General features: G+C 47.5%; 41 protein-coding genes. 17 read left to right on the forward strand and 24 right to left on the reverse strand.

Features of this window, described 5'->3' with window-relative positions; genetic code table 11:
• Nucleotides 1–186 precede the first annotated feature (186 nt).
• Nucleotides 187–1,068 (reverse strand): CDP-diacylglycerol--serine O-phosphatidyltransferase, encoded by an 882-nt coding sequence (gene pssA, locus FJ444_RS20335; RefSeq protein WP_140961620.1) that lies wholly within the window; start codon nucleotides 1,066–1,068, stop codon nucleotides 187–189.
• A 337-nt stretch (nucleotides 1,069–1,405) separates the two neighbouring features.
• Here pssA and xdp1 point away from each other — a divergent pair, with 337 nt between their 5' ends.
• Both xdp1 and prsT read left to right on the forward strand, forming a co-directional pair.
• A complete protein-coding gene (gene xdp1 / locus FJ444_RS20345; protein WP_140961624.1) occupies nucleotides 1,406–2,332 on the forward strand; it encodes an exosortase-dependent surface protein XDP1 in 927 nt (308 codons plus the stop codon).
• Between the two features lie 93 nt (nucleotides 2,333–2,425).
• Nucleotides 2,426–5,215 (forward strand): XrtA/PEP-CTERM system TPR-repeat protein PrsT, encoded by a 2,790-nt coding sequence (prsT, locus tag FJ444_RS20350; RefSeq protein WP_140961626.1) that lies wholly within the window; start codon nucleotides 2,426–2,428, stop codon nucleotides 5,213–5,215.
• Nucleotides 5,216–5,281: 66 nt separating this feature from the next.
• Here the strand turns inward: prsT and clpB are convergent, their stop codons facing one another.
• The 3 genes from clpB to rluD form a co-directional block, all read right to left on the reverse strand.
• Nucleotides 5,282–7,852, reverse strand: coding sequence for an ATP-dependent chaperone ClpB (gene clpB / locus FJ444_RS20355; RefSeq protein WP_140961628.1), 2,571 nt, complete (start codon nucleotides 7,850–7,852; stop codon nucleotides 5,282–5,284).
• Nucleotides 7,853–7,975: 123 nt separating this feature from the next.
• Nucleotides 7,976–8,725 (reverse strand): peptidoglycan editing factor PgeF, encoded by a 750-nt coding sequence (pgeF, locus tag FJ444_RS20360; protein ID WP_255439369.1) that lies wholly within the window; start codon nucleotides 8,723–8,725, stop codon nucleotides 7,976–7,978.
• Nucleotides 8,715–9,698 (reverse strand): 23S rRNA pseudouridine(1911/1915/1917) synthase RluD, encoded by a 984-nt coding sequence (rluD, locus tag FJ444_RS20365; protein WP_140961630.1) that lies wholly within the window; start codon nucleotides 9,696–9,698, stop codon nucleotides 8,715–8,717. Before rluD ends, pgeF begins: the two co-directional genes overlap by 11 nt.
• 167 nt (nucleotides 9,699–9,865) lie before the next feature.
• On the opposite strand from rluD, the gene FJ444_RS20370 reads away from it, so the two are divergent.
• The gene (locus FJ444_RS20370) at nucleotides 9,866–10,630 is read left to right on the forward strand and encodes an outer membrane protein assembly factor BamD (protein ID WP_140961632.1); all 765 of its coding nucleotides are present in this window, start codon (nucleotides 9,866–9,868) and stop codon (nucleotides 10,628–10,630) included.
• Nucleotides 10,631–10,753: 123 nt separating this feature from the next.
• Here the strand turns inward: FJ444_RS20370 and FJ444_RS20375 are convergent, their stop codons facing one another.
• The 4 genes from FJ444_RS20375 to FJ444_RS20390 all read right to left on the reverse strand — a co-directional run bounded on the left by FJ444_RS20375 (nucleotide 10,754) and on the right by FJ444_RS20390 (nucleotide 15,522).
• The gene (locus tag FJ444_RS20375) at nucleotides 10,754–13,141 is read right to left on the reverse strand and encodes a bifunctional diguanylate cyclase/phosphodiesterase (protein ID WP_181405252.1); all 2,388 of its coding nucleotides are present in this window, start codon (nucleotides 13,139–13,141) and stop codon (nucleotides 10,754–10,756) included.
• 456 nt (nucleotides 13,142–13,597) lie between these two features.
• On the reverse strand, nucleotides 13,598–14,272 hold the full coding sequence (locus tag FJ444_RS20380; protein WP_140961636.1) for a ChrR family anti-sigma-E factor: 675 nt from the start codon (nucleotides 14,270–14,272) through the stop codon (nucleotides 13,598–13,600).
• Nucleotides 14,265–14,876, reverse strand: a complete 612-nt coding sequence (locus FJ444_RS20385) for a sigma-70 family RNA polymerase sigma factor (RefSeq protein ID WP_140961638.1) — start codon at nucleotides 14,874–14,876, stop codon at nucleotides 14,265–14,267. Before FJ444_RS20385 ends, FJ444_RS20380 begins: the two co-directional genes overlap by 8 nt.
• Nucleotides 14,877–14,946: 70 nt before the next feature.
• Nucleotides 14,947–15,522 carry an LON peptidase substrate-binding domain-containing protein gene (locus tag FJ444_RS20390; protein WP_140961640.1) on the reverse strand — a complete coding sequence of 192 codons (576 nt, stop codon included), beginning with the start codon at nucleotides 15,520–15,522 and terminating at the stop codon, nucleotides 14,947–14,949.
• Between the two features lie 171 nt (nucleotides 15,523–15,693).
• Between FJ444_RS20390 and FJ444_RS20395 the strand changes: the two genes are divergently transcribed.
• The 5 genes from FJ444_RS20395 to FJ444_RS20415 are packed head-to-tail and all read left to right on the forward strand — an operon-like array spanning nucleotide 15,694 to nucleotide 20,105.
• Nucleotides 15,694–16,125 carry a nuclear transport factor 2 family protein gene (locus FJ444_RS20395; protein WP_140961642.1) on the forward strand — a complete coding sequence of 144 codons (432 nt, stop codon included), beginning with the start codon at nucleotides 15,694–15,696 and terminating at the stop codon, nucleotides 16,123–16,125.
• Complete coding sequence (locus FJ444_RS20400; RefSeq protein WP_140961644.1) at nucleotides 16,122–16,835, forward strand: SDR family NAD(P)-dependent oxidoreductase; 714 nt, start codon at nucleotides 16,122–16,124, stop codon at nucleotides 16,833–16,835. The genes FJ444_RS20395 and FJ444_RS20400 overlap by 4 nt, the downstream gene beginning before the upstream one ends.
• 13 nt (nucleotides 16,836–16,848) lie before the next feature.
• On the forward strand, nucleotides 16,849–18,111 hold the full coding sequence (locus tag FJ444_RS20405) for an NAD(P)/FAD-dependent oxidoreductase (RefSeq protein ID WP_140961646.1): 1,263 nt from the start codon (nucleotides 16,849–16,851) through the stop codon (nucleotides 18,109–18,111).
• A complete protein-coding gene (locus FJ444_RS20410; protein ID WP_140961648.1) occupies nucleotides 18,111–18,848 on the forward strand; it encodes a DUF1365 domain-containing protein in 738 nt (245 codons plus the stop codon). The genes FJ444_RS20405 and FJ444_RS20410 overlap by 1 nt, the downstream gene beginning before the upstream one ends.
• A 3-nt stretch (nucleotides 18,849–18,851) precedes the next feature.
• Nucleotides 18,852–20,105: a cyclopropane-fatty-acyl-phospholipid synthase family protein gene (locus FJ444_RS20415; protein WP_140961650.1), complete on the forward strand. Its 1,254-nt coding sequence runs from the start codon at nucleotides 18,852–18,854 to the stop codon at nucleotides 20,103–20,105.
• A 37-nt stretch (nucleotides 20,106–20,142) separates the two neighbouring features.
• Here the strand turns inward: FJ444_RS20415 and FJ444_RS20420 are convergent, their stop codons facing one another.
• Entirely contained in the window at nucleotides 20,143–21,078 is a 936-nt protein-coding gene (locus FJ444_RS20420; RefSeq protein WP_140961652.1) for a flagellar motor protein MotB, read from the reverse strand.
• A 5-nt stretch (nucleotides 21,079–21,083) separates the two neighbouring features.
• The gene (gene pomA, locus FJ444_RS20425; RefSeq protein ID WP_140961654.1) at nucleotides 21,084–21,848 is read right to left on the reverse strand and encodes a flagellar motor protein PomA; all 765 of its coding nucleotides are present in this window, start codon (nucleotides 21,846–21,848) and stop codon (nucleotides 21,084–21,086) included.
• 232 nt (nucleotides 21,849–22,080) lie between these two features.
• On the opposite strand from pomA, the gene xseB reads away from it, so the two are divergent.
• The 5 genes from xseB to FJ444_RS20450 all read left to right on the forward strand — a co-directional run bounded on the left by xseB (nucleotide 22,081) and on the right by FJ444_RS20450 (nucleotide 27,080).
• The gene (gene xseB / locus FJ444_RS20430) at nucleotides 22,081–22,422 is read left to right on the forward strand and encodes an exodeoxyribonuclease VII small subunit (RefSeq protein WP_370298080.1); all 342 of its coding nucleotides are present in this window, start codon (nucleotides 22,081–22,083) and stop codon (nucleotides 22,420–22,422) included.
• A 1-nt stretch (nucleotide 22,423) separates the two neighbouring features.
• A complete protein-coding gene (gene ispA, locus FJ444_RS20435) occupies nucleotides 22,424–23,314 on the forward strand; it encodes a (2E,6E)-farnesyl diphosphate synthase (RefSeq protein ID WP_140961656.1) in 891 nt (296 codons plus the stop codon).
• 34 nt (nucleotides 23,315–23,348) lie between these two features.
• A complete protein-coding gene (gene dxs / locus FJ444_RS20440) occupies nucleotides 23,349–25,214 on the forward strand; it encodes a 1-deoxy-D-xylulose-5-phosphate synthase (RefSeq protein WP_140961657.1) in 1,866 nt (621 codons plus the stop codon).
• A gap of 95 nt (nucleotides 25,215–25,309) precedes the next feature.
• Nucleotides 25,310–25,735: a MerR family transcriptional regulator gene (locus FJ444_RS20445; protein WP_140961659.1), complete on the forward strand. Its 426-nt coding sequence runs from the start codon at nucleotides 25,310–25,312 to the stop codon at nucleotides 25,733–25,735.
• A 106-nt stretch (nucleotides 25,736–25,841) separates the two neighbouring features.
• Nucleotides 25,842–27,080: an NADH:flavin oxidoreductase/NADH oxidase family protein gene (locus FJ444_RS20450; RefSeq protein ID WP_140961661.1), complete on the forward strand. Its 1,239-nt coding sequence runs from the start codon at nucleotides 25,842–25,844 to the stop codon at nucleotides 27,078–27,080.
• Nucleotides 27,081–27,083: 3 nt separating this feature from the next.
• Here FJ444_RS20450 and FJ444_RS20455 read toward each other — a convergent pair whose 3' ends face one another.
• The 10 genes from FJ444_RS20455 to lpxD form a co-directional block, all read right to left on the reverse strand.
• The gene (locus FJ444_RS20455; RefSeq protein WP_140961663.1) at nucleotides 27,084–27,572 is read right to left on the reverse strand and encodes a phosphatidylglycerophosphatase A; all 489 of its coding nucleotides are present in this window, start codon (nucleotides 27,570–27,572) and stop codon (nucleotides 27,084–27,086) included.
• Nucleotides 27,565–28,539, reverse strand: coding sequence for a thiamine-phosphate kinase (thiL, locus tag FJ444_RS20460; RefSeq protein WP_140961665.1), 975 nt, complete (start codon nucleotides 28,537–28,539; stop codon nucleotides 27,565–27,567). The genes FJ444_RS20455 and thiL overlap by 8 nt, the downstream gene beginning before the upstream one ends.
• A gap of 62 nt (nucleotides 28,540–28,601) precedes the next feature.
• Entirely contained in the window at nucleotides 28,602–29,024 is a 423-nt protein-coding gene (gene nusB / locus FJ444_RS20465) for a transcription antitermination factor NusB (RefSeq protein ID WP_140961667.1), read from the reverse strand.
• Nucleotides 29,025–29,035: 11 nt separating this feature from the next.
• The gene (ribE, locus tag FJ444_RS20470; RefSeq protein WP_140961669.1) at nucleotides 29,036–29,512 is read right to left on the reverse strand and encodes a 6,7-dimethyl-8-ribityllumazine synthase; all 477 of its coding nucleotides are present in this window, start codon (nucleotides 29,510–29,512) and stop codon (nucleotides 29,036–29,038) included.
• A gap of 72 nt (nucleotides 29,513–29,584) precedes the next feature.
• Entirely contained in the window at nucleotides 29,585–30,685 is a 1,101-nt protein-coding gene (ribBA, locus tag FJ444_RS20475) for a bifunctional 3,4-dihydroxy-2-butanone-4-phosphate synthase/GTP cyclohydrolase II (protein WP_140961671.1), read from the reverse strand.
• A gap of 20 nt (nucleotides 30,686–30,705) precedes the next feature.
• Entirely contained in the window at nucleotides 30,706–31,371 is a 666-nt protein-coding gene (locus FJ444_RS20480; protein ID WP_140961673.1) for a riboflavin synthase, read from the reverse strand.
• A 4-nt stretch (nucleotides 31,372–31,375) separates the two neighbouring features.
• Nucleotides 31,376–32,524 (reverse strand): bifunctional diaminohydroxyphosphoribosylaminopyrimidine deaminase/5-amino-6-(5-phosphoribosylamino)uracil reductase RibD, encoded by a 1,149-nt coding sequence (gene ribD / locus FJ444_RS20485; protein ID WP_140961675.1) that lies wholly within the window; start codon nucleotides 32,522–32,524, stop codon nucleotides 31,376–31,378.
• A 5-nt stretch (nucleotides 32,525–32,529) separates the two neighbouring features.
• Entirely contained in the window at nucleotides 32,530–32,979 is a 450-nt protein-coding gene (gene nrdR / locus FJ444_RS20490; RefSeq protein ID WP_140961677.1) for a transcriptional regulator NrdR, read from the reverse strand.
• A gap of 56 nt (nucleotides 32,980–33,035) precedes the next feature.
• Complete coding sequence (gene glyA / locus FJ444_RS20495; RefSeq protein WP_140961679.1) at nucleotides 33,036–34,295, reverse strand: serine hydroxymethyltransferase; 1,260 nt, start codon at nucleotides 34,293–34,295, stop codon at nucleotides 33,036–33,038.
• A gap of 141 nt (nucleotides 34,296–34,436) precedes the next feature.
• Nucleotides 34,437–35,462 (reverse strand): UDP-3-O-(3-hydroxymyristoyl)glucosamine N-acyltransferase, encoded by a 1,026-nt coding sequence (gene lpxD / locus FJ444_RS20500; RefSeq protein ID WP_140961681.1) that lies wholly within the window; start codon nucleotides 35,460–35,462, stop codon nucleotides 34,437–34,439.
• 179 nt (nucleotides 35,463–35,641) lie between these two features.
• Between lpxD and ettA the strand changes: the two genes are divergently transcribed.
• Together ettA and FJ444_RS20510 are read left to right on the forward strand one after the other, a co-directional pair.
• Nucleotides 35,642–37,309: an energy-dependent translational throttle protein EttA gene (gene ettA / locus FJ444_RS20505; protein ID WP_140961683.1), complete on the forward strand. Its 1,668-nt coding sequence runs from the start codon at nucleotides 35,642–35,644 to the stop codon at nucleotides 37,307–37,309.
• A 208-nt stretch (nucleotides 37,310–37,517) separates the two neighbouring features.
• Nucleotides 37,518–37,931 carry a PilZ domain-containing protein gene (locus FJ444_RS20510; protein WP_181405253.1) on the forward strand — a complete coding sequence of 138 codons (414 nt, stop codon included), beginning with the start codon at nucleotides 37,518–37,520 and terminating at the stop codon, nucleotides 37,929–37,931.
• An 8-nt stretch (nucleotides 37,932–37,939) separates the two neighbouring features.
• Here the strand turns inward: FJ444_RS20510 and radA are convergent, their stop codons facing one another.
• Complete coding sequence (gene radA / locus FJ444_RS20515; RefSeq protein WP_140961687.1) at nucleotides 37,940–39,307, reverse strand: DNA repair protein RadA; 1,368 nt, start codon at nucleotides 39,305–39,307, stop codon at nucleotides 37,940–37,942.
• A 186-nt stretch (nucleotides 39,308–39,493) separates the two neighbouring features.
• Here radA and FJ444_RS20520 point away from each other — a divergent pair, with 186 nt between their 5' ends.
• On the forward strand, nucleotides 39,494–42,016 hold the full coding sequence (locus tag FJ444_RS20520; RefSeq protein WP_140961689.1) for a PilZ domain-containing protein: 2,523 nt from the start codon (nucleotides 39,494–39,496) through the stop codon (nucleotides 42,014–42,016).
• Nucleotides 42,017–42,082: 66 nt separating this feature from the next.
• On the opposite strand, the gene serB is transcribed toward FJ444_RS20520, so the two are convergent.
• The gene (serB, locus tag FJ444_RS20525) at nucleotides 42,083–43,099 is read right to left on the reverse strand and encodes a phosphoserine phosphatase SerB (protein ID WP_255439370.1); all 1,017 of its coding nucleotides are present in this window, start codon (nucleotides 43,097–43,099) and stop codon (nucleotides 42,083–42,085) included.
• A gap of 134 nt (nucleotides 43,100–43,233) precedes the next feature.
• Here serB and FJ444_RS20530 point away from each other — a divergent pair, with 134 nt between their 5' ends.
• A complete protein-coding gene (locus FJ444_RS20530; protein WP_140961690.1) occupies nucleotides 43,234–43,629 on the forward strand; it encodes a hypothetical protein in 396 nt (131 codons plus the stop codon).
• Here the strand turns inward: FJ444_RS20530 and FJ444_RS20535 are convergent.
• Both FJ444_RS20535 and pdxH read right to left on the reverse strand, forming a co-directional pair.
• Nucleotides 43,605–44,366, reverse strand: a complete 762-nt coding sequence (locus tag FJ444_RS20535; RefSeq protein WP_140961692.1) for a TatD family hydrolase — start codon at nucleotides 44,364–44,366, stop codon at nucleotides 43,605–43,607. The two genes, FJ444_RS20530 and FJ444_RS20535, sit on opposite strands and share 25 nt — an antisense overlap.
• Nucleotides 44,367–44,387: 21 nt before the next feature.
• Nucleotides 44,388–45,026, reverse strand: a complete 639-nt coding sequence (pdxH, locus tag FJ444_RS20540) for a pyridoxamine 5'-phosphate oxidase (protein ID WP_140961694.1) — start codon at nucleotides 45,024–45,026, stop codon at nucleotides 44,388–44,390.
• Nucleotides 45,027–45,118: the final 92 nt, after the last annotated feature.

Raw genomic sequence — 45,118 nt, forward strand, 5'->3', positions numbered from 1 at the left:
ACCGCTTCACATAAGGCTTTCGCTTTATGCCGGGAAGTTGCTTTTCGGCGTTCCCCGTTGAAGTGGGGCGCATTTTACGCATCCTGAAATTAACGTCAACAGCTATTTTAAAAAAACATAAAAAAACGCGACCGTTTGGTCGCGTTTTATACAAATCAGCCAACATCGTTCAATTTACAATCAACTTTATTGGTTTGATGAACCTTTTACTTCTTTATTCTGAACTGCTGATGCACTTTCTTGAGAATCTATTGTACTTTCACTTTCAGCTGATTCGCCATTTTCTGCTTTTACTTTTTGTGACTCAGCATTATTAAAATCGGCATCGTCGATTTGATCACCCACCACATCATTCAGCGTCACTTTGTCGACGGTTCTAAATGTATTGATTGGTCCGGCCATCGCGTACAAAGCAAATACTATAAACAGTACAAGAGCGGGTTCAGTTGCTACAACAATAAATACCAGCAATATGAGTAACAATGCTACGAATGGTACTTTCCCGTGCCAGTTCACTTCTTTAAAGCTGTTATATTTGAAGTTACTTACCATTAATAACCCTGCAAGGCCGGTAATAAGTGCCACAATAATACCAATACTGTTACCATCTATACCGTACTCAACACCCAGCCAAACAAATCCACTCACCACAGCAGCGGCTGCCGGACTGGCTAAGCCCTGGAAGTAACGCTTATCTGCAATGCCAATTTGAGTGTTAAATCGGGCCAGTCTTAATGCTGCACCAGCTACATATATAAAGGCGGCAAACCAACCAAACTTACCAAGCTCACTTAAGCCCCAGTTATAAGCAACCAACGCAGGCGCCATACCAAATGACACCATGTCAGCCATAGAATCATATTCCGCACCAAAATCACTTTGCGTATTGGTGATCCTGGCAACACGTCCATCCAGACCATCGAAAATCATGGCTACAAATATCGCTACTGCTGCCGCTTCAAATTTACCATTCATGGAAGATACAATGGCAAAGAAGCCCGAGAAGAGTCCGGCGGTAGTTAACAGGTTAGGTAATAAATAAATACCTTTGCGTTTACTTTCTGTCATAGGGGTCCCTAGTGATAAATTCCGTCACATTATTCCATACTCTTTATGGAGTTGCCTTTAGATTTTTACATCCCCGCCAGTTAAACAATAACAGGGTATTAAGCACCATACCTTAAAGCGTCACGTGTTCGTTTAGTATTCACGTTAACTAACTGCTGATGGAATCGCCATGTTGAAGTGCTTTCTCATCAACGGACTGTCAATATTCTTTACATTACAGTAAATTATACTGACACAACACGTCTTATCCTTCTGTAAATTATGGATATTTTATTTTGGTCCGCATTTTGCTTTACTGCTATAGCAAGAATGTGTTGTTTTAATGAGGAAGTAGTATATGTGGTATTCTCTTAGGAAAACCGCACTGTATATCGGTACGCTAAGCGTGCTGTTATCTGGTGCTGCAATGGCAACAGGAAGCCATAGTTCAGGTGGTAGTTCCTGTTCAACAAGTGGTGGTAGCCAACCGTCTACGCCTGTATGCGATAGTTGGGGTGATGCTCTCATTTATGATCTTTACCTTGAATCTACCAACAGCGAAAATGTTGATTACGGCTGGACTACAACTGGTAGTTCTGTAGTAATCGATGGTGTTGGTATCAAGGTTTCAGGCTGGTCTGATACTGGGGACGCAGCAGGAACTGATGCAACTGTTGAAGAAGCAAATTTTGTTGATGCTGGTCCATGGTATAATTCTGCGACCAATACAACCGGTTATGGCATGTACAATGCTGATGAAATCAGCTTTGACCGAGTAGGTGACTATCACGCGATAGATAACTATGGAAATTGGGACGATACCGACATGGTGTTGTTGTCTTTTTCTGAAGCAGTGTCTTTAACTGGTGCGACTTTTAGTTGGGCCGAAAATAATGGTGTTGAACAAGAAGTAACAGCTGTTGGCTTAACCGATATTTCGGCACTTACTGGTGGAAATTCAACCTGGGCATCTATTGCATCGTCTTTCGTGGCAGCGAACACGGCTGGTAGTTTCATCATAGAAAAATGTGATGATGTATTTCAATCTACTTTTACCACTACTGGAACAGCCCAGTACTGGCTGGTTGGTGCATACAACGCAGCTTTCGCCTATGTTGATGGATTTAAGAAGAACGATGCATTCAAACTTGCTTCGATTGGCTTCACCAAAGAAACCAAAGATGACAACACTGGTGGTTCAGAACCAGTAAATGCACCAGGTACTTTTGCTCTGCTGATCCTTGCTGGCGCATACGCTGGATGGCGTCGTAAGCAACAAGCGTAACAGCACAATCCCAGTTCTTATTATTAAAGGTGGCATTTGCCACCTTTTTTGTACACAATCTTAATCATCGATCTGAAAACTATACAAATAATTATGCGCATTCTTCAGGTTCCACTGTTAACCATTGGTATTTTATCGTCTTCCCATTTGCTGGCCAGTTCAGAGGATGATTATGAAAAGGCCCTTAAAGCCTATAATCTCGCTCAATATGATGAAGCTTTTATTCATTTGAAGAACAGCCTGAAACAGGATGGAGACAATCTGGCTGCGAAGATATTGATGGGAAAAATTCTGCTGATTAACGGCTATTTAGCTGCCGCTGAAGCAGAATTTTACGAATCACTTGATCAGGGTGCTGATATAAACATAGTGGCTGAGCCACTTGGCAATGCGCTGCTATTCCAAAACAAATACGAAAAGGTGATTAATTTAACCGAAGCCGATAAATTGGTTGGCGAACAGAAAGTAAAATGGCTGCAAATAAGAGCCAGTGCCTGTATCAGGCTGAACCGCTTCGACTGCGCAGTAAAAGCGTATAATGATAGTCTGGCTATCCAGCCCGGCTATACTCAAAGCTTAAATGGCCTTGCCTCCGTTGCTTTGTTTGAAGAACGCTTCACTGATGCAAAATCTTTTTTAGACAAGGCCTTTGAAACCACTCAGGACGATGCAACCAGTTGGCGGTTAAAAGGTCAGTTAGCACATGCTCAGGGCGATTTTGATACTGCCATAGACAGTTTGCAACGGGCGCTAAAATTAAATCCGGAAGATCCCAATACACTTCGCAAACTTGCTGATATTTATCTTGAAAGTAACGACTACGACAGCGCGCGTGCGTTCGTGGATGAAATCATTGGAAAAACGCCAAATGATCCGCTGGCGATCCTGCTGAGCAGTTGGCTTGAAAGTAAAGACAAAGAAAAGCTGGTTAGTAACGAAAAGCTCGAACAATTGAACGAAATTATGAGCAGCCTGGCACCCGAAATCATTGCTGAGCAACCCGTGTTACTTTACATCAGTGGTTTAACCGCATTTTTCCATGGAAATACCGAACAAGCCGCAAAAGACTTTTCACAATATTTGTTGAAGAAGCCGAATGATATTCAGGCCATCGTGTTATTGGCGCGCACATATCTGCTTACCCAGCAAAACAAGCAGGCTATGCTGTTGCTGGAGAAACACGAAGACAAATTATTAGACAATATGGATGCTTCTTTGTTGTTGGGCGATTTGTATTTAAAACAAAACCGGGCGTTTAAAGCACAAAAGTTAGTTGACGATCTGGTAGACAAATATCCAACCGACTCCAAGGTAAAACTCTTTCAGATACGCTTAATGGCAGCAAGGGGTAAACAACAGGAAGCGCTCGCTTATCTGGATCAGAATTACCCACAGAACAGTAAAAATATTACCTTCCTGTTTACTTACAGCATGATGAAATTACAAGCCGAACAGGAACTGGATGCGCTGCAAGGCGCAGAAGCCATGCTGGCTATTTATCCGGAAGAACCGGAGTTTCTGAACTTAAAAGCCGGTATTCTCATTCGATTGAAACGCTACGACGAAGCACTGGATGTGTTATCGCTAGCCCTCGATAAAGATCCAACGTTATTTGCAGGCAAGTTTAACCGCGCCGCAATTTTAAGCAGAAAGCGTGACTTTGAAGGTTCAAATGCATTAATTGAGGAATTGCTTTCTCTGTCACCAAAGCATCCACAAACGTTGCTGTTAAAGGCGCATAATCTTGTTGAACTTAACAACATAGAAAAAGCAATAAACCTATACAACGACATATTGGTGCTCAACACCGGTTACAGTTATGCAAGGTATGAATTAGCTAAATTGCATGAGCGTATCAGAGACTTTGATCAGGCTATTTATCATGTGGATCGCTTGTTGGTTGAGGACTTCGATAATCCTGAGTACCTGTTGTTTAAGGCGTCAGTGTACATTCAGAAGCGCAATGTACTGGAAGCACAAAAGACCCTGTCTATCGTTACGCACTTTACGCAAAACTCTATTGAATTCTTAATTCAGCAGAGTCAGCTTCAACAGGCTGTTGGTGATAACGAAGCTGCGTTAGCTTCTCTGCAACGCGCAATTGAACTCGCTCCGGACAGCACAGCAATTAAACTTGATAAGATTCGCCTGCATATTCAAACGCGGGAACTGGAGACGGCCAAATCCATGCTTGTTGCCCTGGCAAAGGACAACAAAGACAACCCCAATTACTGGTTAATTCAGGCCATGTATGACGATGCAACTGAATCACGGGATAAAGCCACAGCAAGTTTAAAACGCGCATTGGAATTAGACAGAAACTTCCATAAAGCGCTGTTAATGCTGCATAACCTTGCGATTATAGGGAATGATAAACAAACGTTTGTTACCGAAGCGGAAAAAGTAATAGCTGCCTCGCCTAAAAATGTACTGGCGACAAATCTACTGGCGCAGTTCCATTTCATACAGCAAAATTTTGAACAAGCATCCATTCTGTACAATCAGTTACTTGAGCAGGAAACTACCTTTAATAAAGCAGAAGTGCTGAATAAACTTGCGATCATGCAGTTAGACAGCAACCTCAATCAGGCTGAAACCTATATTAAACAAGCATTTGAGCTGAATGAAAGCAGCCCGGATATTCTGGATACCTATGGATGGATTTTAGTGCAAACAAATAAGCTGGAAGAAGGACTTGGATTGTTGCGTCGTGCCTTTGCCCGAGATGCTAACAATCCTGAAATTCGTTATCACATTGGATACGCGTTGGTTAAACTGGACAGATACGAAGAAGCGATTGAAGAGCTTACTCAGGCAGTAGAAGTGAATCGCCCGTTTTACAACCGGCAAAAGGCCCGTGAGCTGCTTGAGTCAATCAGATAGTATTGTTATAAAAACGAAAACGCCGGCTTGAGTACGCCGGCGTTTTTATTTTGAGCCCTGAATGGATCAGATAATCAGCAGGTTATCGCCATCTACATCTATTCGAATAGTAGATTCTGGCATTATTGTCCCTGCTAATAATTGCTGGGCCAGCGGGTTTTCAATCTGGGTTTGAATAGCCCGTTTCAGCGGTCTTGCACCAAATACCGGATCGAATCCGGCATCGGCAAGTTTATCCATGGCCGACGCTGACAATTCCAGTTTGTAGCCTTTATCAGCTAAACGTGCCCGTAGTGACGCCAACTGGATTTTAGCAATCGACTTAATCTGCTCTTTACCCAGCGGGTGGAATACCACGATGTCATCAACCCGGTTAATAAACTCAGGCCGGAAATGCTGCCCTACTACGCTCATTACCATCGACTTCATTTCGTCGTACTGACTTTCCTGATGCTTGTCCTGAATGATATCCGAGCCTAAATTAGAGGTCATGATCACAACAGTATTTTTAAAATCGACCGTGCGTCCTTGTCCATCGGTTAAACGCCCGTCATCCAGCACCTGAAGCAGAATATTAAACACGTCCGGATGCGCTTTTTCAACTTCATCCAACAGAATAACTGAGTACGGCTTGCGACGTACGGCTTCGGTAAGATACCCACCTTCTTCGTAACCTACATAACCAGGAGGCGCACCAACTAGTCTTGCAACAGAGTGCTTCTCCATAAATTCAGACATATCAATGCGGATCATGGCATCTTCAGTATCGAACATAAAACCCGCAAGTGACTTACACAGTTCAGTTTTACCTACCCCGGTTGGCCCCAGGAAGAGGAACGAACCGATTGGGCGATTCGGATCAGCGAGACCTGCCCGTGAACGTCGAATGGCATTCGATACAGCGGTTACTGCTTCTTGCTGTCCGACTACGCGTTTGTGCAGCACGTCTTCCATGCGAAGCAACTTGTCGCGCTCACCTTCGAGCATTTTGGCTACCGGTATGCCAGTCCATTTAGACAGTACCTCGGCAATTTCCGCATCCGTTACTTTATTCTTTAACAACAAGGTTTCGCGGGTTTCGTTTTCTGCGGCTTTCTCGAGCTTCATTTCTAACTCGGGAATACGGCCATACTGCAACTCAGACATGCGATTTAAATCAGACGCACGACGCGCAATTTCTAAATCCAGCTTGGCTTGTTCCAATTCAGATTTAATGGATTGCGTGCCCTGCATGGCTTCTTTTTCGTCTTTCCAGATTTTCTCCAGTTCCGAAAACTTCAGCTCAGCCTGTTCACGCTCCAGTTCGATCATTTCTAACCGCTTATGGCTGGCATCGTCGGTTTCTTTGGCAAGCGCTTGTTCTTCCAGCTTCCACTGGATAATTCTACGTTCCAGACGATCCATTTCTTCTGGCTTGGAGTCAATTTGCAAGCGAATGCTTGAGGCAGCTTCGTCAATCAAATCAATGGCTTTATCAGGTAACTGGCGATCGCTGATGTAGCGATGAGACAAGGTCGCGGCTGCTACAATGGCCGGATCGGTAATGTCTACTGAATGGTGAAGTTCATAACGCTCTTTCAAGCCACGCAGAATAGCAATAGTGTCTTCAACACTTGGTTCATTTACCAGCACTTTCTGGAAACGGCGCTCCAGCGCCGCGTCTTTTTCAATGTATTGGCGATATTCATCCAGTGTCGTTGCGCCTACGCAGTGTAATTCGCCACGCGCCAGTGCGGGTTTCAACATGTTGCCTGCATCCATCGCACCGTCTGATTTACCCGCCCCCACCATTGTGTGAAGTTCGTCGATGAACAAAATAACCCGGCCTTCTTCCTTAGAGAGTTCATTCAATACCGCTTTTAAACGTTCTTCAAACTCACCCCGGTATTTAGCACCGGCTACCAGCGCGCCCATATCGAGTGACAACACGCGCTTGTTCTTTAGTCCCTCTGGCACTTCACCATTAATGATCCGTTGTGCTAACCCTTCCACAATGGCCGTTTTACCCACACCAGGCTCACCAATCAGCACCGGATTATTCTTAGTACGGCGCTGTAGTACCTGAATCGTTCTGCGTATCTCATCATCGCGGCCGATTACCGGATCTAACTTACCTTGCTCGGCTCGTTCGGTGAGGTCTGTGGTAAATTTTTCCAAAGCCTGGCGCACGTCTTCCGCGTTCGGGTCGGTTACCTTCTGACCACCACGCATCGTATCAATGGCTTTTTCAATTTTTTCTTTTGTGATCCCCAGCGACTTAAGCATATCGCCGAGCCGGCCTTTATCCTGAATGGCGGCCAGAACAAAGATTTCAGACGTGATGTAATCGTCTTTGCGTTGCTGTGCAATCTTGTCGCACAGGTTTAGCAGCACTACTGATTCTTTACCCAACTGAACATCACCACCGATGCCATCTACTCTTGGCAGGCGATCAATAGCTTCAGCAAGGGCTGAACGCAGCGCATTAACGTTAATATTGGCCGAGTCCAGTAATAAACGCACCGAACCACCCTGTTGATTCAGTAATGCGGTCATTAAATGTACTGGCTCGATGAACTGATGATCTCTGCCCAATGCAAGAGACTGCGCATCAGAGATCGCAATCTGGAACTTGCTGGTAAATCTGTCTAAACGCATAAAACCTCTTTAACAGTGCGTAAAAAACCTTGCTTCATTTATGGGTATGACAGAAACAAGATTCAAGCTGACTGCGCAAAAATACGGCAATTTATTGCGCTAGCGCAAATTTTTTAGGGCTGACTAAAACGAAGCTGACAGCCCGATAACGCTGACAATTCGTCCCGTTTGGGATTCACCTGCATGACATGCCCGGCGATGAGAAAAGAAAAGAGAAGATTGTTGATAAGTACATAGCTGTGACAGCGAAATATGCCCTACCCCTGCCTGTTCACACTGCAACTGGGCAATACGTGGCAAATCCAGGTAACATTTCGTTGATTTGTGGTGCGGCAGGATAGCGTCGGAAAATTCAGTAAAGTGACCAGCCATGCTGATATCCACCTCATAGCAGTGCGCACTGATCGCCGGCCCAATCCAGGCTTGCAACACGCCAGGCTCAACATTCATAGCATTAATGGTATTGCTAATAATTCCCTGTGCGAGCCCTCTCCATCCTGCATGAATGGCAGCAACAACGGTAGCGTTGTTATCGCATAATAACACAGGCACACAATCGGCGGTCATTACCGCACAAAACGATTGGCTATCCCGGGCAATCGCGGCGTCGCCGTCATGCTGAACCGATGGCAATTCAATCACAGCACTGCTATGCGTTTGATTAAGCCAGTGGATCCGATCTGCAAACGGTAACAAACCACGATTTTTGCTTACCGCGTCGGCACTGTCGCCGACGTGGTTTCCTACATTCATCGAATCAAACGGCGCAAGGCTTGCACCGCCAATACGGGTAGTACAATAGGCAACCACGCCACGGGGCGTTTGCCATTGCGGGAAAACCAGCGGTGTTTGACTGTTCAGCTTAGAATTCATCGATACCATAGATTTTGGTGTCTTCTCTAACCGAAGCAATCAAATTAACCATATCTTGCGGAAGCGGTGCCTGCCAGGTCATCCACTCATCTGTACTTGGGTGATACAGCGAAAGCTGGGCTGCATGCAGTGCCTGGCGATTAAAACCCCGCAAAGTATCGGCAAAACTTTCACTTGCGCCTTTGGGTAAACGCAATCGCCCGCCATAAGCAGGATCACCCACCAATGGATGTTTAATGTGCGCCATATGCACGCGGATCTGGTGGGTACGACCGGTTTCCAGCTTTAATCTCAAATGAGTATGCATGCGAAACTTTTCGATGACACGATAATGCGTTACCGCAGGTTTACCCATTTCCCGAACAGCCATGAGAGTGCGCTTGGTTGCGTGTCGCCCAATTGGGGCATCCACAAACCCACCCGCTACCATAGTGCCCATTACCAGGGCCTCATACTCTCGGCTCATTACCCTTGACTGCAACTGATCCACCAGGTGCGTTTGCGCTGGTAGCGTTTTAGCAACAACCATCAAACCCGTTGTGTCTTTATCCAGTCGGTGAACAATGCCGGCCCGCGGTATTTTGTCGATCCCCGGTACGTGCGCGAGTAAAGCATTAAGCAAGGTACCATCGTGATTGCCCGCACCAGGATGCACAACCAAATCAGTTGGCTTGTTAATGATCAGAATATCGTCATCTTCGTACACGATATCGAGCTCAATGGGCTGAGCTTCATTCACTACCTGCTGCTCGATTTCGGCCTCTACCGAAATCACTTCGTCACCGGTCATTTTTTGACGCGGCACAGTGCAAGGCACGCCGTTAATCGACACATTCCCGGCTAAAATCCATTCTTTTAGCTTTGATCGTGAATAATCGGGGAACAAATCAGCAACAACCTGATCTAACCGCATACCAAAATGTTGAAATTCAGTATTCGCTGATAATGAAATTTGTGAACTTTGTTGTACCATAACCGCCTAAAACAGGAACGCAAAGTGCAGATTATAACAAGGTTTACCGCACTTGGCGGTTTTCTTTTGGTGTTTATGTGGTGTTTGCGTGCAAGTGCGTTAAAATACCGAAAATTTACTGTACGCAATGCAGTAGCGAATAAAACGGATCAGGAAAAAGAAGTACTATGAAAATTACCCGTTGTATTGCACCACTGATGCTGGGCGCCATTGTTAGCCTGGCTGGATGTTCGTCTTCAGATAAAGAAGAGCAGGTGGTCAACGCGAACCTGGATGCGCAATCTCTGTACGACAGAGCACGTGAAAGTATGGAAAACGGCAACTTTGCTGCAGCAGCAGCTTCGTTAAGCGCTCTGGATTCGCGCTTTCCGTTTGGCCCGTTGTCTCATCAGGTACAGCTCGATTTAATATTCAGTTATTACAAATCCGGTAAGGCCGATCAAACGCTGGCCACCATCGATCGATTCATTCGGTTGAACCCGAATCATGCAGACGTGGATTATGCCTTTTATATGCGCGGCTTAACCAATATGGAAGCCGACAATAACTTGTTCCAGGAATTGGTAGGTATAGATAATACCGATCGCGATCCCACTAAGTCTAAGCAAGCGTTTGATGATTTCCGCAGGCTGATTCAGCAGTATCCCGACAGCAAGTATGCCTCCGACGCCCGTCAGCGCATGGTTTACATTAAGAATCGCCTGGCTAAATACGAGGTGGCGATTGCCCGCTTCTATATGCGCAGAGAAGCCTATATTGCCGCTGCAAACCGTGGAAAATATATTCTTGAGAATTACCCGGATTCTAACCAGGTGCAACAGGCGTTGGAGATTATGGTGGAATGCTATGATCAGTTGAAACTGACAGATCTTAAAGATAATGCTATGAAAACCTTAAAACTCAACTTCCCGAACAGTGAGTTTATTGGTTAATTATTGCTAATTTCCCCATTACAAACGCCCTGTCGATTCTCGCCAGGGCGTTTTTGCTTCTGCTATAAGAACCGTTTGTTTTCAAAAACAAATCATAGAACTCTATGCAATTGAGCCAGGCAATTATTCGCGCACAGGGTATAACCTGCAAAATTCAATGAACTCTCCCACTGGCAAAGGCTTGCTGTACAAAAATCCCTGTACCTTCTGGCATTGCTCAGCAGCCAGAAACGCGGCCTGTTCTGTTGTTTCAACCCCCTCGGCTACAATTTCACAACCCAGTTCCCTGCCCATTTGAATAATACTTCGCGTGAGTGCGCAACTTGATGATTCCTTGGGGATTTGAGCGATAAAACTTTTATCAATTTTCAATACATCAAAGGGCAACGTGTTTAGATAGGCCAATGAAGAATACCCCGTACCAAAGTCATCCAAGGCCAACGAAAAACCCGCCTGTTTAAAACTAGTTAGCGATTGCGTATCCATATCCAACAATGCATTCTCTGTTAACTCCAGCTCAAATTGCGTGGCAACCAGCCCGTGAGCAGTTAATAGATTCAAAAGATCACTAAGAAGTAATGAATCTGACATATCCCTGGCCGATAGATTGACTGCAATAATTAGTTTATCTCTCAGCGCAGCTGGCATCTGAATAAGCGCTTCACAGGCCTTTGCAAATACCACCCGGGTAAGGGCACTCATTAAGCCAGCACTTTCAGCTACCGGGATAAAGATATCCGGCGTTATCCATCCCAGTGCTTTGCTCTGCCATCGGGCTAACACTTCTGCGCCGGTAATATGGTTAGCATGCAACGAAATTTGTGGCTGCCAATACACTTCAATTTCATTCTCGGTTAACGCCTCACGAAGCGCAGTTTCAAGTTGCAGGGATTGGCGCCGTGAGTCTGTCATGCCTTGCTTGTAAAGTTTGATATTGCCCTTGCCGAGCCCTTTAGCCCAATAGAGCGCCGTGTCAGCTTGTTGATATATCGTCTTAACATCCTTCGCATGCTGAGGATATACACTGATGCCAATACAACAATTAAGGGGCACCAGGTTTTGCTCGTCTAATCTGAAAGGTTTGCTTGCCTCGCGACGTACGGCCTCTGCCAGTTCCTGAGCATGATCCACTGACGACAAGGAATGGGTCCAGATGGCAAACTCATCGCCACCAATACGAAACAGACGGCCTTTACCCAGTAAGCAGAATGATAGTCTGTGCGTAAAATCCAGTAGTAATTCATCACCAGCAACATGGCCAAAACTGTCATTGATTTGTTTAAAGTTATCTAAATCAACAATGAGTAACGCTTTGCATATCCCGCCACTGAACGGCTGCAGATCTTTAGCCAGCACATTGTGTAACTGACGCCGATTCGGCAGCGCTGTTAACACATCATGATTCGCCAGAAAGCGTAACTCTTCCCGGGCATGCACCAGTTCAGAGATCTCAGTCAGCGAAAGCGTAAAATGGGATATACCGCCAATTCTATCGATTACTGGCACCAGATTGAGCATGCCATAACGCCGCATCTCTGGTGAAGACCAGTGAATCTCTCCACTCCAACTCTCACCAGATTGCAGAGTTTGTTGCGCAATTTTTCCTGTTTCCGGCGATAAAAATCGTTCCAGTAACTTCTCATTACGCAGTACGCCCTGGTCAGCAGACACAGGATTAACCATATTAACAAGCGCACAATTAGCGTCCACAACAGCAAAATCCATATTCAAAATGGCAATACCTTCACGACTGGTTTCGAACACGGTTTTTGCCTGTCTCAATTGCTGTTCGCGCCGGTCCATTTTTTCAACTATGTCTTTACCGCTCGTAAGCAAGAGGTTCCAGTCTAATAAAGGCTCTTGCACCACTCTTTCCATGCGTTGGCGGCTAAGCAGTAAAAATGTAAATAAGAACAGCCCATAGGTGCAGCCTATGAGTACCTTGCCACTGAAATTGCCAATAATGAGTTCAAAGGTTTCGCTTTGTACACCAAACGCCAACAGAGGAAACAGAATACCATCAGCTATAATTACCAATATAAAGCTCAAGCTGTATGCCAGGCTCAACATTGCGTGCCCTTTAATTTTATATTTGAAACGGTCAAACATAAAAATCAGCAGATAGAGCTCAATGATGATAAGCACTGCACCCAAAATAATTAACGGAATCGACAATTCGAACAAGGTATCAGGTACATCTAACGCATTGATCACCCGGTCGGCCTGAAGGGTTTTCACCACAATGGCAAACAACAGCACTTTAAAAATACCAACGGTGAATACCAGTCGCATAATATTCTGCAAAATAAACACATCGCGCTCTAAAAAAGTCAGGAGCACACATGCCATCATAAAGCCACCATACGCAATGGTGCCGCCAGATAACTTTATGCTATTGAAGAGTTCTATTGAAAAAACAGCGCCAAGAAACCCGCCCATTAACAAGACCAGGCTGACATATATATACAGCGAAACGCGACGAATATGCGGATTCTTCTCCAGTGATAACACTGTAGGGAATGCACAAAAGAGTATAACTTGAAATAAAAAGTGGCTAACCATGCCAACAAACCCACTACAAGCAGGTTGTTAGCATAGCAGAAATTCGCAAACTTGATTACTTAATGTGCTAGGGCGTGTTGATCTTTGCTGTATGATTTTTCAGCAGTCTGTGCGACGTTTATACAATGAAGCGCAAGTGAAGTGTAGTCAACTACATGAACTTGGGCTGAAGCAGTAGAAATGTTGGACAGGCGCTGCCCGAAGGGTTCGCTCCAGGTGTCCACCGCTCTTTGTTGCATGCTCTTGATTCAGAACCACTGCACCTGCGAACATGCGCCGCGATCGCTGAACACCTAGAACGAACAAAATTAACACAGCAAAGATCAACACGCCCTAGTAAACAACGGAGTTGTTTTTAAGAGGAAGGCTTAAATACAGCAGCAAACCAGTGCGTTATACACTGGTTTACCGGAAAAAAAGATGGCTGAACGGGTTCAACAACCGCGCCAGACCCGAGGTAAAATGCAGTGGCTGGTCGACAATACTGAACACCAAACACCCCTCTGGTGCGTCAGATCGAGGCGCATGGGTATGATCGCCTGTCATGTATATTAAGTCGCCAGAATCATAATCGTTTAAACCATCTGAAAATTCGCCGTTAATCACTAACGTCATCTCAGAGCCTCTATGAGTATGTTCGGGTACCGTGCCGCCCTTTTCGATATAGATAAAGTTAGCTACGCCGTCGATACCAAGATCTACAGGTGCTTGCCACAATTTACCCACTAAAGAAGACCAGTTGCCCTTCTTCTTTACCAAGCGATGCAGTGTTTTGGGCAATTCAAAAGTTTTACCGTCGAGTTCAATAGCCGTTGAATTCCTGCGCGCCTTAATTTGCGATGCACGTTCTGCTGCGGGCTGCTGTGTGATGCTTGCCAGCATTGCATCGAAGTCTGGATCATAGCTTTGCACTGCTTGTTCTATTTCAGTGTTGGCATAATCTGCAGTCATCATCTCGACCCGGCTTTGACAGCGAGCGCACATATCACAGTGGGCAGATATCATGAGCGACTCGACCGGAGACAAGGTTCCCTTAACAAACTGCTGTAAATGTTCGGGGGTTGGATGAAACTTAATCATATTCGCTCAACATACCTTTTAATCGTTGCAATGCCAATCGGGTGCGTGATTTAACTGTACCCAACGGAATGTCCAGCTCGTCAGCAATTTCCTGCTGCGATTTGCCATCGATGTAAATTGCCTGAATCACCACTTTTTGCTTTTCCGGCAACTCGTTAAATAAAAGTTCTATCTGGTCCAGTGTAACCTGCTCATCCAGACTGGTTTCATTTTGATCGGGTGTTTGCTCGCACAACACAGGCCACAAATCATCAGCGCAAATGTCTTCTTTTCGGCTCTGCAGTTTCCGTAGCATATCGAAACGAATATTTCTGGCAATGGTAAAAATCCAGGTTGAAGGCGACCCTTTTTCAGAATCAAATAAATGCGCTTTTTGCCACACATTGGACATTGTGTCCTGCACTAACTCCATTGCCAGCGCTTCATTGCCTAACTGTCTAAGTGCATACGAACGCAGGCGCGGGGCGAAATACCCAAAAACACGGGAAAAAGAAGCCTTGCATCGCGTCTCGGCAACCTTAATGAGATACTGCGACATTTCTACCGCACACTCTTTTGGCTCTATCGCACTATTTTCATGTTCCAATGGAATTCCAACAAGCATATATGTTCCTGTCAGCAAATTACGACTATGGTATTTTTACTGACAGGTGCAATAAAAAGATCACATAATTTTATTGAACCAGCTCACAAATATAATTTAGCACTTTATCGCAATTTTTCTCGCCTAAAAACGCCTGTTTATTCGCAGCGTCAACGGGCAGTAATTCTAACCAGCGGTAAATAACCCAGATGGGATCGCTAAACTTTAGTTCTGGATACAGCCGGGCTATTTCCGGATATCTATCGTAAATCAATTCAAGCTTGTTGCGAAGCGGTGTTATTTTTTCTTCTTCAATTGCGCATCGCCAGTCGTTGATCTCTGCACATTCGCCAATACGAAGACCATCGGCCTGCGTCTGCACGCTTTGGACACTCACACAACACAAGCCTTCTACTTTAATGCCAAGCAACCCATCGTCCAGTAAATCGAAGTCAACGATCTTGCACAATGTACCGATGGGAAAAATGTGATTATTCGATGCCTGATCACCCCGGGAGTTGAGCATGCACAGTACGAAAAAGCCGTTATTCGCGCAGGCTTCTTTTACCATGCGAACATAGCGAGGCTCAAAAATTCGCAATGCCATGTGTCCACCAGGCAACAGATGCGCAGATAACGGGAACAAGGGAATATTGTGGTATTGCATAGGCCTTAGAAACGTTAGTTTGTTGCCGCTTTTACGAACTATTGAACGGTTTGGATCTGCTTTTGCCTTAAAATATCACACAATTGCAGAAAGAATTCGTATGCGATAAAAAAAGTGATCTGCTACTGTTTAAAGCATGTATTAAAGGCAAACATTTCAAGTGATTAAGTCATGTCATTCCAAACACGCTTCACTCAATTCTATGCTGACCTTGCGAACGTCGACATTGACGATCTGGATACCATATATCACCCAGAGACAGTGTTTAAAGATCCGATAGCAACGCATACAGGAATTGAAAGTGTTAAACGCTATTTTGGTCACTTGCTGGATTCCACCCGAGAATGTCGTTTCGAGATCCACCATTTTGCTGAATTTGCTGCACAACAGTCTGAGTATGATGCGATAGTTGAATGGACTATGCACTTAGTCCTAAATAACGCAAATTCACCTATTCACGTCGACGGGGTATCACTACTTAAATTGAAAAACGAGCGGGTGATTTACCACAGAGATTACTACGATATGGGGGAAATGGTTTACGAACACATCCCCATTCTGAAGCGTGTGATCCTCTATATCAAAAAGCGACTGACAAAATGAAAACAATTCTGGTTACGGGTGCCACGTCCGGCATAGGAAAAGCCTTTGCCCTTTATGCAGCGCGCAGTGGTTACTGCGTTATTGCCTGCGGCAGAAATCCACAGGTGCTGGCCGAACTCAGTGCCGAAAATAATATAAACACACTGCAATTTGATGTAACCAATACAGATCAAACCAACCAGGCATTGTCGTCTGTTGCGTTTGATATCGCGGTATTAAACGCAGGCACCTGCGAGTATGTAGATTTACCAGTGTTTGAACCAGCCATGTTCCGACGCGTGTTTGACGTGAATTTTTTCGGCATCGTAAACTGCATTCATGCTCTGCTTCCACAATGTCAAAGAGGGCACCAACTGGTGATCATCGATTCGATGGCCAGATTATTGCCTTTTACGCGCAGTGAAGCCTACGGCGCAAGTAAAGCGGCAGTGCACTACTTATCGCAAAGTCTGAGTGTGGATTTAAAAGATAAAGGCATTATTGTACAGAGTGTGTCGCCCGGGTTTGTCGAAACACCACTTACCGACAAAAATGACTTTGAAATGCCGATGAAAATTACAGCAAGTGAAGCAGCGGTAACACTATTGAAATGCATAGAAGCCAGGCAACAGGCGATTTATTTTCCCACGGTATTTGGCTTAATTCTGCGAACGCTTAGCCATTTACCCCAGCGCGTTAAACGCTGGATTGCATCCAAATTACAACAATAACGGCGACATATTCATGGCAAAACGCATAGCAATAATTGGCACTGGCATCTCTGGCCTAACCTGCGCCTATCTGCTCAACCGACAGCACGACATCACGGTATTTGAGGCTAACGACTACATCGGCGGCCATACCGCCACTAAAGATGTATCGGTGAATGGCCAAACCTACGCCATCGATACCGGCTTTATTGTATTCAACGACTGGACTTATCCCAATTTCATAAAGTTGATGACACAGTTGGGTGTAGAATACCAGGCCACTGAAATGAGTTTTTCAGTACACCACGAGAAAACCAATATTGAATACAACGGCCATGACCTCAATACTTTGTTTGCACAGCGCCGCAATGTACTGCGACCAAAATTCTGGCGAATAGTCAGCGATATCGTACGGTTTAATAAAACCTGTAAAATGGTTTTAGAATCTGAGAAGCCCATTGACGGCATAACACTGGCGGCGTTTATTGCTGAACATGGATTTAGCGAGAGCTTCAGCGAACATTATATCTATCCGATGTGCGCGGCGATTTGGTCTGCTAGTCTGGAACAGACTAAGGCCTTTCCACTGGCGTTTTTTTTAAAGTTCTTTAATAACCACGGTTTGCTGAATATTACAGACCGTCCGCAGTGGCACACCATAAAAGGCGGCTCAAGAGCATACATTGAGCCGCTCACCCGAAGCTTTGCCGACCGCATTAAATTAAACAGCCCGGTCAAGTCAGTTACTCGCACAGACCAAGGTTTAAATATCACTATTGAAAACGGCGAATCCGGCATCTTCGATGAAGTTGTGTTTGCCTGCCACAGCGACCAGGCGTTACGTATGCTTGCTGAACCTTCGGACGCCCAAAAAGCGGTACTTGGCGCTATTCCCTATGCCGAAAACGATGTGGTGCTGCACACAGACACCAAACAACTTCCCGACCGCCAATTGGCGTGGGCTAGCTGGAACTACCGGTTAACGGGTTCAGCAGACGAGCAGGTCCGCCCTGCTGCGGTAACCTATAACATGAATATTCTGCAGCGTTTAATTACGCCTGAGACCTTTTGTGTCAGTTTGAACTCGCCCGCAATTAACCAGCAAAAGGTGTTGGGTGAATACCGCTACGCCCATCCACAATTCAGTGAGGCCATGGTTGCTGCACAGAGTAAACGCCATACTATCTGCGGCGTTGATCACATGCACTTTTGCGGGGCATACTGGTACAACGGATTTCACGAGGACGGCGTGCGCTCAGCGATCGACGTTTGCAAACGATTTGGCGAGGAATTGTAATGGAAAGCGCCTTGTATACCGGGAAGGTATTACATCAACGCTTTACGCCCACACAGCACGCGTTTTCCTATGGCATTGCCATGATGTGGCTACAGTTGGACGAAGTGAATCAACTGACCCATACTGTGAAAGGGTTTTCAAATTGCCGTCGTGCAGCATTTGAGTTTCGCCGAAGCGATTACCTTGGTGATCCAACTCTGCCACTTAAGCAAGCGGTGCTGCATCGCATCAATGAACTGCATGATGAGCCCGATCTGTTAAGTGGCGATATTTTTTTATTAGGCCAGGCCAGACATTTTGGTTTGTACTTTAGCCCGGTTAACTTTTACTTTTTACGCAACAGGCAAACAGGGACATTCACACATATGCTTGCAGAAGTAAGCAATACGCCATGGAATGAACGGCACCACTATCTGGTAGACCTTGCAGTACAGGCCGATACAGTAAAAGCCTTTCATGTATCGCCATTTAACCCAATCGACATGGTGTATCGCTGGCACATTCAACAGCCATCCGAGTCGTTCTCTGTTGGGTTAAGTTGCTATAAAGGCAACAAACATTTCACCGCCATGATGCATTTAGTGCATCAGCCATTGAACTCAAATTCAATTTTGAACGTAATCAAATCTATACCGAATATGACACTCAGAACTGTCGTCGGAATCTACTGGCAAGCTGCTAAACTATGGATAAAGCGTACGCCAGTATATTCATATCCGATAAATAGTCAGGAATAAACCATGGCCAACAGTGAATCAGCTCTTTACCCAACACTTTCGTTTTCATCGTTCGATAAAACATGTCGTCAAATATTTATTTCTTTAATGCAAACTCTGCCGGAGGGCTATCTTGTTATTAAAGAAAACGATGTGGTTATTGCTCAGTGCGGAAACAGCAGCAGCGATTTGCACGCGGAAGTGAATATACATTCGCCAAAAACATACAAAAAGTTACTGTTTGGCGGCAGCGTTGCTTCGGGTGAAACCTACACAGATGGCATGTGGAGCAGTCCGGAGTTAACCAATGTTATTCGGTTATTTGCCCGCAACCTGCCCACCCTTGACCGCTGGGAATCCCGTTTCAGCTGGTTAACATTTCCATTGGACAAAATCATGCATTTGAAACGTCGGAATACGCATGATCAGGCTAAAAAGAATATTGCAGCGCACTACGATCTGGGTAATACACTCTATACTCATTTCCTTGACGAAAGCATGATGTATTCATCAGCTATTTACCCAGACCCCAATGCGTCGCTCGCCCAAGCGCAGCAGCACAAATTAAAAACCATCTGCGACAAACTACAACTTACTGAATCTGACCATCTTATTGAAATCGGTACCGGTTGGGGTGGTCTGGCCGTGTTTGCGGCCAAACACTACGGCTGTAAGGTAACCACCACGACCATTTCTGAGGAACAATACGCTTATGCCACTGAATGGGTGAAAAAAGAAGGCCTTGAGCGTCAGGTTACGCTTTTGAAAAAAGACTACCGTCTGTTGGAAGGGACATATTCCAAACTGGTATCGATTGAAATGATTGAAGCGGTGGGCAAACCTTACTTAAACCAGTTTTTCAGCAAATGCGCCAGTTTGCTCAAACCCGATGGGTTGATGTTACTGCAATCCATCATCATTGATGACCGTCGCTACGACACCTACCAAAAAGGCGTGGATTTTATACAGAAGCACATCTTTCCTGGTGGCTTTCTGCCCTCACAATTGACTCTGAACGATCACATTAAACGCGCCAGTGACTTGTCTATTAGGGACTTACACGACATTGGTCTGGATTACGCTGCAACGCTCAGAGACTGGTTTGAGGCGTTTAGTGCTGCCCGTCCAGCGCTGGCTAAGCACGGCTATGATGACCGCTTTGCCCGGATGTGGGAGTATTACCTGAAATACTGCGAAGGCGGCTTTCTCGAACGCACCATCAGCACCGTGCAGTTGGTGTTAAGCAAACCCCGCTTTGAAGCACAAATGGCCCGTTAATGGGCCATTTTGTTTTTAAACAAAGGAGTGAACAAGGTTAACTGCCAGCCTGTTCAAGCACTGATATAGGCTTAGAACGAATGGGCTCACCCTGATTGATATTGATCTCAACCCGGCGATTGCGCGCTCGCTCTTCGGCGGTGGTTGGCTGTTCTACCAAAGGCTGTGTAGACGCCTTACCCACCACTGACATTCTCGATTCATCAAACCCCGATGCTAACCGAATTTCTTCTGCCACCGCCACCGCACGCTGAGCAGAAAGATCCCAGTTAGAACGGTACAATTCATTTGAAATCTGCTGGCTGTCACTGTGCCCGGACACTTCAATCTGACCCGGCATGTCTGCCAGTATCTCGCCTATTTTTCGAATAATAGGTTTAAACTGCGGTTGCAGGAAAGCAGACCCAGCAGAAAAAGAGCCGTTTTCGCGAATCCGAATAGTGATTTGTTGCCCAAGGGATTCCATTTCAATAGAGCCATCCAGAATTTGCTTCTGTAATTGCTGGGCCACTTTCTTCATCATTTCAGCAATTTGTTCCTGGTTTGCCGCTTGCTGTGTAGACGCAGATTGATCAGTAGACGTTTGCTGAGACTGACCACCGCGCTGGGTACCACGCTGCTTCTGCCGGCCACCGGCGGAATCTTCGTCCCCCGCCTGAAACTCCAGCATTTGTTGGGTCATATCGATGGTTTGCTGCTGAATGGTATCGATGGGCGTGGGATCGGGGCGCCCAGGACGAAACTCCATGGCAATCACGCTGGTACCTTTCGGAATATCTTTTACTTCGATTTTATTCTGTACACCAAAGGCAAATTTCATCGAGCCAGCAATTTGCTTGAATTTGAGTACATCCATTTCAGAAAAGGCAAGCAGCAGCACGAAAAAGCACATCAACAGCGACATCAGATCCGCAAAAGTACCCATCCAGGCAGGAAGGCCCGGGGGTGGACATTTAGGACATTCTTCAGCCATTTTAGTTACTCATCCTCGCCGCCAGCATTGCGCTTACTCGCCGCCAGATAGTTTTTCAGAATCCCTTCAATGACGCGCGGATTCTGACCGTCCGCAATCCCTACAATGCCATCAAGGATAAGAGACTGATTCAGCTTCTCTTCACCCAGCCGGTTAGTTAACTTGGCGGCAATGGGCAAACAAATAACGTTTGCCAAGAATGCACCATACAGTGTTGTCAGCAAGGCTACCGCCATCGCGGGGCCGATAGCTTTAGGATCATCCATGTTAGACAACATGGCTACCAGTCCAATCAGGGTTCCGATCATACCCATTGCCGGCGCAATATCGCCCAAGCCTTTAAATATCGATACCCCAAATTCGTGGCGTTCTGTGGTCATGGAGATATCTTTTGCCAGCGTTTCACGTACCACGTCGATGTCGTGACCATCCACCAGCATATCCACGCCTTTTTGCATAAATGGATTGGCGATTTCTGCTTCTTCCAAAGCAAGGAATCCCCCTTTACGCGCGGCATCAGCCATTTCCACCACTTTTTCGATAAGCTCTTCCGGCGTATCAATCTTAAACATAAACGCTTTGGCTGCAATTTTACCTGCGCCAAAAAATTGCCCCAGCGTAAACTGAGACATAACAACAAACAAACTACCGCAAAATACGATCAGTACAGACGGAACATCCGCGAACATGCTGAGGTCGCCCCCTAGGATCATGGCCATTACGATGAAGCCAATACCACCTAACATGCCGATTAAGGTTGCTAAATCCACTTGTATCCCTCAATTCACTTTTTATGTTTGATGCGTTTTGTTATGGGTAACTATAGCTGCAAAACGTTGCAGCAGCATGTCGGTTTGGGAAATTTAATCTGCCACCGGCATGAACGCTATGTAATTGGTTTTCAGTCATTCTATCGGCAGATAAAAAATTTTCTACACCAGAAATTCGTTGTTTGCGATTACCGTGAGAATTATGTCGGGAAATTACAGACAGGTTGCATCAATGCAAAATATCACCAGCGTGACTGCAAACTATTTGACCCGTATGCGCCCCTCGGTTAATGTGCCCTCTTTATTTGGCAACAGAGAGATAACCGTGAGCGACAAAGCCTCCGATACGTCCCCGACATTTGAGCAATCCTTGTCTGAGCTTGAACAAATTGTCAGCGAAATGGAACGTGGCGATTTGCCTCTGCACGAAGCACTTAAGAAATTTGAACGCGGTGTCGCTTTGTCGCGTTTGAGCCAACAAGCGCTGTCCGAAGCCGAACAAAAAGTAAAAATCCTTACTGAACAAGGTAATACTGCGACGTTGCAGGATTTCAACCCAGACGACGAGCTGTAATATGTCGCTCCACGCAATTCAAACCACTGTTCGTCAGCAGGTAGACGAAGCCTTATCGGGGCTCATTCATGCGCTGCCTGGTCATGCCCCTGAATTAAAAGCGGCTATGCTGTACGCGCTTACCGTTGGCGGCAAGCGTATGCGCCCGTTATTGGTTCATTTAACCGGCAATATGCTGGATTTGCCTCGCACAGACCAACTTACCATCAGTATGGCTATTGAGTGCATTCACGCCTATTCGCTGGTACACGATGACCTGCCTGCCATGGACGACGACGACTTGCGTCGGGGGCAACCTACCTGCCATATCAAATTTAATGAGGCGACGGCCATATTAGCGGGTGATGCCCTGCAAACCCTGGCATTCAGTATACTGGCTGAACAACCTCTCAGCCGCTATGGCGATAAAAAACGCGCCACGCTCATTGCCAGCCTTGCCAAAGCGTCAGGTTATCTGGGTATGTGTGGCGGCCAGGCAATAGATTTAGCTTCCACCGGCCACACCATTACCCTTGATCAACTAAAGCAGTTACACCGTCTAAAAACCGGCGCGTTGCTAACCGCCTGCGTAGACATGGCCTGCAAAGCCAGTGAAGCCATTACACCTGATAGCCATCGCTTGCTATGTGAATTTGCAGAATTGATAGGTTTGGCATTTCAGGTACAGGACGATATTTTAGACCTGACCGCCAGCACTGAAACATTGGGTAAACCCAACGGTTCTGATGTTGCACTGGGCAAAAATACCTTCCCGTCGTTATTGGGATTGGAGCCATCCAGACAAGAATTGGCAAAATTGCACCAACAGGCGCTTCAAGCCTTGGACGCTTTGCCCTACAATACAGACTACTTAGTGGCGTTTACCGATTTAATGGTTAATCGCGACCATTAATCCGCCAAACAGATACAGTATAAATATAACCAGAATGACTTTAGATTTAGCGCACTATCCTACTTTGGCCCAGGCCCGTTCACCGGACGCACTTCGCAAGCTCCCTCAAGACAAGCTGCGAGCCCTTTCCGATGAACTACGTCAGTACTTACTTACCTGCGTAAGTCAGTCAAGTGGTCACTTTGCATCGGGACTTGGCACGGTAGAATTAACCGTTGCATTGCACTACGTATACAACACCCCGTTCGACCGTTTAATCTGGGATGTGGGCCACCAGGCTTATCCCCATAAAATTTTAACTGGTCGAGCCGAGCAGATGGCTACCATTCGTAAGAAAGACGGTCTGCATCCATTCCCCTGGCCACCTGAAAGTGACTTCGACACCTTTGCCGTGGGCCATTCTTCCACATCTATCAGTGCCGCTTTAGGCATGGCTATCGCTGCTGAGAAGGAAAACCAGGGGCGCAAGGTGGTTGCTGTAATTGGCGATGGGGCGATGACCGCAGGCATGGCATTTGAGGCTATGAACCACGCTGGTGACATCAGCAAGGACATGGTTGTGGTGTTAAACGACAACGAGATGTCGATCTCTGAAAACGTTGGTGCGTTAAATAGCCACCTTGCCCGCCTGTTAACCGGTAATTTGTTTAACAGTATTCGCGACGGCGGTAAAAAGCTGCTCAGCAACGTGCCGCCCATCAAAGAATTCGCCAGCCGTGCTGAAGAACATATCAAAGGCATGGTGGTTCCCGGCACTATTTTTGAAGAGTTGGGCTTTAACTACATTGGCCCGATTGATGGCCACGACATCAATGGTGTAGTAGACACACTACGCAACATGCGCCGCTTCAAAGGCCCGCAATTGCTGCATGTCGTTACCAAAAAAGGCAAGGGTTACCCCGAAGCTGAAAAAGACCCAATCAAATTCCACGCCGTTCCTAAATTTAATCCGGCCGATCAGGCTCTGCCAAAGTCTGCTGCGTCAAAGCCCTCCTATTCGGCCATTTTTGGCGAGTGGTTGTGCGACATGGCGAAAGCCGATCCCAAGTTAATGGCAATAACCCCTGCCATGCGCGAAGGTTCAGGCATGGTAGCGTTTTCTCAGCGCTTCCCTGAGCAGTATTTCGATGTGGCAATAGCTGAACAACACGCGGTGACACTTGGCGCAGGCATGGCGAAAGAAGGGTTAAATGCCGTAGTAGCTATTTATTCAACCTTTTTGCAGCGTGCTTATGACCAGTTGATCCACGACGTAGCGTTGCAGAATCTACCCGTGTTGTTTGCCATTGACCGCGCAGGTGTTGTCGGCGCTGATGGCCCAACGCACCAAGGGGCGTTTGATATTGCCTTCCTTCGTTGTATTCCCAATATGATTATTATGACGCCAGGCGACGAAAACGAATGCCGCCAAATGCTGTATACCGGACATATTGCCAACCAACCCGCAGCGGTTCGCTATCCTCGTGGTGCCGGTAAAGGCATTACACCTGAATCAGTAATGACCGCACTGCCAATTGGTAAAGGTCGAACAATGCGTGAAGGCAAGCGCGTAGCACTGCTTAATTTTGGTACACTGCTCCCTTATGCGGAAAAGGCGGCAGAAGCGCTGGATGCGACACTCATCGATATGCGTTTCGTGAAACCACTGGACACTGAAATTCTGGATACGCTGCAACAAGATCATGATCTGTTCGTAAGCATAGAGGACGGCTGCATTATGGGTGGTGCTGGCAGTGCAGTTGCAGAATATGTACTGCAAAAACAATACAGTACCAAATTGCTGCAAATTGGTTTACCCGACAGCTTTATTTTGCAAGGCACACAGGAAGAAATGTATGCCGAGTTGGGTATTGATGATGCCGGTATCGTTAAGCAGGTAAAGGCATTCACACAAGCCTGAACCACACAACACCATTATGCTAAAGGGTATGTGTAGTCACGTACCCTTTTTTATTGCCTTGTTTTATTGGCTTAATTTATTGGTTTGGTTGGCAAATGAAAAAAGACAAATCTGATTTAATGCGCATTGGCCAGCTTGCCTCATTAACGGGTTTGAGTACGTCTAAAATCCGCTTTTACGAAGATACGGGGCTACTCATACCGGCAAAACGCACCGCCGCAGGTTACAGGTTATACAACCAAGCCGCGCTGTTAGTATTGGATCTCATCCAACGAGGCCAGCAAGCCGGATTTGGCTTAAAGGACATGAAAGCCCTGTTACCCGATGAACAGGGAAAATGGCAAAAAGCATCACTTATCGCTGCGCTTGAAAGCAAGATACAGGACATAGACGCCATGCAGACCACCCTGACGGCTAACAGGCAGCGTCTTGAATCAGCGCTGAATCATATTGTAAATCAACCGGATAATACCGACTGTACAGACAATGCCAGAACGGTGGTTGAACAATCGCTTAAATAATGTAAGAACTGGCTTGACCTTCAAGTTAACTTTAAGCTTACAGTAATCTCAAGATCACTAACCAAACTGTCGTGCAATCCGTTCGCACAGTCACAATGAGATACCTATGACGCTGTTTACGCCACTTACACTGCCCAACGGCACCCTGTTACCCAATCGCATTGCTAAGGCGGCAATGGAAGAGAATTTAGCTTCATTCGACAATGCCCCGTCCCAGGCATTGTTCACCCTGTATGACACCTGGGCAAAAGGCGGCGCAGGACTGATTATTTCAGGGAACGTAATGATTGAGCGCAGGGCCATGACCGGCCCAGGCGGTGTAGTGCTGGATAACCTATCTAATCTGAACCTGTTTAAACACTGGGCCCAAATTGCACAATCGAACGGTGCTCAGTGCTGGCTACAACTGAATCATCCGGGCAGGCAAATGCCAAAGGACATGGGGCAGACCACTTATGCCCCTTCAGCCGTTGCGCTGGATTTAGGCAAATTTTCCAACCGCTTCAGTGTTCCACAGGCCATGACCGACGCGCATATAGAAACGGTAATTCAACAGTTTGCTCACTCTGCAAAACTAGCGGAAGACGCCGGATTCAGTGGTATACAGATCCACGCTGCACACGGTTATCTGCTGAGCCAGTTTTTGTCACCACTCACTAACAAACGAACCGATCAGTGGGGTGGCAGTATCAGTAACCGTGCCCGGCTATTACTGCTCGTAATACAAGCGGTAAAAGCCGTTGTACGTGCCGGCTTTGCCGTTTCGGTAAAACTAAATTCGGCAGATTTTCAGCGCGGCGGCTTTTCCAGCGACGATGCAACCGCCGTAGTGCAGATGTTAAATACCGAGAGAATTGATTTACTAGAGCTTTCCGGTGGTAGTTATGAAGCCCCTGCCATGCAGGGAGAAGCGCGAGACGGAAGCACACTGGCCAGAGAAGCCTACTTCCTGGAATTTGCAAAAGCACTCCAACAACACGCCACTATGCCGGTAATGGTAACCGGAGGAATTCGGCGAAAAGCCGTTGCGGAACAGGTGTTATCCAGTGGCATTGATATGGTGGGTATTGCTACTGCACTGGCAATAGAGCCTGCCCTGGCGACTGTCTGGCAACAAAATGAAACTACCTCCCCTGCAATGCCTGTAATCCGCTGGAAATCCAAACCAATGGCGTCACTGGCCACGATGGCAATGGTGAAATATCAGCTTTCCCGGCTGAGCAGAGGTAAGCCGAGCCAACAGAGGGTATCACCGATTTGGGCACTGCTACTCCAACAATTCAATAATTGGCAGCGCACACGCCGTTATCGCCTGGCAATGCAAGACACGCAGAAGGGAAAATAAAGGTTATAATGTGCCAGTTAACCACAACAATCCGTGCAGACAGGCACACGCCATCAGGCCTGCAATGATGTCGTCGAGCATGATGCCCAGTCCGCCACTCAGGTGTTTGTCGATGGGCCCGATTGGCCAGGGTTTCAGAATGTCAAATACTCGAAACAGCACAAACCCCACCAACAATGTGGAAACGGATAAAGGTACCCACATAAACGTTAGCAGAATACCGGCCACTTCGTCCCAAACAATCGAACCATGATCGTGTACCTGCATATCTACTGCGGTTTTACCGCAAAGATAGATACCCGCCACACTGGCTAATACAGCAGCGATGAACAGCGCATAACCAGGCATGAATAAAAACGGGATCAACAGGGGCATGGCAGCCAGAGAGCCAAAGGTGCCAGGCATAAGCGGGATCAGGCCACTGCCAAATCCAAGCGCCAGAAAATGGACCGGATTTTTAAGCGAAACGCGTTGCCGAAGCTGCTTATCCATGATCGAACTGATGTTCGTAGCCGGCTTTTTCAGGCAGAGAATAACGCTCGTCGTATAAGCGTAAATCGAGCTGGCCGGCATGACCAGTGATTTGTCCTATACATGTGGCCTTTACGTTCGCATTGGCCAGCGACGTTTCCAAATTGCCACGCTGTTCTTCATTAACCGTGAATATCAGCTCGTAATCATCGCCTGCGGTAAGTGCATAGCGATAAGCGGCCTGAGCACCGACGGATTCAAATAACGCAGGGGAAACAGGTAGTCTGTCAACATGAATGGTCGCCCCACAGTTTGAAGCCGTGAGGATATGTTTCAGATCAGAAACCAACCCATCCGATACGTCTATACATGCATTGGCGGTGCGACGAAGGGCCGTACCGGCCATTACCCGTGGCGTGGGAAAATAATGGCGGTTAACCAAGTAGTCACGGTGACGTGCAGGCACAGTTATGGTGTTTTGTAGGATATCGAGACCGGCTCCCGCGTCACCAAGGCACCCGGTAGCATAAATCCAGTCGCCGGGTTTAGCGCGGCTGCGTCGTAATTCATTGTTTGGTGGTATGAAGCCTTGTGCGGTGATCGTCATGGCCATTGGGCCTGCAACAGTATCACCGCCTATTAACTGCACAGAATAGTACTCTGTTAGCTCGTAAAGTCCGCGGGCGAACTCTTCAAGCCAGGCTTCATCGCAATGTGGTAACGATAATGACAAGCTGATCCATGCAGGCTCAGCACCCATGGCAGCAAGATCACTCAGGTTCACCGCAACTGCTTTATAGGCAACCGAACGCGCTGGTGCATCTGTTAAAAAATGCACACCCGCAATGAGTGTATCGGTAGTAACAGCGAGATGCTGGTTTTCAGGTACTTTAGTTACGGCACAATCGTCGCCAATACCTACCAACACATCTTTGCGCGTGTGACCACCATGCGCAAAGTACCGCTTTATGAGATCAAATTCTTTCACAATTGTCGATGCAATATCTTAAGTGAATCACGATCAAGCATGACTTAGCATGAAACTAACCGCTAGCCACGCTCGTGAGGACGCAAAGAGCGTACAGCCTTGTCGAGGGCGCCGTTAACAAATTTGTGGCTTTCTTCTGCACCGAACGCTTTGGCAAGCTCAATCGCTTCGTTTATAACAACTTTGTATGGGACATCAATCTGCTGAGTTAGTTCAAAGGTTGCCAAACGCAAAATGGCTTTTTCAATCGGGTCGAGTTCTTCGGGTAATCGGCCAAGATAGGGACGAATTTTTTCGTCCAGCTCAGCCGCATTTTTAACAACACCACGCAGTAATGTCTGAAAAAAGCTCATATCCACTTTTTTCATGTCATTACTGGTAGCGAGCGCAAGCTCAACCTGTTCTACAGCGTTGCCGCTCATTTGCCAGGAATAGACACCCTGGAGTGCCAGTTCACGGGCGCGACGGCGAGGAGATACTTTCACAAATCGCCCCTTTACGCTAAATCGTCAAGCGCTGACATGACATTGACCATTTCCAATGCGCCAAGTGCAGCCTCAGAACCCTTGTTACCCGCCTTGGTACCAGAACGTTCAATTGCTTGTTCAATAGAATCTGTGGTGATCACACCAAACGAAACCGGAATGCCGTACTCTAACGACACCTGAGCCAGGCCCTTGTTACATTCGCCAGCAACGAAATCAAAATGTGGCGTACCACCGCGGATCACCGCACCAATGGCAATGATGGCATCAAATTTCTTGGATGCAGCCAGTTTTTTAGCGGCAACAGGTAATTCATAGGCACCCGGAACACGTACCAGGGTCACATCATCATCGCTGACTTCACCGTGACGCTCAAGCGTATCAAGCGCACCTTCCAGTAAGCTTTCTACAACAAAACTGTTAAAACGTGACACAACAATGGCAAATTTTTTACCGGTTGCGCGAATATTACCTTCGATTACCTGCATAGCCCCAATCCCGTAAGAATCCCGTAAGAAAAACGGCGCGAAGTATACCACAACAGCGCCAAAACCCAATCGTTAGTCGTGAATATACTCAACAACTTCCAATCCAAAGCCAGACAACGCGTGATATTTGATTGGCTTGCTCAGCAAACGCATTTTCTGCACACCCATAGCGGCTAGAATTTGACTGCCGACACCCACGGTACGCGAAGAACCCTGCCAGTTTTTACCCACCGGCTGTTCACCGCGATCTTCTGCTGCAAAACGTTTGAGCTGTGCCTCCAGATCTTCTTCTTTACCGAGCAAAACCAGGATACCGCCTTCATCAGCAATTTGCTTCATGGCGTCCGGCAGCGCCATAGAGCGTGAAATGCCACGCTTTGAACCCAGAAGATCGCTTAGCGTATTATGCAAATGCACACGCACCAGAGTTGGTGTGTCGGCTGACACATCGCCTTTTTTCAACGCGAAGTGCAATTGATTGTCGATGACATCTTTAAAGGTGTGTAATTCAAACTCACCAAATTGGGTAGGCAGCTTACAGGTAGCGACTTTCTCGATCGTCGTTTCGTTTAAGTTACGATACTCAATTAAATCGGCAATGGTGCCAATTTTTAAGCCATGCTCCTCGGCAAATTTTTCCAGCTGTGGACGGCGCGCCATGCTGCCATCGTCATTCAGGATCTCAACGATCACCGCAGCAGGTTCACAGCCAGCGAGTCTGGCCAGGTCAACGCCCGCTTCGGTATGACCGGCGCGATTAAGTACTCCGCCTTCTTTAGCAATAAGTGGAAAGATGTGTCCGGGTTGCACAATGTCAGTAGCCTGCGCATTTTTAGCAACAGCCGCCAGAATAGTTGTCGCGCGATCCGCAGCTGAGATCCCGGTGGTGACACCTTCTGCCGCTTCAATAGATACGGTGAAATTGGTAGAAAACTGCGCTTCGTTTTTATCTACCATAAGCGGTAATTTTAACCGCTTGCAGCGCTCTGCTGTCATGGGTAAACACACAAGACCACGAGCGTGCTTAACCATAAAGTTAATGGCCGCCGGTGTAACGTGCTCTGCCGCCATGATTAAATCGCCTTCATTTTCGCGATCTTCGTCATCCATCAGGATAACCATCTTGCCTTGTTTAATATCTTCAAGGATTTCTGCAGTGGTATTGAGTGCCATAATCGTTCTTTTGTGTAGGGTTATCTTTTTAAATAGCCGTGTTCAGCCAGAAATGCCAGGCTGATATCGGATTGTTGTTGGGGTTCAGCGGCTTTGTCACCCAGCATGAGTCGCTCCAGGTAGCGGGCAATAACATCCACTTCCAGATTTACGCGGGTGCCGACCTGATAATGACGCATCACTGTTTCCTGTAAGGTGTGTGGAATGATCCACAGCATAAACTCACTGCCATTCACCTTGTTTACCGTCAGGCTGACGCCATCAACAGTAATGCTGCCTTTATGGGCAATGTACTTTGCCAGTTCGTCCGGGGCTTTCACCCAAAACTCAATGTAATCGCTGTGAGCAATGACTTTTGTAATCGAACCAACGCCATCTACATGACCAGACACAATGTGTCCGCCAAATCGGCTATTGGCCTGCATGGCTTTTTCAAGATTGACCTGCATACCAGGCTTATACTGAGCAAAACCGGTCAGGCGTATGGTTTCGGCAGACACATCAGCACTGTAGTGATGCGAGCTGTAATCAACTACGGTTAAGCACACACCATTAGTGGCGATACTGTCGCCTAATGCAACATCTGACATATCCAGTTTGCCTGAATTTACCTTCAGGCGGATCGCATCGCCCTTATCGACCATGGATTCAATTGTGCCAAGCGCTTCAATGATGCCTGTAAACATCTCGTTATCCTGCAGCAGTGTGGGTATCGGGTTTGATCACCTGATACGTCATTCGAATGTCTTCAGCTATATGTCTGAGATCGGTCAATTTCAAGTGGGGAGCCTGATTAATCTTCTGATACAGCGGCAGTGTCAGCATCGACATCCCCTTATCGCCCAGCACCTTAGGTGCCTGGTAGACAATCAGTTCATCTATCAGATTGTCAGCCAATAATGCCCCTGCCAGTCCCGCCCCGGCTTCCACCCAGATGTCATTCAGGCCACGCCGTCCCAACTCTTCGATTAACCAGGTTAACGAGACTTTCTGAGAAGCTGTATCCATTTGTGCCGGGATAACAGTTACCGCATTGGCAAACACGTACTTAGATGTGCCATTTATCACCAGTAATACCGGGGATCCGTCGTTGAACATAGCCAAATCGGGCGTTAGCTGTTGTTCCGTGTCAATCACTACTCGCAGTGGTTGACGGCATTGTGTTAACGGATAATCACTCAATTCAGCCTGTGCGGGTCTGACTAATAAACTGGGATTGTCGGCCTTTACGGTGCCGCTGCCTGTGAGTACCGCGCAGCTTTGCGCCCGGAAGCGCTGCACATCTTTACGAGCAGCCGGCCCAGTGATCCATTGACTGACACCATTGGCCAGCGCAATTTTACCGTCTAGACTACAGGCAAGTTTGGCGCGCATCCAGGGCATACCAGTAGTCATGCGTTTAATAAAGCCGGGATTCAGTGCTTCGGCTTCACTGGTCAGCACCCCTTGGGTTACGACAATGCCTGCGTCCTGTAATCGCTTAATTCCCCGGCCGCTTACCAGCGGGTTAGGGTCGGTCATTGCCACGACCACCCGACCAACGTTTGCCTTAACTAAGGCGTCCGCACAGGGTGGCGTTCTGCCTGTATGGCTACAAGGCTCAAGGGTAACATAGGCAGTCGCACCGCGAGCTTGTTCACCGGCATCGCGAAGTGCGTGCACCTCGGCGTGGGGGGTACCCGCCTGCAGATGCGCCCCTGCACCAACTAATACGTTGTTTTTAACGATGACACAACCAACACGGGGATTGGGCGATGTAGTATACATACCTCGACGAGCCTGCTGAATAGCATGCGCCATCCAGTATTCATCGCTGTATTGAACAATTGGATTGGACATGGGAGTTAATTCCCCAGTCTGGCTATCTCTTCACCAAACTCTTTAATGTCTTCGAAGGAACGGTAAACCGAAGCAAATCGTACGTACGCCACTTTATCGAGTTCTTTAAGCGCATCCATGATCAGGTTGCCTAACAGTTCACTTTCCACTTCCCGTTCACCGGTTGCCCGTAATGTGGACTTCAGTTTTAAGATGCACTGTTCAACCTTTTCGGTACTTACCGGACGTTTTTCTAACGCGCGTTGTAAACCGGCGCGAAGTTTGTCTTCGTTAAACGGTTCACGTGTACCATCGCGTTTTATTACCCGTGGCATCACCAATTCGGCGCTTTCAAAGGTAGTAAACCGCTCGTGACACTCTGCACATTCCCGGCGACGGCGCACCTGATGTCCCTCAGAGACTAAACGCGAGTCAATGACTTTGGTTTCTTCTGCAGAACAAAAAGGACAGTGCATAGCGAGCTCCCGGGTAAACGTGGCTGGCAGTATACACCACCAGCCGGTCTTTCAGTTTATTTCGCGTATACAGGGAAGCGTGAGCACAGCTCAACAACTTCACTTTGCACGCGCTCAACAACACTTTCGTCGCCCATGTTGTCGAGGATGTCACAAATCCAGTTAGCAACCTGTTTGGCTTCGTCTACCTTGAAGCCACGACGGGTAATAGCCGGAGTACCAATACGCAGACCACTGGTAACAAACGGAGAACGCGGATCTTTTGGAACCGAGTTTTTGTTAACGGTAATGTTAGCGCGGCCAAGGGCTGCGTCTGCATCTTTACCTGTGATGTCTTTGTCGATCAAATCTAACAGGAACAAGTGGTTGTCAGTACCGTTAGACACGATCTTATAACCGCGTTCCTGCATTACCGACACCATGGCTTTCGCGTTGGTCAGTACTTGTTGCTGATATTCTTTAAACGCTGGCTCCAACGCTTCTTTAAATGCAACCGCTTTAGCAGCAATTACGTGGCACAGAGGACCACCCTGGTTGCCTGGGAATACCGAGCTGTTGAATTTTTTGTACAGGGTTTCGTCACCACACGCAGACAAAATCAAACCGCCACGAGGACCGGCCAGGGTTTTGTGTGTTGTAGTAGTAACAACGTGCGCGTGAGGCAGTGGGTTAGGATAGATACCTGCTGCAATTAAACCTGCAACGTGGGCCATATCGACCATCAGGTAAGCGCCCACTTTATCAGCGATTGCACGGAAACGCTGCCAGTCAACAATGCCTGAATACGCAGAGAAACCCGCAATAATCATTTTTGGCTTGTGTTCATCGGCTAACGCTTCAACCTGCTCATAGTCAATTTCGCCAGTTTCTTCATTCAAACCGTACTGCACTGCGTTGTAAGTTTTGCCTGAAAAGTTAACGTGTGCACCATGCGTAAGGTGACCACCTTCAGACAGGCTCATACCCAACACAGTATCACCTGCGTTCAGCAGTGCCATAAATACGGCAGAGTTGGCCTGTGAGCCAGAGTGAGGCTGCACGTTGGCGTAATCAGCACCGAACAGTTGCTTAGCGCGCTCAATAGCTAAATCTTCAACAACATCTACATACTCACAGCCGCCGTAGTAACGCTTACCAGGGTAACCTTCAGCGTACTTGTTGGTCAGTTGAGAGCCTTGGGCTTCCATTACTCGTGGGCTACAGTAGTTTTCAGAGGCAATTAGCTCGATATGGTGTTCCTGGCGTTGATTTTCTTTATCAATCGCGGCAGCTAATTCTGGATCAAAGTCGGCAATGGTCATTTCGCGAGGTAACATGGAGGCTCCTTACTGCGTAATTTGGTCGCATATCATTCAGAAGGGCATATTCTAGTCATTTTCCGACCTATGTATACTGCTTTGTGGCCGAATTACAACAAAACCTTCTGTTCACTGAGGCTGACAGTTGTCAGCCCGGGATTATTTCTGTTTTTCCAATTGCTTTACGCGATCAAACAACTGGTCGAGCTGTCGTGCGCGCACTGCGTTTTTACGCCATTCGCGATTAGTCATAGCGGGTTGTCCGGATGAATACACACCGGGTTCATTAATATCGCTGGTTACCATGGTGAAGCCGGTAATTTGCACCTTATCGCAAATGGTTAAGTGCCCGTTAACGCCACAGTGGCCGGCAATGATCACGTACTTGCCAATGTGCGTACTACCTGCAATCCCCGTTGAACCACATATGCAGCTGTGATCGCCAATTACGCAGTTGTGGCCAACTTGCACCTGGTTATCAATGATCACGTTTTTACCAATGATGGTATCGTCCAACGCGCCGCGATCTATGGTAGTGGATGCGCCAATCTGGCTGTCATCACCGATTACCACCGACCCCGTTTGTGGAATCGGCAGCCATGTGCCGGCATCGTTGGCATATCCAAAACCATCGGCGCCAATCACCGTTTGGCTATGCACGCGCACGCGCTTGCCAATTCGCACGCTGTGATAAACGGTCACGTTCGGGTGAATAACACTACCCGCACCAATTTTAGCGTTCTTACTGATGACAGTGTTTGCGCCAATCACTACGTTATCGCCTAATTCAACGCCATCTTCGATAACGCAATGCGGGCCCAGTGCTACGTTAGAGCCTAAAATCGCGCTCTTTGCCACGACTGCAGTGGCATGTTGTCCTACTGCAACACCTGGTGTGGTATCGAAAATTTGCGCAATGCGAGCAAATGCTGCATGCGGATTTTTATGTACCAGTGCAGGCAGAGGGCAATCTGCGGCATCATTCGCATGTAAAATCACTGCCCCGGCCTGTGAATGTTGAAGCTGCGGGCGGTATTTACTGTTGGTTAAAAATGAAATCTGCGTACCAGTGGCACTGCTCAGTGTACTTACGCCACTTAGCGAAATCTCGCCATTTCCCTGTACATCTCCTCCCACCTGCTCGGCCAGTTCGGCGAGCGTAAACACCTTGGGCTGTTGTTGCATTGAATTTCCTTTCCTGTTCAGGCTGACTCTTTTGCGCGTAGTGTACAAAAAAATTGGCCTGATGGCTGCGTTGAGCTACAAAAAAATGCACCTGGTTGGGCGTTTTCCTGCTGTCTTGCGCTACCAACTGCGAGGGTCTTTGATTACAATAGTGCCTTTCTGTTGAGTTAGGACATCGCATGTCACAATACGTATACTCTATGCACCGGGTAGGAAAGATTGTTCCGCCCAATCGTCAGATTTTAAAAAATATTTCACTGAGCTTTTTCCCCGGCGCCAAAATTGGCGTACTAGGCTTAAACGGCGCGGGTAAATCTACCTTGTTGCGCATCATGGCAGGGGTGGATACCGAAATCGAAGGTGAAGCCAGACCACAACCCGGCATCAATATTGGTTACCTGCCACAGGAGCCTAAGCTGGACGAAAGCAAAGACGTACGCGGCAACATAGAAGAAGCCGTTGCCGATGTCGCCCATGCACTGAAGCGCCTGGATGAAGTTTATGCTGCCTACGCTGAGCCGGATGCCGACTTTGATGCGCTGGCAAAAGAACAAGGTGAGCTTGAAGCCATTATTCAAACCAAAGACGGCCATAACCTGGAAAACGCGTTGGAGCGCGCTGCCGATGCACTGCGTTTACCCCCCTGGGATGCGGACGTCAGTAAATTGTCTGGTGGTGAGCGCCGCCGTGTTGCGTTATGCCGTTTGCTGCTTGAAAAGCCCGACATGCTGTTGCTTGACGAACCAACTAACCACCTGGATGCGGAATCGGTAGCCTGGCTGGAGCGTTTCCTGCACGACTACGAAGGTACCGTTGTGGCCATCACCCACGACCGTTACTTCCTCGACAACGTAGCGGGCTGGATCCTGGAACTTGACCGTGGACACGGTATTCCATGGGAAGGCAACTACTCAAGTTGGCTTGAACAAAAAGACGCGCGTCTTGAGCAGGAAGAACGCGCAGAAAATGCCCGTCAGAAATCCATTAAACAGGAACTGGAGTGGGTGCGCACTAACCCTAAAGGCCGTCAAGCGAAAAGCAAAGCGCGTATGGCACGCTTTGAAGAACTGTCCAGCGGTGAATACCAGAAGCGCAACGAAACCAACGAACTGTTTATACCACCAGGCGAACGTTTGGGCGATAAAGTTATTGAGGTACAACACCTTAAGAAATCCTACGGCGATCGCGTGTTAATTGACGACATGACGTTTACCGTACCTAAAGGCGCGATTGTGGGCATTATCGGTCCCAACGGCGCAGGTAAGTCTACCCTGTTCCGTATATTAACCGGCAAAGAACAACCTGACAGTGGTACCGTTACCATTGGCGATACCGTTAAAATTGCCAGCGTTGAGCAGTTCCGTGATCACATGAATGGCAATAACACCGTATGGCAGGAACTGTCAGACGGGCAGGATATTGTGCGAATTGGCAACTTTGAGCTGAACAGTCGCGCCTACTGCAGCCGCTTTAACTTCAAAGGCACCGATCAGCAGAAATTCATTAAAGATTTGTCTGGTGGTGAGCGCAACCGGGTTCACTTAGCGAAATTACTGAAAGCCGGCGGCAACGTACTGCTGCTCGACGAACCCACCAACGATCTTGACGTAGAAACGCTGCGCGCATTGGAAAACGCCCTGTTGGAATTCCCTGGCTGCGCCATGGTTATCTCGCACGACCGTTGGTTCCTTGACCGCGTAGCAACACATATCCTCGACTACCGCGACGAAGGCAAGATCAACTTCTACGAAGGTAACTACACCGATTACGAAGCCTGGTTAAAAGCCAATTTCGGACAGGATGTGGTAGAGCCTCACCGCCTGAAATACAAGCGCATCAGCAAGTAAGTGTGTTGATAGAGTAACAAAGCCCCCGCAACCAGGTTGACGGGGGCTTTTTTTATTCAGTGGTAAGCGGCGGAAAACGAAACCAGTGCATTGAGTAAATGCGTTTTCAGGCAACAGGTGCACCTTTTGCTAAACTTGCTATTATTATGAGCCAACGACTCACATGAAATTGTGCTGCGTGCCCAATACCCAAACTCAGAGGTTAGTAATGTCGACAGAAAAGCGTCAGTTTCAACGCCTTGCTATTAATATGAATGGCCTGCTGAACATCGCAGATGATGTGTTTGATGTACAGGTTCTGGATTTGTCGTTACAGGGCGTCAGGGTTCGTCTGAACAACGACATGTCGCTGGACATCAGTCACCCCCTCACGTTAACTATTCAACCCAACGAAGACAGTCCGGTTATTACGCTATTCGGTCAAATAACGCACGTACAACACGAAGCAGTGAGCACTCCTGCCGCTACCGTACTGGGCATGAAACTCACCCATATTCCACTGGATGACTTAAGCGCACTGCGCCGGGTATTGTTACTCAATAGTGGCGAACAGGACATGGATACCCACGAACTGATGATCATGCTCGACAGAATTGCCGATTCCCTGCCCGGCCACAGTTAAACAAAGGGTTACTCCAGCGCCTCCAGGGCTTCGCTAAGCTTGGTGACCGGGATCACCTTTAACCCCTCAATCGGCTGCTTGGGCGCATTTGCTTTTGGCACAATTGCGCGTTTAAACCCGTGCTTTACCGCCTCACTCAAGCGTTCACTGCCGTTGGGTACCGGACGGATTTCACCAGCCAGTCCCACTTCGCCAAACACAATCAGATCGCGTGGCAAAGTGCGATTTCGGAAACTGGATATCATCGCCACTAACAAGGCTAAATCGGCGGCCGTTTCCCCTACCTTGACGCCACCCACTACGTTAACAAAGACATCCTGGTCGTTCATTTGCACGTTGCCATGACGGTGCATTACCGCCAATAGCATGGCAAGACGATTTTGCTCCAGCCCTACGGCAACGCGACGAGGATTGTTCAGTGGCGAATAGTCCACCAATGCTTGTATTTCTACCAATAACGGGCGGGTGCCTTCCCAAATCACCATTACCACTGAACCCGGTGCCTGATTTTCGTTGCGGTTAAGAAAGATAGCCGATGGATTACCCACTTCTTTAATGCCTTTTTCTGTCATGCCGAACACGCCGAGTTCGTTCACCGCACCGAAGCGGTTTTTATGGCTGCGCAAGGTACGAAAACGTCCGTCGCTTTCGCCTTCCAGCATCATTGAACAATCTATGCAGTGCTCCAGTACTTTGGGGCCTGCCAAACTGCCGTCTTTGGTAACGTGTCCTACCAGGAACATGGCAATGTGATTCTGCTTGGCAAACCGGGTTAAATACGCAGCGCTTTCGCGTACCTGCGACACGCTGCCCGGCGCCGACTGCACATCACTCACATGCATAACCTGAATGGAATCGATTACCATAATTTGTGGCTTTTGCTTCAGCGCAAGATCGCAAATCAGTTCAACGTTAGTCTCTGCCAGCATCATAAGCTTGTCATCGGGCAAGCCTAAACGCTTGGCCCGCATAGCCACCTGTTGCAGCGACTCCTCTCCGGTGACATACAATGCAGATTTGCTGGCAGCCTGTTTGCACATAACCTGCAGCAATAGGGTACTTTTACCGGCGCCAGGAGAGCCGCCAATTAATATTGCTGACCCCGGTACAATGCCGCCACCAAGCACCCGGTCGAGTTCTTTAAAACCGGAGCTAAAACGCGGCAGATCTTCCACGTTAATGTCGCTTAACACCTGAACCTGACTGGTAGTCTGCCCGGCGTACCCAGCAAAGTTTCCCCGGGCAACGGTTTTGGCCGGACTCACCACAAATTCTGAGATCGTATTCCATGCTTTGCACTCGGTGCACTGCCCTTGCCAGCGGGGGAATTCAGCGCCACAGTCGGAGCAAACAAAGGCTGTTTTTCTTTTAGCCATAAAATTGGTTGGTTTCCTATAGGATACGTATTAATCTGGGAAAACGAATACAAACATTGAGTGTCGGGTGCAAAGGGAAAGCGCACTGCGTATTCCCTTTGCTTTCCTGTTAATCAATATCAAGCGCTTGCCGATATAAACGGTAATATAACAAAAACCATCAGGGTGCACAGCAAGACCAAGGATATGAATCAGGATTTATCTCAGTATGCAGCGGTAATAGAGCAGCTAAAACCCATGGTGAAGGAACCTGAATTTAATCAGGTTCTGCAGCAAATTGCCTCTCACATTCCAAAAGAAAAACGCTTCCTGATTAAAATGGAGGTGAAACGCCTCGCCCGACCGTGCCTGCGTGCAATTGATTTGCGTGGGCAGGTTGATGGTCAGTGTAAACTGTACGAATTCGATAGCATTAAACACTATCTGGACGATGTTGCCATAGAGGTGTTTGAACAGCAGGTTCGCATTTTTGGATTGTATTGCTTTGGTGTGTACGAAGCAGTAATGGCTACCGAAAACAATTTTCGTGTGATCCGAGAAAAGGCCGAAGCCCGCAACGAAAAAGAGCAGGACGTCGCCGAAAAGCCGAAAAACAGCCTGAGTCAGTTTGATGTAATCAACATTGGCTTGCTCGACTACGCCAAGCGCAACGAAGAGCGCATGAACTTCGCGGTGGCACTGGAAATATTTACTGAGACAAACAACAGTTTACGCGCCACGAGCGTGGATATTTCCTCCAATGGATTAAAAATCAAACTCTCCAAAGAACAACTGTTTAAACCAGGCGAAAAAATAGGTGTGTATTTCAGGGGGCTTGAAACCGAATACTCGCTGGATAAAAAGCAGGCCATTAAATATCAGGTTGTGAGTATTACACGAAGACCCGACCATCAGTTTTTGCAAATGAAGCGCCTGGCCGACGCCCCTAATCCGTCATTTGATCAATTCATTGATAAATTTATACACGGCAACAAGCGTCGCTACAAAGTGAACATGGACAACACCGTAGACGCCATTATCAACAAATCCTGCGAACAGTACTTTTCGCCCAGTTGCCCTACCCTGCCTGTTTTTATTGATGTGAATGATGGCAGAGCGCTGCCCCGTTTCGCCATGGCAAATGAACTTAACAGGCATATTCTTAGCTATTGGAATGACGAAGAAGACGAACTCAGACTGGGTTATTTGCTTAATCAGGAACGCATTCAATACCTGATGGAAAGTAAAGACGAGATCCCCACGTTGTTCATTTACTGTTTCAACCATATTCAGAATGGCAGGGTGTATTTCTATTCCGCCAGTCATATCGATTTAGCCCGGCACGAACGGCTCCACAATTTATTTATGGGTTTTGGTGCCCGCAAAGTGAGCTGGCGGGTATTCAAAATCAGCTTAAGCGGTATGTCTCCCAAACAGGCTTATGCGCCGTTATCCCTGCCCGACGATGTGGGCACCAAAGTGAAGCGACAAAACGCCTTACCCGCTCCGCGGCTTATGGCAAAACTGAAAAACCTCGCGCATATAGTGCAGGTAAGTGACATCACGTCCGATGCAGAACAATTACTGTTCAGCCAGATTAAAATTGATCGCAGTGAGTTAAAAGCGTTAAAACTGTTTGGGCATGCACGTAATCGCCCGCCTTTTCCGGTTAAAGCATTCCGTTATAAATTTCATGAGCAGCGCCTGGAAACCCGCTATTTACTCAGAACGACCGTCAATGTTCATGCACGGGGTCAAACCATCAATGGCGTAAGTGAAGATATCTCCATTAACGGCCTGCGCATTGAAATTGAAGGTGAATACCACGGCGACATTAACATGCGCGTGGTGTTGGCGTTCCCCAAATTACAGGAACTCACCAATAAATTCGACGTATCCAACTTGCAATACCGGGTAGTTCACGTTAGCGGTGATAAAAACATTCTTCATTTACGCACGATTGCAGGAGAAGAGGGTCTGTCGGCCCGCACCTTCTTTGCCGAATTAATTAAGAGCAATAAATCGTCACTTAAAACGTACCCGGATGAAGAGGAAATACCCGGCATCGGGCACGCATTGCGTTGCATTAATGCGAAAAACCCCGCGACTCTGGCATTTGTATTAACCAAGACCGGCGGACGATACCATCCACAAGTAGGCGTGCTGGGCGATATCAGTCCAAGGCTACGCAATTTGTGCGGGCATTTTGCAGAACAAAACAAACTCAATCTGGAAGTGTTCTTCCGCGATCGACATCTTGATGCGCCTTTTATACAACAAGCCATAAAGCAGGTTAAAACTGAACATCAGCCAGTGATTCGTGAACTGTTTGTAGCGTTTAAACCCGCCGAAAAAGATCCCCGTGCAGCCATTGATGCCCGTTACGAGCATCGCTTCAGTTCGCACGACGCCCAAAAGCAGTTTATTTCCGATACTCTGAAGGAGGGCCAGTTTATTGCCATGTCGGTATCTGTAACTACCACAGGCAAACCCGACCTTGAAATGTTGCAATCGGAAATCAACTACATAGGTGTATATGCGATTCACCGAGCGAAGGAGCTGGAAGAACGGTTATGGAGTATCGGGGCGTGTGTGCATGCTGTTGATATTACCGATCAGGTTTTGTTGCGCTTTGGCTTTGATCTCAAGGTCATTGAAGAAAATTATCAAACGCCCAGCCAGCACGCCATTGAGCCTAACGGCATCAAAGCACTGTTAAAAAGCGGATAAGCACTCAAACAAAAAAGCCAGCACATTGATAATGTACTGGCTTTACTCTATCAGGGCAGTGAAGGTTTACACACTGAGGTACGCCAGCATGGCATCTAACCCAGAATAGCGAATGGCCGCATCAGCCTGCGCATTCACAATGGGCTTGGCTTCAAATGCAACGCCAAGCGCGGCAACTTCCATCATTTTAAGATCGTTAGCCCCATCTCCCATTGCGACAGTTTGATGCATGGGAATGCCCCACCGTTCCGCAAGTTCTTTTACCGTGACCGCTTTTACATCGGCATCGACGATATCGCCAATCACAGTACCCGTAAGCACGCCATCCTCTTCAGCCAGTACATTAGCCCGGCTGGCATCCAGTCCCAATCGCTGTTCAAGATAGCCGGCAAAATACGTAAATCCACCAGACGCTATTGCCACTTTCCAACCATTTGCTTTGAGTACATCCAGCAATCGGGCTAATCCAGGCATTAGTGGAATGCTGTTGCGGATTTGTTCGAGTTGACTTACCCGCACACCATGTAAACAGGCCACACGCGAAATCAGACTGTCTTTAAACGCCAGTTCTCCACGCATGGCCCGTTCCGTAACGGCGGCGACTTTCTCTCCTAGTCCTGCCAGCTTGGCAATTTCGTCGATGCACTCAATTTGAATTACCGTGGAATCCATGTCCATTACCAATAACCCCGGCTCAGACAGCTTTGGGGTATGTTCCAGTAGTGCGATCTCACAATGATGCTGTTCTGCTGTTTTGGCTATCACGGCCTTTACCAGATCGTCATCGTCGCAGCTGTGCTGAACAGCAGCCACTACCACGGTATGATTGAGCAGCGCATCAAACGGATGCAGTGAGAAACTGTGTATACTCAGCGCGGCTGACAGGTTTTGCTGAATATCAGCAATCTGCTGCAGGGTGAGCGCCTGACTCTGGATCACTAAACGCGCATCGGTACTGCGGCCCTGGACCTGTTGTAATTGTGCGCAGGATTGATCCCAACTAAGATTCTGATACTCTGCTAACACAGAACGAAGGAAAGCTGCACTGTTGAGTACTGGCTCAGCAATAACGTGTGGTTGCAAAATGGCGGGTCCTGTATGACTGACAACAAAAATTGCACAATCCTAACGGATAAGGGCCGCAGGGGAAATCCTTCCACTCCATTAATTTCAGTGTTTTTCGCTATATGACATACATAAAAAGGTCTTTTCGAGCGATGACGAAACTGTCTCGTCGCTCCTGGCTAGCAGGGATTGCCGTATTGCTGGTTGGTTTTATTTTCAGCATGGCAGTAATAAAGCCGACGTCACCCGCATCGCAAACCGAAACGCTCTCTCAGCATTACGCTGCGCTGCTCTCCCGCGATGTTGCTGCTAAGCAAGCTGATAATATCAGCCATATTCTGGCGATTTTATTGCTCGATGAATCTGTGGTATCGGCCAGTGTATTTACCCCTGAAGGTGAGAGACTTGCATATAGTGGCAGTATTGACACAACCGCAGAAATGGTAAGGCAAGAGCCGGACTTGCTGTCGGTATTCAGGCCCATTACCTATAGCAATAACACCGTTGGCTATTTGTCGGTTGTTTATCGCCCGAAGAGTTCGCAATAATTCGCAGTGGTGACACTGTCGATATGGTCTGGGCTGGTGCGTTTTAAGTCAGCCAGCGCATGACACACATCGGTAAGATAAACGGGTGAGTTTCGCTGCCCCTGTCTGCCTTGCATGGGCATATCCGGCGCATCTGTCTCAAGCAAAAGCGCGCTAAGTGGTAACTGTGCTATTGTCTGTCGCGTTTTTTGAGCGCGAGGGTAAGTGATTGTGCCCCCTACTCCAATTTTAAATCCGAGGGCAATATAAGCATTTGCTGCTTCCACACTACCGGAAAACGCATGCACCACCCCTCCGTGCTGAAAACGGCATCGTTTTAATGATTCAATCAACAGGTGATGGGACTTTCGATGGTGCAGCACCACCGGTAATGCGTATTTGCTTGCCAGATTCAGTTGCGATTCAAAAGTGTAGATCTGATGATCAACAGGCGTATTCAGGCTGGCATCAATGCCAATTTCACCCACTGCCACCAACGCAGCCGGACGATGACTGAGTAGTTCATCAAGCTGTTGCAGGTTAGCGTCGGGGACGTCGCGAAGAAAATAAGGATGGAGCCCAAAAGCCAGGTCCAGCCGGGGTTCTGCCTGAGCCATTGTAACTTGCTGAGCCCAGCCAGCAGACGTTGTCCCGGGCACCAAAAACCGCGAAACGCCCTTGTCAATAGATTGCTGAACAACCTGCTGCCAATCTTCAGAGAATGTAGCGAGGTCCAGATGACAATGAGAATCTATCATCGCCAGTCTATCTCACAGACGCTAGGGCATGAGTCGTTGGGTGGACCAGCCGGATTGTTCATTAAAGCGATATTCAAACCTGTCATGCAGGCGATGTTCGCCGCCTTGCCAGAATTCGATCTGCGCAGGTTTCACTTTAAAGCCGCCCCAAAAATCCGGTAACGGGATATCTTTGTTAGCAAACTTGTCTTTCATTTGCTTAAACTGGGTCATTAACAATTCCCGGCTGGAAATAGGCTGACTCTGTTGCGACGCCCAAGCCGCCAATTGGGAATCTTTGGGACGCGACAGGAAGTATTTGGCATTTTGTGCCACGGAAAGCTTTTCGGCCACGCCACAAATACGCACTTGCCGTTCCATAAAAAACCACGGGAAGTGCAGCGAAATTTTCGGGTTAACAGCCAGCTCTTTGGCTTTGCGGCTGCCCAGATTGGTGTAAAACACAAAGCCATCGTGATCGTAATCTTTCAACAGCACAATGCGCTGCGAGGGCTGTCCACTGGCATCAACCGTAGCCACTGTCATGGCGGTGGGATCAGGAATTTTGGCATCAATGGCTTCACCCAGCCATTGCTTAAACAGATCAATAGGATGTTCGGTCAATGCCTCTTCGGTAAGCCGCCCCATCGTGTACTGACGTCGCATATCGGCAATTGACATGGTCTTCTCCTTTATATACCAATTCGCATAGAAGTTTGCCCTCTCAGAGTGAGTAAAAACGACTTAGATCACGACGTGCACTCTGAGGCATA

Source organism: Aestuariibacter sp. GS-14 (genome assembly GCF_006494365.1).
Lineage (GTDB): Bacteria > Pseudomonadota > Gammaproteobacteria > Enterobacterales > Alteromonadaceae > Alteromonas > Alteromonas mangrovi.

Coding starts and splice junctions, on each gene's coding strand:
- ispA (WP_140961656.1), top strand. CDS start 22,424: ATGTCGCTCCACGCAATTCAAACCACTGTTCGTCAGCAGGTAGACGAA.
- FJ444_RS20520 (WP_140961689.1), top strand. CDS start 39,494: ATGAATCAGGATTTATCTCAGTATGCAGCGGTAATAGAGCAGCTAAAA.
- FJ444_RS20390 (WP_140961640.1), bottom strand. CDS start 15,522: ATGCAATACCACAATATTCCCTTGTTCCCGTTATCTGCGCATCTGTTG.
- FJ444_RS20450 (WP_140961661.1), top strand. CDS start 25,842: ATGACGCTGTTTACGCCACTTACACTGCCCAACGGCACCCTGTTACCC.
- pdxH (WP_140961694.1), bottom strand. CDS start 45,026: ATGTCAATTGCCGATATGCGACGTCAGTACACGATGGGGCGGCTTACC.
- pgeF (WP_255439369.1), bottom strand. CDS start 8,725: ATGAATTCTAAGCTGAACAGTCAAACACCGCTGGTTTTCCCGCAATGG.
- FJ444_RS20445 (WP_140961659.1), top strand. CDS start 25,310: ATGAAAAAAGACAAATCTGATTTAATGCGCATTGGCCAGCTTGCCTCA.
- ribD (WP_140961675.1), bottom strand. CDS start 32,524: ATGTCCAATCCAATTGTTCAATACAGCGATGAATACTGGATGGCGCAT.
- lpxD (WP_140961681.1), bottom strand. CDS start 35,462: ATGCAACAACAGCCCAAGGTGTTTACGCTCGCCGAACTGGCCGAGCAG.
- clpB (WP_140961628.1), bottom strand. CDS start 7,852: ATGCGTTTAGACAGATTTACCAGCAAGTTCCAGATTGCGATCTCTGAT.
- rluD (WP_140961630.1), bottom strand. CDS start 9,698: ATGGTACAACAAAGTTCACAAATTTCATTATCAGCGAATACTGAATTT.
- FJ444_RS20405 (WP_140961646.1), top strand. CDS start 16,849: ATGGCAAAACGCATAGCAATAATTGGCACTGGCATCTCTGGCCTAACC.
- ettA (WP_140961683.1), top strand. CDS start 35,642: ATGTCACAATACGTATACTCTATGCACCGGGTAGGAAAGATTGTTCCG.
- FJ444_RS20395 (WP_140961642.1), top strand. CDS start 15,694: ATGTCATTCCAAACACGCTTCACTCAATTCTATGCTGACCTTGCGAAC.
- nrdR (WP_140961677.1), bottom strand. CDS start 32,979: ATGCACTGTCCTTTTTGTTCTGCAGAAGAAACCAAAGTCATTGACTCG.
- FJ444_RS20455 (WP_140961663.1), bottom strand. CDS start 27,572: ATGGATAAGCAGCTTCGGCAACGCGTTTCGCTTAAAAATCCGGTCCAT.
- FJ444_RS20535 (WP_140961692.1), bottom strand. CDS start 44,366: ATGATAGATTCTCATTGTCATCTGGACCTCGCTACATTCTCTGAAGAT.
- glyA (WP_140961679.1), bottom strand. CDS start 34,295: ATGTTACCTCGCGAAATGACCATTGCCGACTTTGATCCAGAATTAGCT.
- FJ444_RS20385 (WP_140961638.1), bottom strand. CDS start 14,876: ATGCTTGTTGGAATTCCATTGGAACATGAAAATAGTGCGATAGAGCCA.
- ribE (WP_140961669.1), bottom strand. CDS start 29,512: ATGCAGGTAATCGAAGGTAATATTCGCGCAACCGGTAAAAAATTTGCC.
- FJ444_RS20510 (WP_181405253.1), top strand. CDS start 37,518: ATGTCGACAGAAAAGCGTCAGTTTCAACGCCTTGCTATTAATATGAAT.
- FJ444_RS20530 (WP_140961690.1), top strand. CDS start 43,234: ATGACGAAACTGTCTCGTCGCTCCTGGCTAGCAGGGATTGCCGTATTG.
- xdp1 (WP_140961624.1), top strand. CDS start 1,406: ATGTGGTATTCTCTTAGGAAAACCGCACTGTATATCGGTACGCTAAGC.
- radA (WP_140961687.1), bottom strand. CDS start 39,307: ATGGCTAAAAGAAAAACAGCCTTTGTTTGCTCCGACTGTGGCGCTGAA.
- FJ444_RS20415 (WP_140961650.1), top strand. CDS start 18,852: ATGGCCAACAGTGAATCAGCTCTTTACCCAACACTTTCGTTTTCATCG.
- xseB (WP_370298080.1), top strand. CDS start 22,081: ATGCAAAATATCACCAGCGTGACTGCAAACTATTTGACCCGTATGCGC.
- pssA (WP_140961620.1), bottom strand. CDS start 1,068: ATGACAGAAAGTAAACGCAAAGGTATTTATTTATTACCTAACCTGTTA.
- FJ444_RS20370 (WP_140961632.1), top strand. CDS start 9,866: ATGAAAATTACCCGTTGTATTGCACCACTGATGCTGGGCGCCATTGTT.
- FJ444_RS20380 (WP_140961636.1), bottom strand. CDS start 14,272: ATGATTAAGTTTCATCCAACCCCCGAACATTTACAGCAGTTTGTTAAG.
- dxs (WP_140961657.1), top strand. CDS start 23,349: ATGACTTTAGATTTAGCGCACTATCCTACTTTGGCCCAGGCCCGTTCA.
- FJ444_RS20400 (WP_140961644.1), top strand. CDS start 16,122: ATGAAAACAATTCTGGTTACGGGTGCCACGTCCGGCATAGGAAAAGCC.
- FJ444_RS20410 (WP_140961648.1), top strand. CDS start 18,111: ATGGAAAGCGCCTTGTATACCGGGAAGGTATTACATCAACGCTTTACG.
- ribBA (WP_140961671.1), bottom strand. CDS start 30,685: ATGGCACTCAATACCACTGCAGAAATCCTTGAAGATATTAAACAAGGC.
- FJ444_RS20420 (WP_140961652.1), bottom strand. CDS start 21,078: ATGGCTGAAGAATGTCCTAAATGTCCACCCCCGGGCCTTCCTGCCTGG.
- prsT (WP_140961626.1), top strand. CDS start 2,426: ATGCGCATTCTTCAGGTTCCACTGTTAACCATTGGTATTTTATCGTCT.
- FJ444_RS20480 (WP_140961673.1), bottom strand. CDS start 31,371: ATGTTTACAGGCATCATTGAAGCGCTTGGCACAATTGAATCCATGGTC.